This window comes from Marinobacterium sedimentorum (genome assembly GCF_024267675.1).
In the GTDB taxonomy this organism is placed as follows: Bacteria; Pseudomonadota; Gammaproteobacteria; order Pseudomonadales; family Balneatricaceae; genus Marinobacterium_A; species Marinobacterium_A sedimentorum.
Genome location: NZ_JALDYX010000021.1, coordinates 1 through 55,520, shown reverse-complemented (window position 1 = coordinate 55,520; position 55,520 = coordinate 1). Strand labels below are relative to the sequence as shown.

Annotated in this window: 55 protein-coding genes; 36 read left to right on the top strand and 19 right to left on the bottom strand. The window is 60.9% G+C overall.

All coding sequences use genetic code 11. The features are described 5' to 3' along the window. Positions 1–72: 72 nt before the first annotated feature. Positions 73–429: a dihydroneopterin aldolase gene (gene folB / locus MRS74_RS16355; protein WP_254581347.1), complete on the top strand. Its 357-nt coding sequence runs from the start codon at positions 73–75 to the stop codon at positions 427–429. Continuing rightward, the gene (gene folK / locus MRS74_RS16350; protein ID WP_254581346.1) at positions 429–947 is read left to right on the top strand and encodes a 2-amino-4-hydroxy-6-hydroxymethyldihydropteridine diphosphokinase; all 519 of its coding nucleotides are present in this window, start codon (positions 429–431) and stop codon (positions 945–947) included. The genes folB and folK overlap by 1 nt, the downstream gene beginning before the upstream one ends. 52 nt (positions 948–999) lie before the next feature. Here folK and MRS74_RS16345 read toward each other — a convergent pair whose 3' ends face one another. Genes MRS74_RS16345 through MRS74_RS16310 form a run of 8 tightly spaced genes read right to left on the bottom strand, consistent with a single transcriptional unit; the run spans position 1,000 to position 9,506 of the window. Continuing rightward, positions 1,000–2,139, bottom strand: a complete 1,140-nt coding sequence (locus MRS74_RS16345) for a tRNA nucleotidyltransferase/poly(A) polymerase-related protein (protein WP_254581345.1) — start codon at positions 2,137–2,139, stop codon at positions 1,000–1,002. Further along, the gene (glpE, locus tag MRS74_RS16340; RefSeq protein WP_254581344.1) at positions 2,139–2,456 is read right to left on the bottom strand and encodes a thiosulfate sulfurtransferase GlpE; all 318 of its coding nucleotides are present in this window, start codon (positions 2,454–2,456) and stop codon (positions 2,139–2,141) included. The genes MRS74_RS16345 and glpE overlap by 1 nt, the downstream gene beginning before the upstream one ends. Continuing rightward, positions 2,449–3,306: a symmetrical bis(5'-nucleosyl)-tetraphosphatase gene (locus MRS74_RS16335; RefSeq protein WP_254581343.1), complete on the bottom strand. Its 858-nt coding sequence runs from the start codon at positions 3,304–3,306 to the stop codon at positions 2,449–2,451. The genes glpE and MRS74_RS16335 overlap by 8 nt, the downstream gene beginning before the upstream one ends. An 11-nt stretch (positions 3,307–3,317) precedes the next feature. Next, positions 3,318–3,704, bottom strand: coding sequence for a Co2+/Mg2+ efflux facilitator ApaG/CorD (apaG, locus tag MRS74_RS16330; RefSeq protein WP_254581342.1), 387 nt, complete (start codon positions 3,702–3,704; stop codon positions 3,318–3,320). Next, positions 3,691–4,515 carry a 16S rRNA (adenine(1518)-N(6)/adenine(1519)-N(6))-dimethyltransferase RsmA gene (gene rsmA / locus MRS74_RS16325; protein WP_254581341.1) on the bottom strand — a complete coding sequence of 275 codons (825 nt, stop codon included), beginning with the start codon at positions 4,513–4,515 and terminating at the stop codon, positions 3,691–3,693. Before rsmA ends, apaG begins: the two co-directional genes overlap by 14 nt. Further along, positions 4,512–5,525 (bottom strand): 4-hydroxythreonine-4-phosphate dehydrogenase PdxA, encoded by a 1,014-nt coding sequence (gene pdxA, locus MRS74_RS16320; RefSeq protein ID WP_254581340.1) that lies wholly within the window; start codon positions 5,523–5,525, stop codon positions 4,512–4,514. Before pdxA ends, rsmA begins: the two co-directional genes overlap by 4 nt. A gap of 11 nt (positions 5,526–5,536) precedes the next feature. Next, complete coding sequence (locus MRS74_RS16315; protein WP_254581339.1) at positions 5,537–6,838, bottom strand: peptidylprolyl isomerase; 1,302 nt, start codon at positions 6,836–6,838, stop codon at positions 5,537–5,539. Next, positions 6,828–9,506 carry an LPS-assembly protein LptD gene (locus tag MRS74_RS16310; RefSeq protein ID WP_254581338.1) on the bottom strand — a complete coding sequence of 893 codons (2,679 nt, stop codon included), beginning with the start codon at positions 9,504–9,506 and terminating at the stop codon, positions 6,828–6,830. Before MRS74_RS16310 ends, MRS74_RS16315 begins: the two co-directional genes overlap by 11 nt. A 160-nt stretch (positions 9,507–9,666) precedes the next feature. Here MRS74_RS16310 and MRS74_RS16305 point away from each other — a divergent pair, with 160 nt between their 5' ends. From MRS74_RS16305 to djlA, 3 genes are read left to right on the top strand one after another with little or no spacing between them, the layout of a single operon-like run. Next, positions 9,667–10,725 (top strand): aminoglycoside phosphotransferase family protein, encoded by a 1,059-nt coding sequence (locus tag MRS74_RS16305; protein ID WP_254581337.1) that lies wholly within the window; start codon positions 9,667–9,669, stop codon positions 10,723–10,725. Then, on the top strand, positions 10,722–11,405 hold the full coding sequence (gene murU, locus MRS74_RS16300; protein ID WP_254581336.1) for an N-acetylmuramate alpha-1-phosphate uridylyltransferase MurU: 684 nt from the start codon (positions 10,722–10,724) through the stop codon (positions 11,403–11,405). Before MRS74_RS16305 ends, murU begins: the two co-directional genes overlap by 4 nt. Further along, the gene (djlA, locus tag MRS74_RS16295) at positions 11,395–12,234 is read left to right on the top strand and encodes a co-chaperone DjlA (protein WP_254581335.1); all 840 of its coding nucleotides are present in this window, start codon (positions 11,395–11,397) and stop codon (positions 12,232–12,234) included. The genes murU and djlA overlap by 11 nt, the downstream gene beginning before the upstream one ends. Before the next feature lie 32 nt (positions 12,235–12,266). Here djlA and MRS74_RS16290 read toward each other — a convergent pair whose 3' ends face one another. Next, a complete protein-coding gene (locus MRS74_RS16290) occupies positions 12,267–13,292 on the bottom strand; it encodes a DUF3530 family protein (RefSeq protein ID WP_254581334.1) in 1,026 nt (341 codons plus the stop codon). Positions 13,293–13,384: 92 nt separating this feature from the next. On the opposite strand from MRS74_RS16290, the gene rpe reads away from it, so the two are divergent. The 16 genes from rpe to MRS74_RS16210 all read left to right on the top strand — a co-directional run bounded on the left by rpe (position 13,385) and on the right by MRS74_RS16210 (position 31,640). Continuing rightward, complete coding sequence (rpe, locus tag MRS74_RS16285) at positions 13,385–14,056, top strand: ribulose-phosphate 3-epimerase (protein ID WP_254581333.1); 672 nt, start codon at positions 13,385–13,387, stop codon at positions 14,054–14,056. Continuing rightward, the gene (locus MRS74_RS16280) at positions 14,056–14,736 is read left to right on the top strand and encodes a phosphoglycolate phosphatase (RefSeq protein ID WP_254581332.1); all 681 of its coding nucleotides are present in this window, start codon (positions 14,056–14,058) and stop codon (positions 14,734–14,736) included. Before rpe ends, MRS74_RS16280 begins: the two co-directional genes overlap by 1 nt. Before the next feature lie 213 nt (positions 14,737–14,949). Continuing rightward, complete coding sequence (gene trpE, locus MRS74_RS16275) at positions 14,950–16,431, top strand: anthranilate synthase component I (protein ID WP_254581331.1); 1,482 nt, start codon at positions 14,950–14,952, stop codon at positions 16,429–16,431. Between the two features lie 353 nt (positions 16,432–16,784). Then, positions 16,785–17,534: an electron transfer flavoprotein subunit beta/FixA family protein gene (locus tag MRS74_RS16270; protein WP_254581330.1), complete on the top strand. Its 750-nt coding sequence runs from the start codon at positions 16,785–16,787 to the stop codon at positions 17,532–17,534. After that, positions 17,534–18,469, top strand: coding sequence for an electron transfer flavoprotein subunit alpha/FixB family protein (locus tag MRS74_RS16265; RefSeq protein WP_254581329.1), 936 nt, complete (start codon positions 17,534–17,536; stop codon positions 18,467–18,469). Before MRS74_RS16270 ends, MRS74_RS16265 begins: the two co-directional genes overlap by 1 nt. A 171-nt stretch (positions 18,470–18,640) precedes the next feature. After that, the gene (locus tag MRS74_RS16260) at positions 18,641–20,323 is read left to right on the top strand and encodes an electron transfer flavoprotein-ubiquinone oxidoreductase (RefSeq protein ID WP_256557967.1); all 1,683 of its coding nucleotides are present in this window, start codon (positions 18,641–18,643) and stop codon (positions 20,321–20,323) included. A 334-nt stretch (positions 20,324–20,657) separates the two neighbouring features. Continuing rightward, the gene (locus MRS74_RS16255; protein ID WP_254581328.1) at positions 20,658–21,554 is read left to right on the top strand and encodes a LysR family transcriptional regulator; all 897 of its coding nucleotides are present in this window, start codon (positions 20,658–20,660) and stop codon (positions 21,552–21,554) included. A 113-nt stretch (positions 21,555–21,667) separates the two neighbouring features. Continuing rightward, positions 21,668–22,489 carry a putative hydro-lyase gene (locus MRS74_RS16250; RefSeq protein WP_254581327.1) on the top strand — a complete coding sequence of 274 codons (822 nt, stop codon included), beginning with the start codon at positions 21,668–21,670 and terminating at the stop codon, positions 22,487–22,489. Positions 22,490–22,655: 166 nt separating this feature from the next. Further along, a complete protein-coding gene (locus tag MRS74_RS16245) occupies positions 22,656–23,621 on the top strand; it encodes a TRAP transporter substrate-binding protein (RefSeq protein ID WP_254581326.1) in 966 nt (321 codons plus the stop codon). 51 nt (positions 23,622–23,672) lie between these two features. Continuing rightward, complete coding sequence (locus tag MRS74_RS16240; protein ID WP_254581325.1) at positions 23,673–24,191, top strand: TRAP transporter small permease; 519 nt, start codon at positions 23,673–23,675, stop codon at positions 24,189–24,191. Then, the gene (locus MRS74_RS16235) at positions 24,191–25,498 is read left to right on the top strand and encodes a TRAP transporter large permease (protein WP_254581324.1); all 1,308 of its coding nucleotides are present in this window, start codon (positions 24,191–24,193) and stop codon (positions 25,496–25,498) included. Before MRS74_RS16240 ends, MRS74_RS16235 begins: the two co-directional genes overlap by 1 nt. 128 nt (positions 25,499–25,626) lie before the next feature. Then, positions 25,627–26,358, top strand: coding sequence for a 5-oxoprolinase subunit PxpA (locus tag MRS74_RS16230; protein WP_254581323.1), 732 nt, complete (start codon positions 25,627–25,629; stop codon positions 26,356–26,358). Further along, positions 26,358–27,050 carry a 5-oxoprolinase subunit PxpB gene (gene pxpB, locus MRS74_RS16225; protein ID WP_254581322.1) on the top strand — a complete coding sequence of 231 codons (693 nt, stop codon included), beginning with the start codon at positions 26,358–26,360 and terminating at the stop codon, positions 27,048–27,050. Before MRS74_RS16230 ends, pxpB begins: the two co-directional genes overlap by 1 nt. After that, positions 27,040–27,960, top strand: a complete 921-nt coding sequence (locus MRS74_RS16220) for a 5-oxoprolinase subunit C family protein (RefSeq protein ID WP_254581321.1) — start codon at positions 27,040–27,042, stop codon at positions 27,958–27,960. The genes pxpB and MRS74_RS16220 overlap by 11 nt, the downstream gene beginning before the upstream one ends. A 92-nt stretch (positions 27,961–28,052) precedes the next feature. After that, on the top strand, positions 28,053–31,190 hold the full coding sequence (locus MRS74_RS16215; protein WP_254581320.1) for an NAD-glutamate dehydrogenase domain-containing protein: 3,138 nt from the start codon (positions 28,053–28,055) through the stop codon (positions 31,188–31,190). 36 nt (positions 31,191–31,226) lie between these two features. Then, a complete protein-coding gene (locus MRS74_RS16210; protein WP_254581319.1) occupies positions 31,227–31,640 on the top strand; it encodes a DCC1-like thiol-disulfide oxidoreductase family protein in 414 nt (137 codons plus the stop codon). A gap of 121 nt (positions 31,641–31,761) precedes the next feature. Here MRS74_RS16210 and MRS74_RS16205 read toward each other — a convergent pair whose 3' ends face one another. Next, positions 31,762–32,862, bottom strand: a complete 1,101-nt coding sequence (locus MRS74_RS16205; RefSeq protein ID WP_254581318.1) for a zinc-binding metallopeptidase family protein — start codon at positions 32,860–32,862, stop codon at positions 31,762–31,764. Between the two features lie 214 nt (positions 32,863–33,076). Here MRS74_RS16205 and MRS74_RS16200 point away from each other — a divergent pair, with 214 nt between their 5' ends. From MRS74_RS16200 to dnaB, 9 genes are all read left to right on the top strand, one after another. Continuing rightward, entirely contained in the window at positions 33,077–33,673 is a 597-nt protein-coding gene (locus MRS74_RS16200; RefSeq protein WP_254581317.1) for an aminodeoxychorismate/anthranilate synthase component II, read from the top strand. 20 nt (positions 33,674–33,693) lie between these two features. Continuing rightward, positions 33,694–34,737, top strand: coding sequence for an anthranilate phosphoribosyltransferase (gene trpD / locus MRS74_RS16195; protein ID WP_254581316.1), 1,044 nt, complete (start codon positions 33,694–33,696; stop codon positions 34,735–34,737). Then, positions 34,734–35,549 carry an indole-3-glycerol phosphate synthase TrpC gene (trpC, locus tag MRS74_RS16190; RefSeq protein WP_254581315.1) on the top strand — a complete coding sequence of 272 codons (816 nt, stop codon included), beginning with the start codon at positions 34,734–34,736 and terminating at the stop codon, positions 35,547–35,549. The genes trpD and trpC overlap by 4 nt, the downstream gene beginning before the upstream one ends. 18 nt (positions 35,550–35,567) lie before the next feature. Next, positions 35,568–35,978, top strand: a complete 411-nt coding sequence (locus MRS74_RS16185; RefSeq protein ID WP_438362343.1) for an OsmC family protein — start codon at positions 35,568–35,570, stop codon at positions 35,976–35,978. Between the two features lie 223 nt (positions 35,979–36,201). Continuing rightward, on the top strand, positions 36,202–36,615 hold the full coding sequence (rpsF, locus tag MRS74_RS16180; RefSeq protein ID WP_067298873.1) for a 30S ribosomal protein S6: 414 nt from the start codon (positions 36,202–36,204) through the stop codon (positions 36,613–36,615). A gap of 32 nt (positions 36,616–36,647) precedes the next feature. Beyond that, on the top strand, positions 36,648–36,875 hold the full coding sequence (gene rpsR / locus MRS74_RS16175) for a 30S ribosomal protein S18 (protein WP_020681675.1): 228 nt from the start codon (positions 36,648–36,650) through the stop codon (positions 36,873–36,875). Positions 36,876–36,890: 15 nt separating this feature from the next. Further along, the gene (locus tag MRS74_RS16170) at positions 36,891–37,739 is read left to right on the top strand and encodes a YybS family protein (RefSeq protein WP_254581313.1); all 849 of its coding nucleotides are present in this window, start codon (positions 36,891–36,893) and stop codon (positions 37,737–37,739) included. Between the two features lie 38 nt (positions 37,740–37,777). Continuing rightward, complete coding sequence (gene rplI, locus MRS74_RS16165) at positions 37,778–38,224, top strand: 50S ribosomal protein L9 (RefSeq protein ID WP_254581312.1); 447 nt, start codon at positions 37,778–37,780, stop codon at positions 38,222–38,224. A 245-nt stretch (positions 38,225–38,469) separates the two neighbouring features. Next, positions 38,470–39,867: a replicative DNA helicase gene (gene dnaB / locus MRS74_RS16160; protein ID WP_254581311.1), complete on the top strand. Its 1,398-nt coding sequence runs from the start codon at positions 38,470–38,472 to the stop codon at positions 39,865–39,867. 54 nt (positions 39,868–39,921) lie between these two features. Here dnaB and MRS74_RS16155 read toward each other — a convergent pair whose 3' ends face one another. The 7 genes from MRS74_RS16155 to MRS74_RS16125 all read right to left on the bottom strand — a co-directional run bounded on the left by MRS74_RS16155 (position 39,922) and on the right by MRS74_RS16125 (position 47,103). Further along, complete coding sequence (locus MRS74_RS16155; RefSeq protein ID WP_254581310.1) at positions 39,922–40,353, bottom strand: acyl-CoA thioesterase; 432 nt, start codon at positions 40,351–40,353, stop codon at positions 39,922–39,924. 191 nt (positions 40,354–40,544) lie between these two features. Next, a complete protein-coding gene (locus MRS74_RS16150; RefSeq protein ID WP_254581309.1) occupies positions 40,545–41,078 on the bottom strand; it encodes a glycine zipper 2TM domain-containing protein in 534 nt (177 codons plus the stop codon). A 231-nt stretch (positions 41,079–41,309) separates the two neighbouring features. Then, the gene (gene bioA / locus MRS74_RS16145) at positions 41,310–42,608 is read right to left on the bottom strand and encodes an adenosylmethionine--8-amino-7-oxononanoate transaminase (RefSeq protein WP_254581308.1); all 1,299 of its coding nucleotides are present in this window, start codon (positions 42,606–42,608) and stop codon (positions 41,310–41,312) included. Between the two features lie 94 nt (positions 42,609–42,702). Beyond that, positions 42,703–43,416, bottom strand: a complete 714-nt coding sequence (gene tsaA / locus MRS74_RS16140; protein ID WP_254581307.1) for a tRNA (N6-threonylcarbamoyladenosine(37)-N6)-methyltransferase TrmO — start codon at positions 43,414–43,416, stop codon at positions 42,703–42,705. A 332-nt stretch (positions 43,417–43,748) separates the two neighbouring features. Further along, complete coding sequence (locus MRS74_RS16135; RefSeq protein ID WP_254581306.1) at positions 43,749–44,495, bottom strand: sulfite exporter TauE/SafE family protein; 747 nt, start codon at positions 44,493–44,495, stop codon at positions 43,749–43,751. 164 nt (positions 44,496–44,659) lie between these two features. Then, positions 44,660–46,297: a Na/Pi cotransporter family protein gene (locus MRS74_RS16130; protein ID WP_254581305.1), complete on the bottom strand. Its 1,638-nt coding sequence runs from the start codon at positions 46,295–46,297 to the stop codon at positions 44,660–44,662. A gap of 107 nt (positions 46,298–46,404) precedes the next feature. Next, positions 46,405–47,103, bottom strand: coding sequence for a ComFC family protein (locus MRS74_RS16125; protein ID WP_254581367.1), 699 nt, complete (start codon positions 47,101–47,103; stop codon positions 46,405–46,407). Between the two features lie 269 nt (positions 47,104–47,372). On the opposite strand from MRS74_RS16125, the gene bioB reads away from it, so the two are divergent. The 5 genes from bioB (at position 47,373) to bioD (ending at position 51,965) form a co-directional block, all read left to right on the top strand. Beyond that, positions 47,373–48,416 carry a biotin synthase BioB gene (gene bioB / locus MRS74_RS16120; RefSeq protein WP_254581304.1) on the top strand — a complete coding sequence of 348 codons (1,044 nt, stop codon included), beginning with the start codon at positions 47,373–47,375 and terminating at the stop codon, positions 48,414–48,416. Positions 48,417–48,487: 71 nt separating this feature from the next. Next, complete coding sequence (gene bioF, locus MRS74_RS16115; RefSeq protein ID WP_254581303.1) at positions 48,488–49,687, top strand: 8-amino-7-oxononanoate synthase; 1,200 nt, start codon at positions 48,488–48,490, stop codon at positions 49,685–49,687. Next, positions 49,684–50,448, top strand: coding sequence for a pimeloyl-ACP methyl ester esterase BioH (gene bioH / locus MRS74_RS16110; protein WP_254581302.1), 765 nt, complete (start codon positions 49,684–49,686; stop codon positions 50,446–50,448). The genes bioF and bioH overlap by 4 nt, the downstream gene beginning before the upstream one ends. After that, positions 50,445–51,236: a malonyl-ACP O-methyltransferase BioC gene (gene bioC, locus MRS74_RS16105; RefSeq protein ID WP_254581301.1), complete on the top strand. Its 792-nt coding sequence runs from the start codon at positions 50,445–50,447 to the stop codon at positions 51,234–51,236. Before bioH ends, bioC begins: the two co-directional genes overlap by 4 nt. Before the next feature lie 42 nt (positions 51,237–51,278). After that, a complete protein-coding gene (bioD, locus tag MRS74_RS16100) occupies positions 51,279–51,965 on the top strand; it encodes a dethiobiotin synthase (RefSeq protein ID WP_254581300.1) in 687 nt (228 codons plus the stop codon). Positions 51,966–52,368: 403 nt separating this feature from the next. Here the strand turns inward: bioD and MRS74_RS16095 are convergent, their stop codons facing one another. Both MRS74_RS16095 and MRS74_RS16090 read right to left on the bottom strand, forming a co-directional pair. Then, on the bottom strand, positions 52,369–53,559 hold the full coding sequence (locus MRS74_RS16095; RefSeq protein WP_254581299.1) for an adenylate/guanylate cyclase domain-containing protein: 1,191 nt from the start codon (positions 53,557–53,559) through the stop codon (positions 52,369–52,371). Positions 53,560–53,569: 10 nt separating this feature from the next. Further along, a complete protein-coding gene (locus tag MRS74_RS16090; RefSeq protein ID WP_254581298.1) occupies positions 53,570–54,574 on the bottom strand; it encodes an AraC family transcriptional regulator in 1,005 nt (334 codons plus the stop codon). 309 nt (positions 54,575–54,883) lie between these two features. On the opposite strand from MRS74_RS16090, the gene MRS74_RS16085 reads away from it, so the two are divergent. Continuing rightward, positions 54,884–55,520 (top strand): dienelactone hydrolase family protein (locus MRS74_RS16085; protein WP_254581297.1); only part of this gene is annotated, 637 nt, incomplete at its 3' end.

Sequence of the window (55,520 nt, the reverse complement as noted above, 5' to 3'; positions counted from 1 at the left end):
GGAAAACAAAGCTGACAGATATCGTCAGTGGCGCTGAAGCCATATTTAAATCAGTAATTTATTGGGTCATACGTGGATATAGTTTATATACGCGAGCTGCAGGTGCAGACCGTGATCGGCATTTACGACTGGGAACGCGAGGTTCGCCAGGCCGTGAGTCTGGATCTGGAAATGGGGACTGATATTCGCGAGGCTGCGGCCACCGAGGATATCGGGAACACTCTGAACTACAAGTCGGTCTCCAAGCGCCTGACTGCCTTTATCGAGGGCAGCGAGTTTCTGCTGGTGGAAACCATGGCTGAAGAAGTGGCACAGCTGGTCATGCAGGAGTTCGGTGTGCGCTGGTTGCGGTTGCGTCTGGGCAAGCCTGGCGCCATTCGCGGAGCGCGGGACGTCGGCGTACTGATCGAGCGGGGAGAGGCGTTCTGATGGCACAGGTCTATGTCAGTATCGGCAGCAATATCGAGCGCGAGCGTAATATTGCCGCCGGGCTGGACGGGCTGGCAGAGTCCTTTGGTGAGCTGACGCTGTCTTCGGTGTTCGAGAGCGAGGCGGTCGGCTTTACCGGTGACCATTTTTATAACCTGGTGGCGGGCTTCGAGACGAGCCTGGCGGTCGGCGAGCTGTCGCGGGAGCTCAAGGCCATTGAAGATCGCAACGGGCGCTGCCGCCAGGGTCCCAAATTCAGTGGCCGTACACTGGATATCGATATCCTGACCTACGATGATGCCTGCGGGCGGATCGACGGGGTCGAGCTGCCCCGGGCCGAGATCCTGTTCAATGCCTTTGTGCTGCAGCCGCTGGCCGAGATTGCGCCCCAGGGGCTGCATCCGCTGAACGGGCTCTCCTATGGGGCACTCTGGCAGCAGTACGACAAGCAGAAGCAGCGACTCTGGGCGGTGGACTTTGCCTGGCAGGGACGGCGTTTCTCCCGGGCGCAGGTCTAACCGCATTCATCCTTCGCAGTTTCGGGTTTAGTTTTGCTTGTGCCCCTGCTGGCTAGAGTTCGAGTCGGGCGCAGGCGTCGCGCTGGCGACGCTTCAGTTCTTCCCCCAGTGCCTTGCCCTTGAATCCCTGTTGCATCAGCTCCGCAGGGGCCGTTGCGGTCAGCGCGTCGTGCAGCGCCTGCAGGGATTGTTGCGCTGCTGGCGCATCAACATTGAGCCAGCTGGCCAGGGTGTCGAAACAGCGGGCGAGGCTGGCGATGCGCTCAGGGCGGCGCAACAGGTCGAGCCCGGTGGCGACGCCGAGGCGGGTGTCACCATCGGCCTGGGGCAGCCTTAGCAGGTTGGCGTGCTGAGCGCACACCAGCAGGGCCTGATCGCGGAAAATCCTCGGGGCCTTGAGGCGCAGGCAGAATGCTTCTAGGTGCTGGCGCAGGGCGCCCGCCTGGTTGCTGGATAGGCGCTGCGCGGCGCAGCAGAGTACTGCAAAGCGCTCGCAGCTCGAGGGCAGCTGTGGCAGCAGTGTTGCCAGCGCCGGCCAGGATGGATCGCGCTGCAGGGCGCTGAATTCGCCAAAGAGCTTGTCGAGTGCGCCGCAGCGCTGCAGTACGTCTATAAAGACACCCGGCGAGGGCTCGCCCAGCGCCCGTTCGAATTCCTGCCAGACCCTTTCCGCACTCAGATAGCCCAGCTCACCGGCTGTGGATAACTGTCGCATCAGCGCCAGGGTTTCATCGGCGACGCTAAAGCCCAACGAGGCATAGCGGGCGGCAAAGCGGGCCACGCGCAGCACCCGCAACGGGTCTTCGGCAAAGGCCGGGGATACGTGGCGCAGAATGCGGTTTTGCAGGTCCTCGCGCCCGCCATGGGGGTCGGTCAGGCTGCCGTCGGGCGCCTCGGCCATGGCGTTGATAGTGAGGTCTCGGCGCAGCAGATCCTGTTCCAGGGTGACATCGGGACTGGCGTAATAGACAAAGCCGCCATAACCGTGGCCGGACTTGCGCTCGGTACGGGCCAGGGCGTATTCCTCACCGCTGTCGGGGTGGATGAACACCGGGAAGTCGGCGCCGACCGGTTTGTAACCCTGGGCGATCATCTGTTCGGCGCTGGCGCCCACGACAACCCAGTCGCGGTCATAGATGGGGTAGCCGAGCAAGCGGTCGCGTACGGCGCCCCCCACCAGATAGATTTGCATCAGCGGCTGCACTTGTCCGGATGTTCTGCCTGCCAGGCTTCAAAGCCGCCGTTGAGGCTGTAGACGGCATCAAAGCCGACGTGGGCCAGCTGGGCAGCGGCGTTCTGGCTGCTGAAACCGTGGTAGCAGCAAACGATCAGCGGCTTGTCCATGTCGCTGTCGCGAATGAAATCCTGCAGGTTCTCGTTGTTCAGCTGTACCGCATTGGTGATGTGGTTCTGGGCAAAGCTGTCGGGGTCGCGAATATCGGCGATGGTGGCGCCCTGTTCCATCAGGGCCAGGGCTTCGTGGCCCGAGATGCATTTGAATTCATCCATTGGTAAGTACCTTTTTCTTGGCGGAGCCGGATGGGGGTCTACGATTAGCGCTGCAATCGCAGGAGTAGTAGCGCTGATCTTCAAGCCGCATGGCGGTGAGGCGGTTGCCCCAGACGCAGCCAGTATCCAGTGAAAACAGCTGCGGGTGCTGCAGGCCACCTTCCAGCGCGGCCCAGTGACCGAAAATAATGCGCTGCGCGTCTGCCTTGCGTGGATGACTGTACCAGGGCCGGAAGCCTTCGGGCTGGGTTTCCAGCCCGCCCTTGGCGGCGAAATCGAGCCGGCCTGTGCCGTCGCAAAAGCGCATGCGGGTGAGGTAATTGGTGATCACCCGCAGCCGGTCCCAGCCCTGCAGTCCCTTGCGCCAGCAATCCGGCGTGTTGCCGTACATGTGCTGGAAAAAGGTTTCGGCCTCGGGTCCTTGCAGCACCTCTTCCACTTCCCGGGCACGATTGCAGGCCTGCTTGAGCGACCAGTCGGGCGGGATGCCGGCGTGCACCATGACGTAGTCGAGGGCCTCGTCGTGCACCAGCAGTGGCTGCAGCTGTAGCCAGTGCATCAGCTCATCGCGATCGGGCGCATCGAGGATCGGGCCCAGGGTGTCACTGCGCCTGGGCTGGGTCACGCCATAATGGATGGCGAGCAGGTGCAGGTCGTGGTTGCCCAGCACGACCCGGGCCCGGTCCCCCAGACTGCGGACGAAGCGCAGTGTTTCGAGGGACTTGGGGCCGCGGTTGACCAGGTCACCGGCCAGCCAGAGCTGGTCGCTGTCGCCAAAGCCAATGCACTCCAGCAGGCGCTTGAGCTGGTCAAAGCAGCCCTGGATATCGCCGATTGCATAGGTGGCCATGGCAATGCGGCTCAGTGCAGCGCGTTGGGCTGGGCGAGGGTGAAGGGAACGATGGGGGCGTCGAACTCATGACCGTCGTTGCTGCGCATATGGTAGTACCCCTGCATGCTGCCGACGTGGGTCGCCAGCACAGTGCCGCTGGTGTAGCTGTAGCTGGCGCCGGGCTCGATCATGGGTTGCTCGCCAACCACACCCTCACCGGCCACTTCCTGTACGTGCTCGTTGCCATCAGTAATCAGCCAGCGGCGGCTGAGCAGCTGAACGCTTTGCGCGCCCTGGTTGGTGATGGTGATGTGATAGGAAAAGACAAAGCGCTTGCTGTCGGGATCCGACTGTTCGCTGAGGTAGTTTGTCTTGACGTCGATCTTAACGTTGTCACCCAATTTACTCGGCTCCATGGTGTTCCGCTTCGATACCGCTGAGGTAATCGCTGATTCTAACAAATTCTGCCAGTGTAAGCCGCTCGGGTCTCAGGCCCGGGTCTATTTCAAGCGCGCTCAGGGCATCGGCATCCATCAGTGTGCGCAGGTTGTTGCGCAATGTCTTGCGACGCATGCTGAAGGCGGTACGCAGAAGATCCTGCAACATGCGCTCGCTGATGGCCGGGTGCGGCAGTACCGCATGCGGCGTCAGGCGGACAATGGCGGAGTCTACCTTGGGCGCCGGATTGAAGGCGCCGGGGGGAACCAGAAACAGCGGCTCAACCTTGCAGAAGTACTGCGTCATGATGCCGAGGCGGCCGTAATCGCTGGTGCCGGGTTCCGATGCCAGACGATCGACGACTTCCTTTTGCAGCATGAAGTGCATGTCCTGGATCAGGCCTGCATGGCTGAGCAGGTGAAAGATCAGCGGCGTTGAGATGTTGTAGGGCAGGTTGCCCACGACCCGCAGTGGCCGGTCGTCAGTGCGCAGCTCGGCGAAGTCGAACTTGAGCGCATCGGTTTCGAAGATGCGAAAACGGTCTTCGTAGTTGAAAAACTTGGTACGCAGGATCGGGATCAGGTCGCGATCCAGCTCTATGGCATCCAGCGCATTGGCCTCGGCCAGCAGCTCTTCGGTCAGGGCACCGAGGCCCGGGCCTATCTCTACTATGTGCTGGCCTTCGCGCGGCGAAATTGAACGGATGATCTGGCGAATGATGCCCTGATCATGCAGGAAGTTCTGGCCAAATCGTTTACGGGCCTTGTGGCCAGCGGGTTTTTTACTCATGAATCCTCAGGGGTAAGGTGGCGGTGGCTGGCCATGAGTGCGGCGCAGTCGATGGCGGCCTTGAGGCTGCCACAGCCGGCGTTGCCGCTGCCAGCCAGGTCCAGGGCGGTGCCGTGATCAACCGAGGTGCGGATGATCGGCATCCCCAGGGTGATATTGACGGCGTTGCCAAAACCCTTGTACTTGAGTACGGGCAACCCCTGGTCGTGATACATCGCCAGTACGGCATCCGCCTGGCTCAGGTATTTTTCGTTAAACAGTGTGTCGGCCGGCAGCGGGCCGCTCAGGCGCATGCCCTGGGCGCGCAGGCGCTCCAGCGCAGGCTCGATGATGTCGATCTCTTCGCGCCCCAGGTGGCCGCCTTCGCCCGCGTGGGGGTTGAGGCCGGCCACAAGGATACGGGGGTCCGAGATGCCGAACGAATGGATCAGGTCCTGGTGCAGCACCTGCAGTACCTGCTCCAGCAGCGGTGCCGTTATGGCATCGGCGACATCGCGCAGAGGCAGGTGGGTGGTGGCCAGGGCGACGCGCAGGCCTTCGGTGGCCAGCATCATCACGACCTTGTCGCTGCCGGTGAGTTGCTCCAGCAGTTCGGTGTGTCCGCTGAAGGGCACGCCGGCATCGTTGATCACGCCCTTGTGTACCGGGGCTGTGACCAGGGCATCGAACAGGCCCTGCTGGCAACCGCGGGTGGCGAGCTCCAGCGTCTGCAGTACATAGGCGGCATTGCGGGGGTCGAGCTGGCCGGCCCTGGCGGTCGCGGCCAGCGGCACCGGCAATACCTTCAGGGTGCGGGCGAGGCTTGGCCCAGGCGCTGCGCTGGGGTCAAACAGTTCTATGCTGACTGGCAGCTGCAGCTGTTCGGCGCGCTGGCGCAGCAGATCAGGGTCGCACACGGCGACCAGCTCATGGGGGTGGCCCTGCTGTGCGATCTGGATACAGAGGTCCGGGCCAATACCGGCGGGCTCGCCCGGCGTGATCGCCAGGCGCCTAACAGTCTGGAAAGTCACGTGCAGCGGCCTCAGAGTTTCAGCTCAACGTAGGCCTGGGCGCGAATTTCCCGCAACCAGGTGGTCAGCTCTTCGTTGAACTTGCGCTGGCGAATGCTAAAACGGGCGCGGTTTTCGCGCAGTTCGTCGCCCATGTCCTGGGTGCGTCTATCGCGTACCCAGAGTATATGCCAGCCAAAGCGGGACTCGAAGGGCGTGCTGAACTGGCCATTGGGGGTGTTTTTCATGACCTGTTCGAATTCGGGCACCATCTGGCCGTCCTGGGTCCAGCCCAGGTCGCCGCCGAGTGAGCCGCTGACGCTGTCGTCGCTGTACTGCCGGGCCAGCTGCTCGAAGGGTTCGCCGTTGCGCAAACGTACCGACAGGTCTTCTATGCGACTGCGGGTTTGAGCTTCACTGCGAATTTCGGTGGGCTTGAGCAGTATATGGCTCACCTGCGTCTGCTCGACCAGGGCGGACTGGCCGCCCCGGGTGTCACGCAGCTGCACGATGATGTAGCCCGATGAGGTCTTGACCGGCTTGCTGAAATCGCCCGGCGCCAGGGTGCCGGCGATGGTGGCGATCACCTCCGGCAGTTCCGAGGCCTTGCGCCAGCCAAGATCGCCGCCGTTAAGGGCGTTCTGGGCGTTGGAGTTGGCGACGGCGGTTTCGGCGAAGTCGGCACCCTTGCGCAGCTGCTGGAAGATATCCAGCGCCTTGCGCTCGGCGTTGCTGAGCATAGTGGGTGTCGCCTGCTCGGGAATGGCGATCAGGATGTTGCTGAGCAGGTAGTCGGGGCTGATGGCGTCCTTGCCCTGCTCTGAGGCGAGGAAGTTCTGCACTTCCTGTTCGGAGACGCGGATGCGGCGGTTGACGCTGCTCTGCTGGACCTGGGTCAGCAGCAGCTCGTCGCGAATCTGCTCGCGTGCCGAGTTGTAGTCCTGGCCCTCGGCGATCAGGGCTTCACGGAACTGCGCCAGCGTCATGCCGTTGCGGCTGGCCACCTGCTCGAGGGTTTCGTTGAGCTGACGGTCGGAGATCTTCAGGCCCTGCTGCTGGGCGATCTGCAGCTGTATGCTGTCGATGATCAGGCGGTCAAGTACCTGGCGATTGAGAATTTCCTCGGACGGCAGGCGGGTCTGATTGGCACTCAGCTGGGCGCGGATAACCGCAGCACGGTTGTCCAGTTCACTCTGCATGATGACGTCGTCATTGACGATGGCAACGATGCGGTCGAGCAGTACTGGCTCGGCCTGGGCGCTGACGCTGGCGCTGAGCAGTGTCGCAGACAGCAGCGGCAGCACGCAGCGGCGCAGGGATTGCTTAAAACTCATTATCCTTATCCTCGTTAAATCCGGTAATTTCTCTGATAAACCGGGTGGTATTGTCGTCGCCGACAGATCCCAGACCACGAAGTACAAATTGCAGCATGACGGCCTCATTGGTGGTGCGGGCGCCGTCGTTGTCGTCAGCCCATTGCCGTACTCCCAGGCGCACCTTCCAGCAGCAGTCCTTGTATTCGACCCCCAGCAGGGCGTCAAGGGTGTCGCCTGCCATCAAGTCTTCGCGCCAGCGTGCCAGCAGGTTCCACTGCGGGTTGATGGGCCAGCGCAGGCCGAAGTCGGCTTGCTGGCGTTCAGTTTCATGGTCGCGGTAGCTGGCGTAAACCAGTCGGTCGTCGTTGGGCGAGAACGTCAGGCGGTAGTTCTGGGCCACGGCCTTGAGGCTGTCCTTGTCGAGCTCACTGTCGTGACTGACGCGCAGGTCCGTGGTCAGACTCCAGTCAATCTTGGTGACGAAGTTGGACGTGCTCTCGGTATCCGCAGGCGTGCTGCTGTCGAGCTGTACCGTGCGGTCATCGAAGTAGTACGCCTGGCCCAGCGCCACACCGAAGCGCTCGCGGCCGGTGTCGTCGTAGAACTTGCTGGCCAGACCCAGGCTGAGCTGGTTGGCGTCGCCTATGCGGTCGCGGCCGCTGAAACGGTTGTTGCGGAACAGGCTGTCGTAGCGAAAATCCAGCTCCGTGGTATCGAAGGCGGGAATATCAGACTGGTCTTCCTCAGGCACATAGAGGTAGAACAGCCGCGGCTCAAGGGTTTGGGTGTAGCTGCGGCTGTCGAAGTTTGCCTGGCGCTCGAAGGTCAGGCCCGTGTCCAGGCTGGTAATGAGCGTATTGACGCTGGGGTTATCATCCAGCCCTGCCAGCTGGTTGTCGAGCTGGTACTGGGTGCTCCAGAGCTTTACCGCCGGCTTGATATAGCCCCAGCTGCCTTCTAGCGGCAGGCTCACACCTGGGCTCAGGTGAACGCGATCGCCCTGTACCTGGTCGGCGAGGCTGAGCAGCGGGTCACTTTTGTCGCGGTCAAAACGCACGTACTCAGCGCTGTAATCGGCTTCAAGCCCGGCGGGGAGTTCCGGTACCTGGCCTTCAAGCAGGAACTGCGGCAGGCGGCGGTAGGGCGACTTTTCGCTGGTGGTGAGGGACTGATAGGCGTGAGTCCGGGCAATAAAGCTCCAGTTCTGGGTGTCGTAGCGCAGTTCGCCGAGCTTGTTGAGGTGACTGGCATAGCCGACATCCAGGTTGGTCGGATCCAGATCATCGAAATAGTCCACATCGCTGACCGCGGTGTAGTCGATATAACTCTGCCAGCCGTCCCAGGGCGTTCCTTCGTGATCGACACCCAGCAGCCAGCGGTCTTTGCCGGTTTTGTCGTCGTTGACCAGTACCGCGTTGCTTAGCACGGTCTGGGACCAGCGATTCATGTAGCGGAATTCGTTTTCCAGAATCAGGCCGCGTTCGCCCAGCAGGCGCGGCGTGAAGGTGTCATCGTAGTTGGGCGCCAGGTTGAAGTAGTAGGGTGCAGCAATGTCGATGCCTTCGCTGCTGGAATAGCCGATGGCCGGGTAGAGGAAGCCGGTGACGCGGCGATCATCGATCGGGAAATAGAAGTACGGCATGTACAGTACAGGTACGTCCAGGATCTCCAGCACAGCGCCGCGGGCTTCACCAAAGCCGGTGTTGGGGTTCAGCACGATGCTGTCGGCTGCCAGCTGCCAGCTGCTGTTGCCCGGTTCGCACTGGGTGTAGGAGCCATCTTCAATGCGGATGCGGCCGTCTTCGAGGCGCAGAATGCGCTCGGCATTGCCGCGGATATGCTGGGGGTGCAGCACATACTCCGACTCGGAAAAAATGGTTTCCAGATTGTTGAGGTTGGTCTGGGCGGCGTCGCTGACCAGGAGCAGGCCGTGCTCGCGGTAGCGTACGTCGCCCTCAAGACGCACCAACTGGGTAATCTGGTCGTATTCGGCATAGGCGCTGCTCAACTGTCGCCCGCCCTGAGTGACCTGGACGCCGCCTTCAAGCCGGGTCAGACCGCCCAGTTCACTCTGGGAACTGGATGCGGCGATCAGCACGCGCTGCAGGTTGAAAGGCGTGTCGCCATCGGCCACGTCCATCTCCGGCTCTATATAACGGCCCCGGCACAGCCCTGTGTGCTCGCCAGGGGCGTAGGGGTACCAGTCGAGATGGGCGTAGGGGTTGACGATTTGTTGCTGCTGCGCGCGCGCAAGCTCAGCGCCGGCGGCTGTCTGCCCCTTTTCCTCTATAGGGGGCAGGGGAGCGGCTGCTTGCGAGGCGGTTTCCTCTGCGGGAGCGTCCGGGGATGCGGCGTCCGGGCGCGCCACAGGCGCCGTTGCCGCTGCTGTAGCAGGGGCCGCCGCCGTGGGGGCCGCCAGTGTTTCGGGCGCGGCCATCACGCGGGCGGCAGGCCGCGCCGGCGCAGCGGCGGGTGCCGGGGTTGCCGTTGCCGTCGCTGCAGGGGCTTTAGCTGCTGCATCTGCGTCGGCGCTGGCCGCGCCTGCGCCGCATTCCCATTGACCCTGGGCCGTCTGGGCGCAATCCCAGCCCGCCGCCTCTGGTGTCTGGGCGGCAGAAATCGGTGCAAGCAAGGCGGATGAAATCGCCAGCGAGAGTTTATAAGCAGAGCGTCGTAAGAAAGGCATTCAGTCACATCCAGTTGCAAGCCTGCGAGCACGGGTTCCTGTTTCTTGCCAAACACCGGTACCATAGGAGGCTCTGAGGCACCCGCAAATGAGTGCCAGCCTAAATCCAAACGTGGAATGATAAATCATTCGCAAGAGACAGTGCTAGAGGATTCCAAGTATGGACCAGCGTCAGGTTGAATTGACAGCGTGGGTGACGCGGGCATTTGAGCAGTTAGGCGTGGATCTGGCCCCCGACTGGCGCCTGACTCCGGTAAGCGGAGACGCCAGTTTTAGGCGCTATTTCAGGGTTTACAGCCACAATCTGACCTGGATTGCTGTAGACGCGCCGCCCGAGACCGAGGATTCGCGTCAGTTTGTCGAGATCGCCAGGGCCTGGGCGCCGTTGAATATCCATGTGCCACGTATTCATGCCTGCGATCTGACCCATGGCTTCATGCTGCAGTCGGATCTGGGCGATACCCTCTATCTGGATGTGCTTGATGCGAGTAATGCTGATGCGCTCTATGCCAAGGCGCTGGTGTCGCTGACCCATATACAGCAGTGCGTCATGCTCGGGCGCGGTGCTGAGTTGCCGCGTTACGATGCAAAAATGCTGACGTTCGAGATGGGCCTGTTTCGCGAATGGTTCGTCGAGCAGTTGCTGGGGTTGGAGCTCGATGCGACCGAGGTGGCGCTGCTTGATCAGCTGTTTAGTGCGCTGGCGGATTCCGCCCTGGCGCAGCCCCAGGTGTGCGTGCACCGGGACTTTCATTCGCGCAATCTCATGGTGAGCCGGGAAACAACCCCCGGTGTGATCGATTTTCAGGGCGCGGTCATCGGGCCTGTAACCTATGACCTGGTATCCCTGCTGCGCGACTGCTATATCGACTGGCCCCCCGCCAAGGTGTACGAGTGGATGGCACGCTTCGGCCAGGTGCTGGCGCGGGCAGGGCTGATGGAAACCTACGACGATGAGCTGTTTCGCAGCTGGTTTGACTTGATGGGCATGCAGCGCCACCTCAAGGCCCTGGGCATTTTTGCCCGTCTGAAACTGCGGGACGGTAAACCGAACTATCTGGTCGATGTGCCCCGCACCCTGGGTTATATCCAGCAGGTGGCGGACGCCTACCCCGAATTTGATGCCCAGGCCCAGTGGCTGCGCCAGCGGGTCATACCGGCCATGGCGGCGTCGGGCCAGTTTGAGGCTGATGCGATCAGGCGGTGGCTGCAACGATGAGAGCCATGATACTGGCGGCGGGCCTCGGTACGCGGATGCGTCCGCTCACCTTGACCACGCCCAAGCCGCTGCTGCGCGTCGGCGGCAAGGCGCTGATCGAATACCATATCGAGCGGCTGGTGGCGGCGGGTTTTGACGAGATAATCATCAACCACGCCTGGCTCGGCGCCCAAATAGAGGCCTATCTGGGGGAGGGTGCCCGTTACGGCGCCCGCATCTGCTATTCCGCCGAAGGCGAGCCACTGGAAACCGGCGGCGGCATTTTTCGTGTGCTGGACTGGCTTTCCCCGCACGGCAGCCCCTTTGTGGTGGTAAACGGTGATGTTTTCACGGACTATCCGCTCAGCCACCTGCCCCGCGTGCTCAGTGGTGAGGCCCATCTGGTGCTGGTGGGCAATCCCGTGCACAACCCTGCGGGGGATTTTGCTCTGGCGCAGGGGCGTATCGAGGCTCAGGGGATGGAACGCTATACCTTTAGCGGGGTCAGTGTGCAGTCGGCGGCACTCTATGCCGGCTGCACGGCCGGCGCCTTTGCGCTGGCGCCACTGCTGCGCGATGCGATCGCGCGGGGGCGGGTGACAGGTGAATATCATGACGGCTGCTGGGTGGATGTGGGCACCGTCGAACGACTGCAACAGCTAGACAGGGATTTGAGGGAGAAGCACCCAGATGGCAATTAATCCGGAGCAATTCGGGGCAGGACTGGCCGACAACGTGCGTCAGCACCGTACCGGGCTGGTCATTGGTGGTCTGATTGGTCTGTTCAGCGGTGGGCTGTTCGGGCTGATTTTTGGCGCCGGTATCGGTTTCATGCTGGATCGCTGGCTCAAGGGTAGCCTGCGACGCTTTAATCCGCGCGAGGCTTTTTTCCGCGCCACCTTTGCCGTAATGGGCAAGATTGCCAAGGCCGATGGCCGGGTAACGGAAAACGAGATTCGCTATGCGCGGGATGTGATGGCGCGCATGAACCTGGATCAGACCCGACGTGAAGAGGCGATAAGCCTGTTCAACGAAGGCAAGCACGAGAACTTCGATATCGGCGAGGTATTGCGCCCGCTGTCGGCGCTGATCCGCTATAACGTGCCGTTAAAACTGATGTTTGTCGAGATTCAGCTGCAGGCGGCGATGTCCGATGGCAGCATCAGCCCGGCGGAGCTCGCGCTGGTGCGCCAGGTGTGTCAGCAGCTGATGATGACCGAGCGTGAAGTGGCGGCGCTGATCGCCCGCATGCAGGCGCAGCAGGCCTATGGCGAGCACAGTTTCGGCGGCCATCAGCAGGGCTTTGCCGAACCGCAGTTGCTGAAAGATGCCTATGGTGTGCTGGGTGTAAGCGAGTCGGCGTCGGATTCCGAGGTGAAAAAGGCCTACCGTCGCCTGATGAGCCAGCATCATCCCGACAAGCTGGTGGCCAAGGGCTTGCCAGCGGAAATGATGCAGCTGGCGAAGGAGAAAACCCAGGAAATTCAGGCCGCCTACGACCGTGTTAAAAACGCCCGCAAAGCGGCCTGATATTAGGTATAAAAAGCCCTTGATAGAGAGGGTCAGCGGCCCGGCTGCTGCTCGGCGGGCTCGGCCGCACCCTGGTTCATCATAGGCGCAGGCATCAGGTAACGCTTGATGCGCCCGCGCACTTCGCGCAACAGCAGGGCGCCGTCATCGGCGGGCAGTATTTCTGGCAGTTGCCCCTGGTGGTAGCTTGCCAGAAGCGCCCGTCGGGCGCTGTTGCCACGCAGGCGCGCAGCCACTATCGCCACCTGGTCCAGCTGATAAATATCCAGCACCGGCACGCTTAGCTCCGTCAGCAGCTGCTTTAACTGCGGTGCGCCCGCGGCAGAGGGCTGGCGCGCATTCAGCAGAGTCAGGCCAAGCTGGTGGCTTTGCTGAAACTCCCTGGCGCAGAGCGCCGCCCAGACCGCGCCTGTACCCGTTCCCAGAAAGATCAGATAGTCGTGCTGGCGGGACTCAAGGTGCCGGATGGCGGCTTCACATATCTTGATCACGCGCTCGGCGTACAGCTCCATAGGCGCAATTTCGGTGTCCTGCGCTGCGCCGTCAGTTCCATTGCTGCTGGCGTCTGCATTGCTTGGCTCTGCACCGCTGGCGGCTGCGCTGCTGTTGGATACAAAGCTGCGCGGCGGCACAGGCGTGGCGGCGCTGCGCGGCAGCGCGACCGACAGCGTATCCCAGCCGTGGCGCGCCAGACCTGTGCGCAGCGGATGCAGATCCCGCGGCCAGTCCGGATGGTTGTGCTCATCGGGCAGCAGAATCACGGCGCCGGTGGGTTCGGCCTGGCTGGCGGGCTGATAGAGTGTCAGGCTGCGGTCGCTGTTGGTTTCAAGCCAGTTGGCCTCGGTTTCCGGTGCCTGCTCCAGGGCGCGGGCCAGATCGAGCATGCCCTGTTGCTGGGGTGTCGGCTCGACCCGTTCACGCAGGGCAGCAGGAGAGCTGGTTTCGGGGCTGCTTTGTGGGTCGCTTTCGATATTTGTCTGGGCAGCGGATGCAGCGGCCTGAGCCATGACGACGGGCAGCAGGAGACTCAGGGTGAGGGCGCAGAGTATTGGCTTCATGTCCGGATTATTCAGAACTGCCCGGTCGCAGGCAAGGCCTTGCTTGGTTACAATAGCGCCGATTCAAAATTTCCTTCACAAAGAGTCTGACCATGGCCGATTACAAACTAGCCCCGTCCATTCTGTCCGCCGACTTTGCCCGCCTGGGTGAGGAGGTTGAAAATGTACTCGCGGCGGGTGCCGACATTGTGCACTTTGATGTCATGGATAATCACTATGTGCCAAATCTGACCATCGGTCCCATGGTGTGCAAGGCGCTGCGCAAGCACGGCATCAAGGCCCCCATCGATGTGCATCTGATGGTAAAGCCGGTCGATCGCATGATCGGCGAGTTTATCGAGGCCGGTGCAAGCTTTATCACCTTTCACCCCGAAGCCTCGGATCACATCGACCGGTCCCTGCAGATGATTCGTGATGGCGGCTGTCAGGCGGGCCTGGTGTTCAATCCCGCCACCCCGCTGCATTACCTTGATCACGTCATGGATCGGCTGGACATGATTCTGCTGATGTCCGTTAACCCGGGTTTTGGCGGTCAGAAGTTCATTCCCTCGACCCTCGACAAGCTGCGTCTGGTGCGCGAGCGCATTGACGCCAGCGGGCTGGATATCCGTCTCGAAGTGGATGGTGGTGTGGGTATCGGCAATATCGCCGAGATCGCTGCGGCCGGTGCCGATACCTTCGTCGCCGGTTCCGCCATTTTTAATACCGATGATTACCGCGCCACCATCGACGCCATGCGCGCCGAGCTGGCGAAGGTTTCCTGATGCGCAGCCTGTTCGCAGGCCAGGATCCCGCCCTGGTGCTGTTCGATCTGGACGGCACTCTGGTGGACAGCGTGCCGGATCTGGCTGTGGCCGTCGATCGCATGCTGGCGGCGCTCGAGCTTGAGCCCGCCGGCGTTGCACGGGTGCGGGACTGGGTCGGCAATGGCGCACCGACGCTGGTGCGCCGTGCGCTGCACGGACAGCTGGAGATATCCGATGCCAGGCTGCCAGAGGGGCGCTTTGACAAGGCCTATGGGCTCTTTTTGCAGTTCTACGGCGAGTCTACCGCAGCGCTGAGTGCGCTCTATCCCGGCGTGCTCGAATGTCTTAACGGGCTTCAGGCGCGGGGTATTCGTCTTGGCGTTGCGACCAACAAGCCAATGCGCTTTACCGGTGAAATGCTGCAGGGGCTGGGGATCGATGGCTACTTTGACGTGGTGATCGGTGGCGACAGCCTGCCCACCTGCAAGCCGGATCCCGCCATGCTGATCAGCGCCATCGAACAGTGCGGCGCCACGCCTGCCACCACCCTGATGGTGGGGGACTCGAGCAACGATGTTCTGGCGGGGCGGGCGGCGGGCTGCAAGGTGGCGGCAGTGCCTTATGGTTACAACCACGGTGAGCCTATAGCGGCCAGCGCGCCTGACCTGATAGTAGCGCGTCTTGATGCGCTGCTGTGAGTCGCTATGGTGGCGGTTGCGCAGGCCCTCGGGCTTGCTATATCGTATAGCTCCAACATTCTGATTTAACTGATAACTTTCAGCCGTGAATCTATTTCTTGTGCTTCATCAAATGGGCTTTCGACTCGGTGTATTGCAGCTGGAGTCGCGCTGGCGATGGCGTCTGTAATGCCCGCCTGACACACCTTCAAACCCACTTTTTGAGGCAGCAAAATGACGCCTGAACAGTTTTCCGATCTGGCCGCGCAGAATTATAACCGTATTCCGGTGATGCGCACCGTACTGGCCGACCTGGACACCCCGCTTTCCACCTACATGAAACTGGCCGACGCGCCCTACAGCTACCTGTTCGAGTCGGTCGAAGGCGGCGAGAAGTGGGGGCGTTACTCCATTATCGGCCTGCCGTGCCGCACGCTGCTGAAGGTCTGCGGCCATGAGGTCAGCATCAGTACCGACGGTGCTATTGTCGAGCAGCTGGAGGTGGAAGATCCGCTGGACTTTGTCGAGCAGTTTCAGGCCCGCTACCGGGTGCCGAATCTGCCTCACCTGCCGCGCTTCAATGGTGGCCTGGTGGGCTACTTCGGCTACGACACTGTGCGTTATATCGAAAAGCGCCTGGCGGCCACGGCTCCGCCGGATGTGATAGGCACGCCTGACATTCTGCTGATGGTGTCTGATGAGCTGGTGGTATTCGATAACCTCAGTGGCAAGCTGATTCTGATCTGCCACACAGATCCTTCGCTGCCGGATGCGCTGTCGCGTGCCGAAGCCAGGCTCGATGAACTGGTGGCCAGGCTGCGCACTGCAACGCCGCGGCCACCCGAGGCTGCGCCTGCGCGTCATGTTGATGAGGCGGCATTCAAGTCCAGCTTTGGTGAAGACGCCTTCAAGGCGGCCGTGGCGCGCATTAAGGAATACATCCTGTCGGGTGACATGATGCAGACGGTGATCTCCCAGCGCATGTCGATTCCCTTCGAGAGCCGGCCGCTGGATCTGTACCGTGCACTGCGCTGCCTGAACCCGTCGCCCTACATGTATATGCTCAACCTGGATGATTTCCATGTGGTGGGGTCGTCGCCGGAAATTCTCGCCCGGGTGGAAGATGGTATCGCGACCGTCAGGCCCATTGCCGGTACGCGCCCCCGTGGTGCGACCGAGGCCGAGGATCAGGCGCTGGAGCAGGATCTGCTGTCGGATCCCAAGGAGCTGGCCGAGCACCTGATGCTGATCGACCTGGGGCGCAACGATATCGGTCGCGTGGCTCGGGTGGGTGAGGTGCAGCTGACCGAGAAGATGCTGGTGGAACGCTACTCCCATGTCATGCACATCGTTTCCAATGTGAATGGCCGCCTGCGCGATGACGTCAGTGCCATGGATGTGCTGCGTGCGGCCCACCCGGCCGGCACCCTCAGCGGTGCGCCCAAGGTGCGGGCGATGGAAATCATCGACGAGCTTGAGCCCGTGAAGCGCGGCGTCTACGGGGGCGCCGTGGGCTATCTGTCCTGGAACGGCAATATGGATACGGCCATCGCGATCCGTACTGCGGTGATCAAGGACAAGACCCTGCATATTCAGGCCGGCGCCGGCATAGTGGCCGATTCGGTACCCCAGAACGAGTGGGACGAAACCATGAACAAGGGGCGGGCGATTTTCCGTGCCGTGGCCATGGTGGAGCAGGGGCTGGATAACCTGTAACAGGCTTGTTACTGCGCTAACAGCGTGAACTGAACCCATGACCGGAGCCCTGTGCTCCGGTTTTTTTTTGCGTGCGGGTTTGCCGTACTGGCCCCGGATTTTGTGCCATTGGCCCCATATGTCAATTAATAGGCTCCTTTTGTTATTGTCCGGTTCGTGCCAAAGAGGGACACTGCATGACATTGAGATGCCGGCTAGTGGCGCTTGGCGCACATTTTTTGATGGCCGGCGGCCCCTTGGGTCGGGTGGGTGTCCTTTTTGGTTGTATCTTATGGCCAGACTGACCCCGGTTCATGTTAACGATGCAGGCCGCCCCGGTGGGCCTGGACATTAATGCGAAAAGGCAGAACAGCATGAAAGTACTGGTAACGGTCAAGCGTGTCCTCGACTACAACGTCAAGGTGCGCGTCAAGGCGGATCGCAGCGATGTCGATCTGGCCAACGTCAAGATGGCACTGAACCCCTTCTGCGAGATTGCCGTGGAAGAAGCGGTGAGACTGAAGGAAGCGGGTGTTGCCACCGAGGTGGTCGTGGTGTCCATCGGCCCCAAGGCGGTGCAGGAACAGATCCGTACCGCCCTGGCGCTCGGAGCCGATCGCGGTATTCATATTGAGACTGAAAACAGCCCGGAATCCCTGTCAGTCGCCAAGCTGCTGGCCAAGGTGGTGGCCGACGAGCAGCCGGGCCTGGTCATTCTCGGCAAGCAGGCCATCGATTCCGACAACAACCAGACCGGCCAGATGCTGGCGGCACTCACCGGCCTGTCCCAGGGCACCTTCGCTTCTGAAGTGAAGATCGAGGGCGATGAAGCCCTGGTAACCCGCGAAGTCGACGGCGGCCTGCAGACCCTGGGTCTGAAACTGCCGGCCATCGTGACCACCGATCTGCGTCTGAACGAGCCGCGCTATGCATCCCTGCCCAACATCATGAAAGCTAAGAAAAAGCCGCTGGATGTGAAAACGCCGGCGGATCTGGGTGTCGAACTGCGCGCCCATACCGAGCTGCTGAGTGTTGAGCCGCCGGCCGAGCGCAAGGGCGGTATCAAGGTGGGCTCGGTAGCCGAGCTGGTGGAAAAACTGAAAAACGAAGCGAAGGTGATCTGATGGCGACCCTGATTATTGCGGAACACGATAACAGCATCCTCAAACCGGCTACGCTCAATACCGTTGCCGCCGCTGCGGCCATCGGTGGCGATGCCGTGTTGCTGGTGGCGGGTGAAGGTTGCCAGGCCGTGGCCGGTCAGGCTGCGCAGGTTGCCGGTGTCAACAAGGTCTTGCTGGCCGATAACGCCGCCTATGGGCATCAGCTGGCTGAGAACGTCGCGCCGCTGGTGGCAGAGCTGGCCAAATCCGCCGGCTTTGAGTATGTGCTGGCGCCGGCCACCACCACCGGCAAGAATTTGCTGCCTCGCGTGGCGGCCCTGCTGGATGTGGGTCAGCTGTCCGATATCGTTTCGGTTGAGTCGGCCGATACCTTCAAGCGCCCGATCTATGCCGGCAATGCCATTGCCACGGTGAAATCGCTGGATGCCATCAAGGTCATCACCGTACGTGGCACGGCCTTCGATCCGGTGGCCGCCGAAGGCGGTTCTGCCAGCATTGAAGCCGTGACAGCGGTGCATGACGCCGGGCTGTCGCGCTTTGTCGGCGAAGAAGTGGCCAAGTCGGATCGCCCCGAGCTGACAGCGGCCCGGGTGATCATCTCCGGTGGTCGCGGCATGGGTAACGGCGAGAACTTCGCCCTGCTGGAAAAGGTGGCTGACAAGCTGGGTGCCGCCGTGGGCGCGTCCCGTGCGGCCGTGGATGCGGGCTTTGTGCCCAACGACATGCAGGTGGGCCAGACCGGCAAGATAGTGGCGCCCGAGCTGTACATTGCGGTGGGTATTTCCGGTGCCATCCAGCATCTGGCGGGCATGAAGGATTCCAAGGTAATCGTGGCGATCAACAAGGATGAGGAAGCCCCGATCTTCCAGGTGGCGGACTATGGTCTGGTTGCCGACTTGTTTGACGCCGTGCCGGAACTCGAAGCGAGCCTGTAAGAGGCTTCCAGGTCGCGCTCTCAAGTTGCGGCCTGGTTGCGGATCTGTTGAAGCCCGCTCCTACGGGTGCTGTGTTTTTCGCCAGTGTGTTGTGCAACAGCTTATCCCAGGGGCTCAGTCTGTACAGACAGAGCCCGCTCCATCCCCGCAATAAGAAAGAGGTAAGTCCCCATGAGCGAAGCCGTGAACGCTGCTGAACGCGAATCGATGGAATTCGATGTGGTGATTGTAGGCGCGGGCCCTGCGGGCCTGTCCGCCGCCATTCGCCTGATGCAGCAGGCGCAGGATGCCGAGCGCGAGCTATCGGTCTGTGTGGTGGAAAAAGGCTCCGAAGTCGGCGCCCATATTCTGTCGGGCGCGGTGATCGAACCCCGCGCCCTGGCTGAACTCTTTCCCGACTGGGCGGAGCGTGGCGCACCGCTGAACACGGCGGTGACTGCCGACGAGATGTACCTGCTGCAAAATGCAACCTCGGCCCGGCGCATTCCCAACGCGCTGGTGCCCAAGACCATGCACAATGAGGGCAACTACGTCGCCAGCCTGGGCAACCTGTGCCGCTGGCTGGCTGAACAGGCCGAAGCGCTGGGGGTAGAGATCTTCCCGGGCTTTGCCGCCAGCGAAGTGCTCTATCACACCGACGGTGAACTCAAGGGCGCGGTCAAGGGCATCGCCACCGGCGACATGGGCATCGGTCACGACGGCCAGCCGAAAGACAGCTACATGCCGGGCATGGAGCTGCACGCCAAGGTGACACTCTTTACCGAAGGCTGCCGCGGCCATCTGGGCAAGCAGCTTATCGAGCGCTTTGCGCTGGACAAGGATGCCGATCCGCAACACTACGGCATCGGCATCAAGGAACTGTGGGATATAGACCCCGCCAAACATCAGCCAGGGCTGGTGGTGCATGGCTCCGGCTGGCCGCTGCAGGGTGATGCCTCCGGTGGTTTCTTCCTCTATCACGCGGAAAACAGCCAGGTCGTGGTGGGCCTGATCGTCGATCTGAACTACAGCAACCCCTGGCTCAGCCCGTTCGATGAATTCCAGCGCTTGAAGCATCATCCGCTGTTCGCCCAGACGCTGGATGGCGGCAAGCGGGTATCCTACGGCGCCCGGGCCATCACCAAGGGCGGTTTCAACTCGCTGCCCAAAATGACCATGCCGGGCGCGCTGCTGCTCGGCTGTGATGCCGGCACCCTGAACTTCTCCAAGATCAAGGGCACCCACACCGCAATGAAATCCGGCCTGATTGCGGCCGAGTCCGTATTCGAGGCGCTGGGCAAAAACGACAGTGCCGGGCAGGAAATAGCGGCCTTTACCGACGCCTTCAAGGCCTCCTGGCTCTATGACGAACTGTACCGCAGCCGCAACTTCGGCCCGGCGATGCACAAGTTCGGTGTGCTGCTGGGTGGCGCCTTCAACTTCGTCGATCAGAACCTGTGCGGCGGCAAGTTGCCGATCACGCTGCACGATACCAAGCCGGACTATGCCCAGCTCAAGCCCGCGGCGCAGAGTCCGAAGATCGACTACCCCAAACCCGATGGCAAGCTGAGTTTTGACAAGCTGTCGTCGGTGTTCCTCTCCAACACCAACCACGAAGAAGACCAGCCCAGCCACCTGCAGCTGACCGATGCCAGCATTCCCATTGCGGTAAACCTGCCTACCTGGGCGGAGCCTGCACAGCGCTTCTGCCCGGCGGGGGTCTATGAAATTGTGGAAGAGGCGAGCGGACCGCGTTTCCAGATCAACGCCCAGAACTGTGTGCACTGCAAAACCTGTGACATCAAGGACCCGTCGCAGAATATCACCTGGGTGACCCCTGAAGGTGGCGGCGGTCCGACCTATCCGAACATGTGATGCCGAGGCTAAAAAGCCGACATCAAGGAGTCATCCCCAGGTGCAGCAAAACATCACCTGGGTCACTCCTGAAGGTGGTGGCGGTCCGACCTACCCGAACATGTAAGTTTTCACTCTGCTAATGCCCTTTGCCCCGCACCTGCGGGGCTTTTCTTTATCTGCCAGACCCCTTCAAGTGCCGGCAGTCAGGTGCTGCACTGTCCATCGGGCTTGAAATAGTGCCGCCAAGGATGCAACGTCGAACCTGACGGGTACTGTCGGACATGCCATTGGCCTGTAATTGCCAAGTCCTGCAGGCTTCCGATTGAAAGCCGGCTAACTCCCAAGGGGCACAATGAACTTCAAACGTCTGGAAACCTTTGTCTGGGTCGCGACCCTTGGCAGCTTCAGGAAGGCGGCGGAACGCCAGTGCACCACGCAGCCGGCGATCTCGTCGCGCATTGCCGCGCTGGAGGAGGAGTTGGGGGCCAAGCTGTTCGTGCGCGAGGTGGGGCCGGGCCCCGTGGCGCTGACGGCCAAAGGCAAAGAGTTGCTGCCCTACGCGGAGAAAATCATCTTCATGTCGGAGCAGCTGCGCAAGCGCGCCAACCTGTCGCTGTCCCTGGGTGGCCTTTTGCGCCTGGGGGTGTCGGAAACCATCGTCCATACCTGGCTGCCCGACTTTCTGCGGTGCCTGCATACCGACATGCCCAATCTGGAGGTCGAACTGACTGTGGATGTGACCAGCAACCTGCGCACGGGCCTGCTGGAGCGCTCGCTGGATCTGGCCTTTCTGATGGGGCCCGTATCGGACCCCAGCATCGCTGACCTTGAACTCTGCACCTTCCCGCTGGTGTGGGTCGCCAGCCCCGGGCTGGATCTGCCGCAGCGGCCGGTGGTGCTCAGTGAGCTGACGCGCTGGCCGATTATCACCTACGCCAGAAGCACCAAACCCTTTGCCGAGATCAGCCAGCAATTCCGGGCGCTGGACGGTCCGCCGGTGCGGTTTTTCTCATCCAGCTCCCTGGCGGCCTGCCATCGTCTGACCCTCGATGGCGTTGGCGTCTCGACCTTGCCACAGGTGATGATTACCGCGGAACTGGCGGCCGCCACCCTGAAAAGGGTCGAGGTGGACTGGACGCCCAGCGCCCTGGTCTTTACCGCCTCCTATCCTACGGTACCCTGCAATCCCCTGGCGGAGCTCGCAGCACAGATGGCCGTTAGGGTGGCCACAGCCGCCGTAACGGCTTAGTTGATCAATTTTTTTTATCAACATAACAATAAAATGATAATTAGAAATTTTTGTGGGCTGGAGTAGAGTCTTTACCAGAAGACACAATAACAAGATCAGCAGAGGTTCCCGCCATGCCCCGGTTGCAACGCAGTCTGTCCGATTACAAAGAGCGCCTGCTGGGCGAATCCAGCGCCTTGCGCCAGGCCATTCGCAGCGGCGAGCACAGTGCCATGACCAGCGGCCTGGCGCCGGGCCTGGTGCAGGGTAACCTGGTTATTCTGCCCGCCGACTGGGCCGGCGACTTCCTTGCCTATTGTCAGAACAATCCGGTGTCCTGCCCGCTGATCGCCGTGTCCGAGCCCGGTAACCCGGCCCTGCCGGGCCTGGGGCTGGATATCGATATCCGCTACGATGTGCCTGAATACAATGTTTTTCGCGACGGCGAGCTGGTTGAAACGGCATCGGATATCGCCGCCCTCTGGCAGGGCGACATGGTCGCCTTCGTGCTGGGCTGTTCATTTTCCTTTGAAGATGCGCTGCAGCAAGCGGGTCTGTCGGTACGCAATATCGACACTGGCCTGAACGTCTCCATGTACCGCAGCAATATTCCGACCGTGCCCGGTGGGCGTTTCCACGGTGACATGGTGGTGTCCATGCGACCTTTCATCGCCGCCGATGCCATTCGCGCGATACAGGTCACCACCCGGTTGCCCAAGGCCCACGGTGCACCTGTGCATCTGGGTGACCCGTCACTGATTGGTATTAAAGACCTCGCCGCGCCTGACTTTGGCGATGCGGTTGAGCTGCGTGGCGCTGAACTGCCGGTCTTCTGGGCCTGCGGTGTAACGCCCCAGGTGGCGGTGCGTAATGCCAAGCCGCCCATCTGCATCACCCATGTGCCCGGCAAAATGCTGATCACCGACCTTCTTAATGCAGAACTTGCGATTCTCTGAGGCCTGCAGGCTGCAGCGCCTCCTTTACCGGTAACCCAGTGGGCTTTAGTGCTGGCAGCTATTCTTGATAACAGGAATATTGCCGCCCTGGGCTCAGAGGTTATCGCCAACCGGCTCAGGATGAGATCCGGTACTTTTTAATAACAATGAAAACTGGAGCATCAAGATGAAAAAATTAGCGGGCGCCATGCTGCTGTTGGGTACCCTTGCGACTTCTGCGGTTCAGGCCGAGAAGTGGCATATGCCCACGCCTTACGCCGATGCCAATCTGCCGACCCAGATCGCGCGTGAATTCGCCGAGGAAATCAGGGTCAATACCGCCGGCGAGCTGGATATTACCGTGCATTCGGGCGCATCCCTGGTGAAGCATCCGGAAATACCGCGCGCGGTGAAAACCGGCCAGGTTCAGCTGGGGGAAGTCTTTATCGGCATCATGGGTAACACCCATCCGGTGTTCAAGCACGACAATATTCCGTTTCTGGCCACCACCTTTGATGATGCCGAGAAACTCTGGGCGGCGGCCCGGCCCGAAGTTGAAAAGCAGCTGGATAAAGACGGCATGACTCTGCTGTACACCGTTGCCTGGCCGGCCCAGAGCCTTTACACCAAGGCGCCGGTCAACCGGCTGGAAGATCTGAGCGGCCTGAAGATGCGCGCCTATAGCCCGTCCACTTCCCGTCTGGCGGACCTGATGAATACCACCCCGACCACCGTACAGGTACCGGACATTCCCCAGGCCTTCAGCACCGGTATTATTGACGCCATGATCACGTCACCCTCGACCGGTGTGAACGGCCAGGCCTGGGATTACCTGGAGCACTTCACCGATGTGCGCGCCTGGATTCCCAAGAACGTGGTGGTAGTGAACAAGCGGGCCTTCAAGCGCCTGGATGACAAAACCCGCCAGGTTGTTCTGGATGCCGCCGCCAAAGCCGAGAGCGAAGGCTGGAAGCGTGTGCGCGTCACGGCGGCCGAGGATACCAAAACCCTGGCCGAGCACGGCATTCAGGTGGCAGAGCCCTCCGCCGAGCTGATGGCGCAGCTGCAGAAGATCGGCGACACCATGATCGAGGAATGGAAGGCCGAGTCACCGGATGAGGTTGGAGCTATCCTCTCCAGCTACCGCCAGTAATCCCAGTGTCACAGGCTCCGATTGCGGAGCCTGTCCAGCGAGGCGCCTGTTATGCACTCACTTCGAGAAAAACTGTATCTGGCATCGGGCTACCTGGCGGGCTTTTGTCTGGTCGCCATCATGCTCATCATCCTGGCCCAGATTGTCGGTCGGCTGTTCGGTTTTATCATTCCCTCCGCGGAAGATTTTTCCGGCTACGCCCTGGCTGGCGCCACCTTCCTCGGCCTGGCCTATACCTTTCACGAAGGCGGGCATATCAGGGTTACGCTGCTGATTCAGCGCTGCTCGTCCCGGGCGCGCTACCTGCAGGAATTACTGGTACTGCTGTTTTCTTTGGTGCTGGTGAGCTACATGACCGGGTACTGCATCTACATGGTGTGGGAGTCCTACGTCTTCGAAGAGGTCTCCTATGGCTACATTCCGGTGCCTATATGGATTCCGCAGGTGCCCCTGGCGCTGGGAATGCTGGCGCTGAATCTGGCCATTCTCGATAGCCTTGTCTGTGTCGTGAAAGGGCGGGTGCCGGCCTATCAGACCCATGAGAATGAACTCAATCTGGAGGAAGTCTGATGGATATGACGCTGCTATCGATTGTACTGGCCGTCAGCATGCTGCTGATGCTCGCCATGGGGATCTGGGTGGCGCTGGCGCTGACCGGCGTGGCGGTGCTGGGGCTGATGCTGTCCGGCAACGACCAGATCGGCCTGCTGTTTGCCACCTCCAGCTGGGGGGCCAGTACCTCCTGGTCGCTGACCGCCTTGCCGCTGTTTATCTGGATGGGGGAGGTGCTGTTTCGTACCCGCCTGTCGGAGGATCTGTTCAAGGGGCTGTCGCCCTGGCTGGGTGGACTGCCGGGCAAGCTGCTGCATGTCAACGTGCTCAGCTGTGGCATCTTTGCCGCCGTCTCTGGCTCATCCGCTGCCACGGCTGCCACCATTGGTCGTATGACCCTGCCTGAACTCAAGGCGCAGGGCTACAGTGAACGCATGGCCGTGGGTACCCTGGCGGGCTCCGGTACCCTGGGGCTGCTGATACCGCCCTCGATTATCCTGATCGTATACGGCGTGGCCGCCGAGGTGTCTATTGGCCGGCTGTTTATTGCCGGTGCTCTGCCGGGCCTGCTGCTGATGGTGCTCTTTATGGGCTACACCATGGTGTGGGCACTGCTGAACAAGGACGAGTTGCCCAGCGACAAAAGCGACCGCGTATCGCTTACCGTCAAGCTGAAGGCGCTGAAGCAGCTGCTGCCGATTGTGGCCCTTATCGGCTTCGTGCTGGGCTCCATCTATGGCGGCCTGACCACGCCGACGGAAGCGGCGGCGCTGGGAGTTTTCGGCTCACTGTTTCTGGCCCTGGTGACCGGCAGCCTGGATCGCGAGAGTTTTCTCGGCAGTCTGCTGGGGGCGGTAAAGAGCTCCTGCATGATCGGGCTGATTCTGGTTGGTGCGCACTTTCTGACCCTGGCCATGGGCTTTCTCGGCATTCCCAGCGCCCTGGCGCAGTGGATTGGCGATATGGCGCTCTCGCCGGTGGTGCTGCTGATGTCGCTGACGGTGCTGTTCGTGGTGCTGGGCTGTTTCCTCGATGGCATCTCGGTGGTGGTTCTGACCGTGGCCGTGGTTCTGCCCATGGTGCAGCAGGCCAACATCGACCTGCTCTGGTTCGGTATCTATATAGTGCTGGTGGTGGAAATGTCCCAGATCACGCCGCCGGTGGGCTTCAATCTGTTCGTGATTCAGGCGCTCACCGGCAAGGACATCTTGTATGTGGCCCGGGCGGCACTGCCGTTCTTCCTGCTGATCCTGTTTGCCATAGTGCTGATCAGCTGGTTCCCCGAGATTGTGACCTACCTGCCGACGACCATGTCGCAGCGCTAGCCGGATTCATCACAGGGGCTGTGTCGCCTGGCGCCGCCGCCCGAATCTGCCCTGGATTAATTTTCTGATCTTGCCCTGTCCTGCGCACCCTTGCAGGGCAACGGCAATGCTTTGCCTGGAGAAGGTCGATGAAACTCAATTGTGACATGGGTGAAAGTTTTGGCAGCTGGGTCATGGGCATGGACGAACAGGTGATGCCCTTTGTCGATATGGCCAATATCGCCTGCGGTTTCCACGCCTCGGACCCGCTCACCATGGACAGAACCGTCAAGCTGGCCCTGGCCAGTGGCGTCAGTATCGGTGCCCATCCGGGTTATCCCGATTTGCAGGGCTTTGGCCGCCGCGACCTGCAGTGCTCGGCGGACGAACTGCGTGCGCTGCTGGTCTATCAGATTGCCGCGCTCGATGGCATCTGCCGCGTGAACGCAACCCGTATTGACTATGTAAAACCCCACGGCGCCCTCTATAACCGCATGATTGCCGATGACGCCACCATGGCGGTGGTGATGCAGGCGGTGCTGGACTACGCGCCCCAGTGCCCGCTGGTGATCATGGCCACGCCCGATGCCGAGCGCTTTCGTGCCCGGGCCGCAACACTGGGGCTGACACTCTGGTTCGAAGCCTTTTCCGATCGTGCCTACGACGATCAGGGACGGCTGCTGTCCCGCGCGGTGCCGGGCGCCGTGCATCACAGCTGCGAGGCGATCGAGCAGCAGGTGATGCAGATGATCAATGACGCCAGCGTCACCTCCATCAATGGCGTGCGGGTGCCGATCCAGGCCGACACCCTGTGCATTCACGGTGACAATCCGCTGGCGCTGCAGCTGGTGCAGCGTTTGCGGGGCTGGGTACAAAGCTGATGCAGTTGCAGAGCGTTAACGAGAACACCCTGCTGATCAGCCTTGGCGACGAGATCGGTGACGCAGTGGCGCAACGGGTGCGGCAGTTGCTGGATGCCATTCGCTGCGAACTGGCGGAATGCGTGATCGACCTGGTGCCGTCCTATAGCTCGATTCTGCTGAGCTTTGATCTGCGCCAGATAGACCGGCTGGGCATGTTATCCAGGCTGCAGGCGCTGATGCAGCGGCTGGAGCACGCCGAGGACAGGCCCCTGGAGGCACGTGAATTGGTACTGCCGGTGTATTACGGCGAGGAAGTGGCGCTGGATATGGCAGCGATCTGCCAGCACCTGGGGTTGTCCACCGATGAGGTCATAGCCCTGCACAGCGGCGTCAGTTACCGCGTCTATGCCATTGGCTTTAGCCCGGGCTTTGCCTTTCTGGGCAATACAGACCCGCGCCTGTGCATGCCCCGCAAGGCCACGCCACGGCTGAAAGTCCCCAGGGGCAGCCTCGGTATTGCCGACAACCAGACCGCCATCTATCCCAGCGTCACGCCGGGTGGCTGGCAGCTTATCGGCCGCACGCCGCGGCAGATGATCGACTGGAACAGCCGCTCGCTGGCGCTGATGGAAGTGGGTGATCGGGTGCGCTTCGAGCCGGTATCGAGGCAGGAATACCTGAGTCTGGGAGGGCAGTTCGATGAGCTTTGAGGTTATCAACCCGGGTATTCTGAGCCTGTTGCAGGATGACGGGCGCTTTGGCTATCAGCATCTGGGCGTCACCACCGGCGGCCCGATGGATGAGCATGCCTTTGTCTGGGCCAATCATATTCTGGGCAATGCACCGGGGTCAGCGCAGCTGGAAATTACCTATGGCCTGCTGCAACTGCGCTGCCAGGCCGATACCTGCATCGCCCTGACGGGGGCGGATCTTGGGGCGCGTATCAACGGTGAGCCGCTGGCGCCCTGGTGCACGAGGCAGGTACGCAAAGGCGACAAGATCGTGTTCGCGACTCCGGTCACCGGGCTGCGGGCCTATCTGGCGGTGCTGGGGGGATTTAAGGCTCAGGCGCGCCTGGGCAGCTGTGCCACCGTCTGCCGCGAGGGGCTGGGGGGTGTCGATGGTGCAGGCGTCAAGCTCAAGGCCGGGGATATTCTGCCCTTTGAGCCAACTCGTACGGCGATTGACGCCCGGGTGCCCGCCTGGGCCATCCCCGACTACGACAGCCCGCTGGAACTGGGCGTGATGGCGGGTTATCAGCACGATGAGTTCGATATAGTGCAGCGCACGAAATTCTTTTCCGCCAGCTATAAGGTGAGCCAGAACATGGATCGCATGGGCTATCGCCTCAGCGGCGATGCGATTCAGCCCAGGCGCAACGGCATCATTTCGGAAGGCATCGCCTTTGGCGCCATCCAGATCCCCAGTGATGGCCAGCCCATAGTGCTGTTGCGGGACCGCCAGACCATCGGTGGTTACCCGAAAATCGGCTGTATCAGCGCCCTGGGCGCCGCCCAGCTGGCCCAGCGCGGGCCTGGTGACCGGGTGCGCTTTCGCCCGATGGATGTGTCCGAGGCCGAAGCCCAGCGCATGATTTTCAATCACAGCTTTGGGCTTTAACCCCTGAGCTTCTTTTAATGCCAGACATTGTCTTACCACCTGACGCCGTCCTTAACGCCTGAATACTATCGGGGCAGAGCATGAAAATACCTATGGATGCCAGCAGATCCCAGATGCCCGCGCGCATCGTTCGCAGTCAGTTCGCCACCTTGGCGCCGGGGGATAACTACCTGAGGCTAGCGGTCGCGGGCGAGGGGGCTCCGATGACCCTGTCGGCGCTGCTGCCCATCGTTGAAAACCTGGGGGTTGATGTCATCAGCTCCGCCAGTACCGGGCAGCATGGCGACTGGATAATCGAGCTGAGCCTGCAGCCCCGGAGTGCGCAACTGCTGGAGAGCCGGGCGATGCAACAGCAGTTCTGCCAGACGCTGCTGGCGGTGTCCCGCGAGGAAGTGGACAACGATGGCTTCAACAACCTGATTACCCTCTGCGCGCTGGATTTGCGTGGCTGCATTCTGTTGCGCGGTCTGGCCCGCTATCTGCTGCAGATCAAGCTGCCCTTCAGTCAGGCCTACATGCAGGGCGCGCTCTGCCGCTATCCGCAGCTGGCCCGCGCCCTGGTGGAGTATTTTTACCTCAAGTTCGATCCCGCGGCCCAGGGCAGTGAGGGCGATCTTGAGAGCAGGCACCGGGCGCTGCTGGCACAGATTGACGGCGTGGCCTCGGTGGATGACGACCGCATCTTCACTGCCTTTGTGGATGTGATCTGCGCCACGGTGCGCAGCAACTTTTTCAACCCCGCGGTCTGGACCGACCCGCAGCGCTGTCTGGCGTTCAAGCTGCTGCCGGGACGCATCCGTAATATGCCCAGGCCCGTGCCGGCCTTCGAGATATTCGTCTTCGGCCCCGCGGTTGAAGGGGTGCACCTGCGTGGTGGCAAGGTGGCCCGTGGCGGCCTGCGCTGGTCCGAGCGCATGGAGGATTACCGCACAGAAGTGCTGGGGCTGGCCAAGGCACAGATGGTGAAGAACGCCGTGATCGTGCCCACCGGCGCCAAGGGCGGCTTTGTCTGCAAGGCGCTGGGTACTGATTTGGAACCGGCTCAGCGTGCAGTCAGGGTGCGCCAGGCCTATTCGGCCTTTATCCGTGGCCTGCTGGATCTCACCGACAACCGTGTCGATGGCCAGGTGGTGCCACCTGCACAGCTGGTGCGCTACGACGCAGATGACAGCTATCTGGTCGTTGCCGCCGACAAGGGCACGGCCACCTTCTCCGATCTGGCCAATGGCATCGCCGCCGAGTACGACTTCTGGCTCGGCGATGCCTTCGCCTCCGGCGGCTCCAAGGGCTACGACCACAAGAAAATGGGCATTACCGCCCGCGGTGCCTGGGAATCCACAAAACGGCTGTTTCGCGAGCTGGGGCTGGATACCCAGCGTCAGGCGTTCAGCGTTGTGGGCATCGGCGACATGTCCGGTGATGTGTTCGGCAACGGCATGCTGCTGTCGAATCAGCTCCGTCTGTTGGGGGCCTTTAACCACCGGCATATCTTTGTCGATCCTGCGCCGGACCCGGCCGCCTCCTTTGGCGAGCGGCAGCGGTTGTTCGGCCTTGAAGGCTCGGCCTGGAGCGACTATGATCCGGCGCTGATATCCGCAGGCGGCGGCGTCTTCTCCCGTCAGAGCAAGAAAATCCCCCTGAGCCTGCCCATGAAGCAGGCCCTGGGTATCAGCGATGAAATTGACTACCTGGCGCCCGACGCGCTGATCGCGGCGCTCTTGCGCGCACCGGTGGACCTGTTGTGGAACGGCGGCGTTGGCACCTATGTACGCGCCAGCGACGAGACCGATCTCGATGTGGGTGATCGCATCAACGATGGCCTGCGCGTTGCCGCCACCGAGCTGCGTGCCCGGGTGCTGGTGGAGGGCGGCAATCTGGGGCTGACCCAGCGCGCCCGTATCGAGTTTGCCCGCCGCGGCGGCCTGATCAATACCGATGCCATCGACAACTCGGCCGGGGTCGACTGCTCCGACCATGAGGTCAATATCAAGATTCTGCTGGATCAGCGCGTGCGCGCAGGCGTCATGGCGGCGCCGGCGCGGGACGAACTGCTGGGGGCCATGACCGATGAGGTGGCGGCGCTGGTGTTGCGCAACAACTACGCCCAGAGCAAGATGTTGAGCCAGTCCAGCCAGACGGCGGCGGCCTTCATCGCCCAGCACGGCCGGTTGATTCAGCTGCTGGAGCGCGAAGGGCGGCTGGATCGCCAGCTTGAATGCCTGCCGGATGAAACCGAAATTGCCGGGCGCATTGCCCGTCAGGAAGGCCTGAGCCGGCCGGAAATTGCGGTGTTGCTGGCCTATAGCAAAAGTCGGTTGTTCGAAAAACTGATCGACACCGACCTGATCGACGACCCCATTGTTGCCGAATCCCTGCTGCAGTATTTCCCGGCCCTGCTGCGGGACAACTATCGCGACGATATTGAAAATCACCCGCTGCGCAAGGAAATACTCGCCGCCCAGCTAACCAACCAGGTCATCAACCGCATGGGGTCGAGCTTCTGTCTGCTGTTGCTGGAAGAGGTTAAAACCGACTGCGCCCACTGGATTCGTTCCTATACGGTGGCGCGCGAAGCCCTGGGCATCGCCGATCTGGCGCGGGATATCGATGCGCTGGATGCCGGCATCAGCAATCAGCAGCAGATGGATCTGCAGCTGCGCATGCATCATCCGGTGGAGCGGGCGACCCACTGGCTGCTCAAACATGCGGACTGGTCGCAGCCGACAACGGTGATCGCGGCGCGTTTCCGCCAGGCTATCGACGACACCCGCGGACGGCTGCCTGGCATGGATGGCGCGATGCAGGGTAGTCATGGGCTGCTGGAATCCAGGGTCGCCGAGCTTGAACGGCTGTATTTTGGCTTTGATATCGCCGCCATCGCCCAGCAGGCCGGATGCGACGTGTCGCTGGCCGCCAGCGTCTGGTTCTGCCTTAACAACTATCTGGACCTGTTCTGGCTGCGCCTTGCCCTGGAGGGCTTGCCGGCGTTCGACAAATGGCAGCGCAAAAGCAAACAGCAGCTCAGCGAGACGCTGGATGCCGCGGTGCGACGCCGGGTGCTGGCGCTGCTGCAATCCAGCGACGCCTGTGCCAGTGAGGATGCATTTCCTGCCCTGATCGAAAGCTGCGCCACGCTTGGCGAGCTGCGGGACAGCGTTGCCGAAGCGAAATCCCAGACAGGTCAGCACCTGGCGATGATGAGCTGTCTGGTCAATCAGTTGCAGGCTTGAGACGATAGGGTGCTGGAACCTTCAGCAGGGATCAAAGTGTCTGAAATAGTCCTTATTTACGACAAGCAATGCCCCTTCTGTGATCACTACTGTCGCCTGGTGCGTATTCGGGCGACGGTGGGGACGCTGCGGCTGGTCAATGCCCGCGACTCTGCTGAACGGACGGCTGAACTGATGGCTGAGGTGACGGCCGCCGGGCTGGATATCGACCAGGGCATGGTGCTGAAAATGGGTGAGCGGCTCTATTACGGTGCCGATGCCATCCAGCGGCTGGCACTGCTTGGCAGCTGTTCGGGTGCCTTCAATCGGCTGAATTACTGGATCTTTCGCTCGAAGCGTCGTTCGGCGCTGCTCTACCCATTGCTGCGCAGCTGTCGCAATGGAGTGCTGAAACTGATGGGCAAGTCCCGTATCAACAATCTGCAGCGGGCGGGCAGCGACCGCTTCTAACTGCCAATCACGAATCACGAATCACGAATCACGAATCACGAATCACGATTCCACGAATCCCAGACCGGCGATGTGCCGGATTCCGATAAAAGCGCGCATTCGCTGCCGGGTGCAGCACGGCCTACTCAGGCTGCGCTTTGTGCTCGCGGTGATCGAGAATGATCCGGTGCACGAAGGACAGCTTTTCGATGGCCAGTGGCGCCAGGATAAAAGGGTAGAGGTCGGGGTGGCCCATGCTCTGGTTCAGGTTGTTGAGGGCATAGGTGACCGGCAGCCACTGTTCTATCAATGGCTCGAAGTTCCTGCTGCGATAGGGGTCGAAGGGCACGCCTGTGCTCAGTTCTTCGGCTTCTTCGACCCGGGGTTTGACCCTCAGGCCGAAGGCGCGGGCGGTTTCCAGGGTGTCGGCGATATGCAGGTAGTGGGCCCAGGTTTCGGCCCAGTCTTCCCAGGGATGGCTGCTGGCATAGGTGCTGACGAAACTGTTTTGCCAGTCGGCGGGGGCGCCCGTTTTGTAGTGACTCTGCAGGGATTGCTGATAATTCCGCGTCTCGTCGCCAAACAGGGTTCGAAAAGGCACCAGCCATTCGCTGTTCTGTACCAGCCTGTCCCAGTAGTAGTGCCCCGACTCATGACGAAAATGGCCCAGCAGGGTGCGATAGGGTTCGGCCATCTGCTGGCGCATGTCTTCGCGGATGGCGTTGTCGGCTTCTGCGATATTCAGCGTTATCAGGCCGGCCGCGTGACCGGTCAGTACGCGCTCGTCGTCTTCGTGAAACGCCTTGCTCGGGTCATCCGACAGAAAGGCAAACGCCAGTCCGTCGGCATCAGGTTCGGGCTTGGGGTCCAGTGGCAGGTCGAGGCGCATGAGGCTGAAAACCAGCCGGCGCTTTTCCGCCTCCAGCCGGTGCCAGAGGGTCTTGTTGCCCTCGATACTCAAATCCGGAATGGTCTGAGTCAGGCGACAGGCCACGCAGTACTTGCAGGGATCGCTGTCCGCGATCATCCAGTTGCACAGGTTGTGTTCGCTGTAGTTGGCGCACTTGCGATAACCGGGCTCGCCGGGCTTGGCATCGACGGCAACCCAGTGTTCGCCTTGGGCCTGCAGTGCCGCAAGCACCATTTTGTCGGGCAGGAAGCCGAGTTCGTGCTGGCAGCGTATACAGCTGAAGTTGTCGAAGTAGAGGGTCTGGCCGCAATGCTCGCAGGTGAAGAGTTTCATGTCAGGCTCCTGATTTGCTGGCAGTGTAGCCGCGGCGCGGTCACCGCAATAGCTTTCCCTGTGTCGGCACGAGGAAATGCCGGCGAAGTCGTGTATTATTTCCCGTCGGGTTCGGCGCCGGCTGGCGCTTTTGGTCCGACAGGCTGCCAGGCAGCAGCCCGGTCGCGGATCGCGACGAACAAGGGTTTATAAGTATCAACAGATTGGGTGCTATATGCTGCTGATGATCGACAATTACGACAGCTTTACCTACAACGTCGTGCAGTATCTGGGTGAGCTGGGCGCCGATGTTCGGGTGTTTCGCAATGACGAAATCACCCTGGAGCAGATCGAAGCCCTGAACCCTGAGCAACTGGTGGTATCGCCTGGCCCCTGTACGCCCAAAGAGGCGGGGGTTTCAGTGCCGGCGATCGAGCACTTCGCAGGCAAGCTGCCCATCTTCGGTATCTGTCTGGGCCATCAGAGTATTGGCCAGGCGTTTGGCGGCAAGATTGTACGTGCCAAGCAGGTAATGCACGGCAAAACCTCCATGGTGCATCACAACAACAGCGGTGTCTTTGCTGGCCTCGCCAATCCCGTGGAAGTGACCCGCTACCATTCGCTGGTGATTGAGCAGGCGTCTCTGCCCGAGTGTCTGGAAGTGACGGCCTGGACCCAGAATGACGATGGCACTATCGATGAAATCATGGGCGTGCGTCACCGCAGCCTGGATATCGAAGGTGTCCAGTTCCATCCCGAATCGATTTTGACGCAGCAGGGGCATGAACTGCTGGCCAACTTTCTCAAGCGCCGCCGTCCGCAGGCGGCCTAGCAGCCTGCTAAGGAGAGACAATGAACATTCAGCAAGCGATCGCCAAGGTGGTCGACCATCTGGACCTGAGTCGCATCGAAATGACCGAGGTCATGCAGCAGGTGATGACGGGCCAGTGTACCGAAGCCCAGATCGCGGGTTTCCTGGTGGCACTGCGCATGAAGAGCGAATCCATCGACGAAATTACCGGTGCCGCCCAGGTCATGCGTGACCTGGCAACACCGGTGCACATCAATGCAGCACCCCTGGTGGATATAGTCGGAACCGGTGGCGATGGCGCCAACCTGTTCAATGTTTCCAGTGCCAGCGCTTTTGTCACCGCCGCCGCCGGCGCCAGTGTGGCCAAGCACGGCAATCGGGCGGTGTCGTCCTCCAGCGGCAGCGCTGATCTGCTGGAGGCCTGCGGAGTCGATCTGACCCTGAGCGCCGACCAGGTGGCGCGCTGCGTGGAAGATGTCGGGGTGGGCTTCATGTTCGCACCCAGTCACCACAGTGCCATGAAGTACGCCATAGGGCCGCGGCGTCAGCTTGGCATCCGTACCCTGTTCAATATTCTCGGGCCCATGACCAACCCGGCCGGTGTCAAGCGTCTGCTGATCGGCGTGTTCAGCGACTCCCTCTGTCGCCCCATGGCCGAGGTCATGCGTGAACTGGGGGGCGAGCATGTGATGGTGGTGCATGCCCACGATGGGCTGGATGAAATCAGTCTGGCCACCCATACCCACGTAGCGGAGCTGAAAGACGGCGTGGTGACCGAATACAGCCTGACGCCGGAAGATGTCGGCATCGAGAGCCAGAGCCTGATCGGGCTTGAGGTCAGCAGCTCGGCGGATTCGCTGCGCCTGATCATGGATGCCTTCAGGGCCGGCACCAGCACCGCGGCACGCAAGGCCAGCAGCATTATCGCCCTGAACGCCGGAGCGGCCATCTACCTGTCCGGTGTGGCGGCAACCCTGGCGGACGGTGTCGCCCTGGCACGCAAACAGCTGGAAAGCGGTGCGGCGCTGGAAAAAATGGAGCAGCTGGCCGCCTTCAGTCAACAACTGGCGCAGGAGCAGGCATGAGCAACGATACGCCCACGGTTTTGAAGAAAATACTGGCGCGCAAGGCGGAGGAAGTCAGCGAGCGTTCGGCGAAGGTGTCTATTGCCGATCTCAAGGCGCGAATCGCCGCTCAGGCGGGTTCCGCCACCGACCCCCGTGGTTTTGTCGACAGCATTGCGCGCAGCATTGCCGCCGGCCGTTCGGCGGTGATCGCCGAGGTAAAGAAAGCCAGCCCGTCCAAGGGGCTGCTGCGTGATCCCTTTGTGCCGGCCGAGATTGCCCGTTCCTATGAGCGCGGTGGCGCCAGCTGCCTGTCGGTCCTGACGGATCTCGATTATTTTCAGGGCTCTGAGGCCTACCTGCAGGAGGCCCGGGCCGCCTGCAGTCTGCCGGTGATCCGCAAGGACTTTATCGTCGATCCCTATCAGGTATATGAAGCCCGCGCCATAGGGGCAGACTGCATCCTGCTGATAGTGGCGGCACTGCAGGATCAGCAGATGGCGGATCTCAATGCGCTGGCGCTGGAGCTGGGCATGGATGTGCTGGTTGAGGTGCATGACAGCGCAGAGCTTGCGCGCTCCCTGGGCCTCGGCAATCGCCTGGTGGGCATCAACAACCGCAATCTGCATACCTTTGAGGTGTCGCTGAACAACACCATCCAATTGCTGGATCAGGTGCCCCCCGATCGTATCGTTGTGACCGAGAGTGCCATTACCGGGCCTGCCGATGTGGCCCTGATGCGAGGGCACGGCGTGCACAGCTTTCTGGTGGGCGAAACCTTTATCCGTGCCGAAGACCCGGGTTTAAAGCTGGCTGAACTGTTTAACTGTTAGGGAATTGCGAAGATGACAATGAGTGCCAAGGTTCAGTGGGCGGGTGATGATCGTTTCAAGGCGACCACCGGCTCCGGATTTGATGTGATGGTGGACCGTGACCTGAAAGAAGGTCCGCGCCCGATGGAGCTGCTGCTGGCCAGCCTTGGTAGCTGCAGCAGCGTCGATGTGATGGCGATCCTGCGCAAGAGCCGCCAGGATGTCACCGCCTGCGTGGTGGAAATTGACGCCGAGCGCGCCGATGCCGTGCCCGCGGTGTTCACCGCCATCCACCTCAAGTTCGTGGTGACGGGGCGCAAGCTCAAGGAAGCCCACGTCAAGCGCGCGGTGCAGTTGTCGGCGGAGCAGTACTGCTCGGTATCGCTGATGCTGGAGAAGGGCGGGGTCAAGATGAGCCACAGCTACGAAATCATCGAGCTCGACGCTTAAGCCTGAGAGAGCCAAGGGGCGCGAGCAGGGGCTGTATAACGCCCCTGGACAGAAGCCGAAGGTGCCGCCTTCGGTTTTTTTGTGGACGGATTGCGCACGATTTTCAATAGGCGTATAATTTCGCGTCCATTTGTACTTCATTAACCTCCTTGCTTTCGCGTGCATACACAGGTTTTCCCTGTTTAAGAGCTCGTCGAAGGCTGTAAAACCGAAAGGAGTTCCAATGCGTCATTATGAAATCGTATTTCTGGTTCACCCGAACCAGAGCGAGCAGGTTCCTGCGATGGTTGAGCGTTACACCGGCGTTATCGAAGGTGCTGACGGCAAGATCCACCGTATGGAAGACTGGGGCCGCCGTCAGCTGGCTTACCCGATCAACAATGCTCACAAAGCACACTACATTCTGATGAACGTAGAATGCAGCCAGGAAGTTCTGGACGAGCTGGAAAACATGTTCCGCTACAACGACGCTGTTCTGCGTAACATGTTCATCCGTCGTAAAGAAGCGATCACTGAAGTTTCTCCGATCAAAGCCGCTGAATCCCGCGAAGAGCGCAAGCCGCGTCGTGAAGATTCCCGGCCGGAAAGGCAGGAAGAGAAACCGGCTGAAGCGACTGAAGAAGCTGCTGCCGAGTAACCCCACCTTTTATCTGATTGAGGAGAAATCCCATGGCTCGTTTTTTCCGTCGCCGCAAGTTCTGCCGTTTCACGGCAGAAGGTGTTAAAGAGATCGATTACAAAGATCTGGAAGTCCTGAAAGGTTACATCACCGAAACAGGCAAGATCGTACCCAGCCGCATCACCGGCACCAAGGCGCGCTACCAGCGTCAGCTGGCGACTGCGATCAAGCGTGCGCGCTTTGTCGCTCTGCTGCCGTACACCGATAGCCACCTGTAAGCCGGGTTAATCGTCATGCGCAAGCTGGCTGAGCTGATAATGCGCGGTCGCTCGCAGGCGATACTGGTGGTGTTTATCGCCACCATGCTGCCGATGATGTACTGGATCAGCGCAGCAGCTGTCGGCCTGGTCACCCTCAGAAGAGGGCCCAGCGACGGTGCCGGACTCCTGGCCTGGAGCTTGCTTCCGGCCGGAGCCTGGGGGCTGGTTGGAGATCCGACCCCCGCTATGGTTATCCTGGGTACTTACGTACTTGCAGTGATACTCAGGCGGACGGTGTCCTGGGGCTACACCCTTGCGGTTCTGATACCCGTGGGTGTACTCGCCGGCATCGCTCTTGAGCAGATGCTGCACGAGGTTCTGGGGCAGTTGGTCGAGGTTGTACAGGAACTGCTGGCACAGTCGCAGGCGACTATGCCGGGTGCCGAACTCGGTGCCGATGGCTGGTATCAGTTGTTTGCCGGCGGCCTCAGTGCCGCCCACGCAGCAATGATGCTGGCCAGCCTGGTGCTGGCACGTTGGTGGCAGTCGGTACTGTACAACCCCGGTGGCTTCCGCGAGGAATTTCACCGGTTGAGGCTGAGCCCGTCACTGGCGCTGTCTGTTATGGCGGTGCTGGTCCTGGGGCCGCAGTTCGGTCTCGTAATGGTGCACTGGTTGCCATTACTGATTTTGCCGCTGGTATTTGCCGGTCTGGCTCTGGTTCACGGCAGCGTGGCCAAACGGAAAGTAGGGGGTACCTGGCTGGTCATGTTTTACATGACGGTCGTGGTGCTGGGCCCTTACCTGATTACGATGCTGGTGTTGCTGGCTGTGATAGACAGCCTGGTCGATATCCGTCGACGCATACCGGCCAAGACTTAGTACTGCAATAACATTTGCAGAACAAAGAGGTTTACGAGATGGAAGTTATTCTGCTCGAAAAAGTTAGCAAGCTGGGTAACCTGGGTGACAAGGTTAACGTTAAAGCCGGTTTCGGCCGTAACTACCTGGTTCCTCAGGGCAAGGCTGTATCTGCCACTGAAAACAACGTAGCGAAGTTCGAAGAACGTCGTGCGGAACTGGAAGCTTCTGCTGCCGCCAAACTGAGCGACGCTCAGGCTCGCGCAGCGCAGCTGAACGAACTGGAACTGTCTGTTGTTGCCAAAGCCGGCGACGAAGGCAAGCTGTTCGGTTCCATCGGTACTCGCGATATCGCTGATGCGATCTCCGGCTCCGGTGTTGTTGTAGCGAAAAGTGAAGTTCGTCTGCCGGAAGGTGCGATCCGCACCACTGGCGAGTTCGAAATCAACTTGCAGCTGCACGCTGAAGTGAACGCGACAATCAAGCTGAACGTTGTCGGCGAATAATTCCGCCTGACAATTTGTCTGCTGAAAAGGCACTGCGTAGAATACTGCGCAGTGCCTTTTTTTATGTACAGGATGTACGGTATGCCGCGGGCGCAAGGATGCGCAAGAGCGGCGATGTACAGGATGATATGCCGCGGGCGCAAGGGCCGTTTTTTGCTCCTGCAAAACGCCGTCCCTGGCGCTCATGCGCGAGAGCGGCGCGTTACCGGTAGACAAACATTCGCTTTCTGCTTGTTGGGTATTCGATGGACTTTTCAGAACTGCACGATGATGATCTGGCCAGTATCAAGCTGCCACCGCACTCCATAGAGGCGGAGCAGTCGGTACTCGGTGGGCTGATGCTGGACAACAGCACCTGGGATACGGTGTCCGAGGTACTGACGGAGGATCTGTTCTACCGTCGGGATCACCGCCTGATCTTCCGCACCATGGAAAAGCTGATCAACGCCAGCCAGCCGGTCGATGTGATAACGGTGCAGGAAGAGCTTGACCGGGTCGGTGAGCTTGAAGCCGGCGGCGGGCTGGACTATCTGGTGACCCTGGCACGCAACACGCCCAGTGCCTCGAACATCCGCGCCTACTCCGAAATCGTGCGCGATCGTGCGCTGCTGCGCCAGATGATCGCGGTGTCCCAGGAAATTTCCGACAGTGCCTTCAATCCCGAGGGAATGCTGCCGGAGGATCTGCTCAACGACGCCGAGCGCAAGATCTTTCAGATTGCCGAGAGCCGGCCGAATCAGGGTGGCCCGGAGCCGGTTAATCCGCTGCTGAAAAAGGCCGTTGAGCGCATCGACATGCTGTTCAATAACGCCGAGGCCATGACCGGGGTCTCCACCGGTTTTGATGATCTGGACGAGAGCACCACAGGTCTGCAGCCATCGGATCTGATCATCGTTGCGGCGCGTCCGTCCATGGGTAAAACCACTTTCGCCATGAACCTGGTGGAAAATGCCCTGATGCTCAGTGGCCGTCCGGTGCTGGTGTTCAGTCTGGAAATGCCCGCCGACCAGCTGGTGACACGTATGCTGTCATCCCTTGGCCGCATCAATCAGACCAAGGTGCGTACCGGCCAGCTGGAAGAGGAAGACTGGCCGCGGCTGACCACGGCGGTCAACATGCTGCGGGACAAGCCGCTCTATATCGACGATACGGCCGGTATCAGTCCCAACGAAATGCGCTCCCGGGCGCGGCGTATCAAGCGCGAGCACGGCGACCTGGCCCTGATCATGATCGACTATCTGCAGTTGATGCAGATCAAGGGCACCAAGATGGAGAGCCGCACCGCGGAGATCTCCGAGATTTCCCGTTCCCTCAAGGCGCTGGCCAAGGAAATGGAATGTCCGGTGGTGGCGCTGTCGCAGCTTAACCGAGCGCTGGAGCAGCGTCCCAACAAGCGCCCGGTGAACTCCGACCTGCGTGAGTCCGGCGCCATCGAGCAGGATGCCGACGTCATCATGTTTATCTACCGTGATGAGGTCTACAACGAGGACAGCGAGCAGAAGGGGATCGCCGAAATCATCATCGGCAAGCAGCGAAACGGCCCCATCGGCACCGCACGGCTGGCCTTTATCGGCAAGTACACCCGTTTCGAGAATCTGGCGCCGCAGCACTACGAAGAGTACGGCGGCTTCGACGGCGGCTGATGCCGGCCGTTGCTCCTGGCCTGGTTGAAAACAGCCCTGTTTCTGCTTGTGAGGTCAGGCGTTTTTTTGCATGCGGTCGCGGAATTTCTGCGGCACGGCCGTGACCTTGCGCTCTTCGTAGTCAAAAAACACCATGCCGGTCTTGGCGTGGGCCACTTCCACTGCGGTTTTCTTGTTGCTCAGCAGATAATAGAAATCACAGCCGTACTTGTTGAAGTCGCTGATGCAGACATCGATCTGCAGCACGTCACCGTGAAAGCCCTCCGCCTTATAGATCACCGCCGAGTCGGTCATGATCATGCCCACTCCTTCGACGTTCAGCTCGCCATAGTTGTACTGTGCCAGAAAGCGTACCCGGGCTTCGTGAATCAGGGAAACGATGGAATCGTTGCTCAGGTGTCCGCCGTAATTGATATCGCTGATGCGTACCGGCATTTCGGTGGTAAAGGTAAAGTGTTGCGGCATCTCAATCTTGATACGTGGCATTGCTGCTCCTGCTCTAAATCCGTTCTGCCAAAGCATAAAGAAAGCGCTGGGTCTGGTCGAGCCTTGCGAGGTGGAGAAGCCCCATGGCGGCGACGGTTTGGTTGCCTGCCCGGTGCCGGCAGACAGAAAAAAGGGGCTTTCGAATTCAGCTTCGAAGGCCCCTTTTTTACAGTGAATGCGAGTAAAAGGTGCTACTGGGCGCTCAGTACCAGCTTGCCATCCTTGAGCGGAATGCTGTCGCCGGGGTTGTGATCCATGCGCACCGAGGCCACCTGTTCGCCGATGCGGTATTCGACATCGTAGCCAACCAGGTCCTTGCGGCTGTCGGTCACGGTGTTGCAGACCCGTTCGGTGGTGGTGTAGGTGTCTTTTTCCTGCAGGTTCTTCTGCACCTGGTTGCCGGCATAGCCACCGGCGGCGACGCCTGCGACGGTCGCCAGTTTCTTGCCGCTACCACCGCCTACCTGCTTGCCCAGCAGACCGCCGACGACGGCACCGACCACTGAGCCGGCAATGCGGTTTTCATCCTTCACCGGGGCCTGGCGCGTCACCACGCGGTCTTCGCAGACTTCGCGCGGTACCTTGGTGGTCTTGTAGGCTTCAGTGACCTTGAGCACCTCGGCTGCGGCGGGAGCCGAGTTCATCATCTGATATCCGGCGAAGCCGCCACCTGCAGTGACGAGGACGGCGCCCAGTACAGTACCTACGAGCATTGATTTGTTCATCTTTATATCTCCTGGGCAAGCGTTTGACTGACTGCCTTTGCGGTCTGAATATCTTTGACTGCGAAGCATAGTCCAAAGCGCCTGTACCTGAGTTGAACGGCCGGGTCAGGCGCGGGCCAGAACCCGCACCATGGCACCGGTCAGGGTGGCCAGGTTCTTACCCGACATGACCATGTGCTGGCATGACCGGGACTTGCGTGCTGTAGTGAATTGGCGCGGGATGCCGTTCGATCAACTCCGATATTCCGACAGTACTTTCACCATGGCACGGGTCAGGGTGGCCAGATCCTCATCCGACATGACATACGGTGGCATCACATAGACCAGCTTGCCGAAGGGTCTGATCCAGATGCCCTGGGCGACGAACTCCCTCTGGATGGCAACAGTGTTGACCGGCGTCTTCATTTCCACCACGCCTATGGCACCCAGGCAGCGTACTTCGGCGACGCTCTCCAGGTGTGCCGCGGGTGCGAGGCCGGCTTTCAGACCCCGTTCGATGCGGGCAACATTGCCCGCCCAGTCGCCCTCCTGCAGTAGCCTCAGGCTGGTGGCTGCCACGGCGCAGGCCAGCGGATTGGCCATGAAGGTCGGGCCGTGCATAAAGCAGCCGGCGCCACCGGCCGAAATGGTTTCGCCGATATCGCTACGGGTCAGGGTGGCGGCCAGGGTCATGTAACCGCCGGTCAGGGCCTTGCCGACACAGAGAATATCGGGGGTAATGCCGGCGTGCTCGCAGGCGAATAGCTTGCCGGTACGGCCAAAGCCGGTGGCCACTTCATCGGCAATCAGCAGCACACCGTACTCATCGCACAGGCTGCGGGCGCGTTTGAGGTATTCCGGGTGATAGAAGCGCATGCCGCCGGCGCCCTGCACTATCGGTTCCAGGATCAGGGCGGCAATATGCGCGTGCTCTTCGGCCAGCAGATTTTCCAGCGCGCTGATGTCGGCGGCGTCCCAGTGGCCGCCGAAGGGGATTTCGGGGCGCGGCGCGAAGAACTGCTGCGACAGCACACCGGTAAATATTTCATGCATGCCGCCCACCGGGTCACACACCGACATGGCGCCAAAGGTATCACCGTGATAGCCGCTGCGAATGGTCAAGAGGCGGTGCTTGGCCGGCAAGCCCCTGGCGTGCCAGTACTGGATGGCCATCTTGATCGCCACTTCCACCGCCACTGAGCCTGAGTCGGCGATAAATACCTTGTCGAGCCCCGCGGGGGTCATCTCCACCAGGCGCCGGGCCAGTTCGATGGCGGGCTCATGGGTGATGCCGCCGAACATCACATGGCTCATGCGATCAATCTGGGCATGGGCCGCGGCATTCAGCTCCGGGTGGCCATAACCGTGAATGACCGACCACCAGGACGCCATGCCGTCGATGAGCTCGCGGCCATCGGCCAGTTCCAGTCGTACACCTTTGGCGGCGACCACGGGGTAGGCCGGTGGCGGGTTGATCATCGACGAGTAGGGATGCCAGATATGCTGCTGATCGAATGCTATCTGTTCAGATGTAATCTGTGGTCTGGGCATGAAAACTCCCTGTGGATAAATAATGAGCGCCATTAGAGCGGGCTTCCACTCTGGGTGCAAGGGCCGGCCTGGCTCTGTCGGTGCTGGCTGAGCGTCAGTCGACGTGGGGCAGGATATCCAGTACCCGGATCTGATCCGCATCGATGCTCCAGCGGATATTCAGGTCATGCAGACGAATACCGTAGATGCGATCGGCCTGCTTTTTCTGATAGGCCGGCCGCGGATCGCAGCGCAGCAGCTCCTCGATCTGGTGACGCAGCGGCTCCTGGCGGCGGCGTTCGTACCGGTTACAGATTTGCTCTGCCTGTTCGCTGAAGCGGACCGGCAGATCCAGCAGCTCGATGCGTTCGGCCAGTTCGAAGGTGGCGCTGTCGATACGGTCCGAGTAGGGCAGGTAGGGCTTGATATCGAACACCGGGGTCTGATCCAGCAGATCGGCGCCGCTGATATCCAGCAATACCCGATCACCTTCAAAGCGGATACCGTCCAGCCGTACCGGCGACAGGCCGATGGGATTGGGTCTAAAGGGCGAGCGGGTGGCGAAAACGCCAATGCGCTGATTACCACCCAAACGTGGCGGGCGCACCGTCGGGCTCCAGCCCTTGTCGACACATTCGCTGAACAGGAACAGCAGCCAGATATGGCTGGCCATTTCGAGCCCGCGCACCGATTCCCGGTTGCCGTAGGGTGGCAGCAGCTCCAGGGTGGCGCCGACCGAGTGCACCAGGCCTGGCTGGCGCGGAATGCCGAACTTTTCCTTGTAGCCGCTGTGGATAAGTCCGATGGGCTGAAATTCTATAGGCTGCATCAGTCGTCATTTGAAGAGTTAAAGCCGGGCAGTATAACAGCCCGTGGGCTAGCAGCCTGTCGGGCTTGGCCGGTCGTAGCGAGGGAAAGTCCGTTTTGAGGCAGTTTTTGTGCTCTTTTGAGGTGAATAGTGGTTCTATTTAACACTTGGAACGCAGTGAAAAGAACCGCTTTAGCGGGGTCGCAGACCGAGGAGCCAGCGACGAGTAAAAAAGAGCAAGCAAAATGACCAAAATCGGCTTTTCCGCACGACTGCATGGATGCAGGAGGTAGGGCGAAGCAGGATGCCCGAGCCGAGTAGATCAGTGTTAAGCCCGACAGGCTGCCGCTCCATCAGTGGCTGAAGGCATCGTAGAGCAGCTTGATGCCGGCCAGCATCAGAAAGCCGTAACACAGATGATAAAACAGGCGCTCGTTGATACGGTGCTGCAGCCAGGCGCCGGTCAGTACGCCCACCGGTGCCAGCACCGCCAGCACGGCAGAGGTGGTCAGCAGGTCGGTATTGAACTGGCCGAGCAGGCTATAGGGAATCAGCTTGATATAGTTGATGGTGGCGAAGAATACGATGGTAGTGCCGATGTAGGCCTGCTTTTCCAGCCGCAGCGGCAGCAGGTAGATGTTCAGCGGCGCGCCGCCGGCATGTACGCTAAAGCTGGTGAACCCGGACAGCGCACCCCAGAAACTGCCACGGGCCAGGCTTTGTTGCTGCGGTTGCTGGCTGCTTTTGCGCAGGTAATAGTTCAACGTAAAACTGATGGCAATGCCGCCGACGATCAGGCGGATGTGATCATCGGTGAGGTAGCGAAAGCTCAGTGCGCCCAGCAGTATGCCAATCAGTGCCGCCGGCAGCAGAATCTTCAGGCTGCGGCGATCGCCCTTGCCGCGGAATTTCCACAGCCCCACCAGATCCATCAGGCAGAGGATCGGCAGCATGATGGCGGCGGCGGTGGTGGGGGGGACGGCGAGCGCCATCAGAGGCACGGCGATCAGGCCAAGGCCACCGCCCAGGCCGCCTTTGGATATACCGACAATCAGCACCGCCGGGATGGCGACCAGATAGAAAAAGGGGTCCTGGATCATGGGCAGGCGAGTCCGTTCGAGGCTGGGCGGGCGCTTATCCTAAGGCGCGGCGCCGGGCCCTGTAAAGAAGCTCGAGTTACGCTGGTCGATCCTTGTGATTATCCTGGGCCTCAGTTGTTTCCTGCGCGATTCATCCTGCGGGGCTATTCTGCTCAGTGCTGTGGCTAAGCCGTTGCGATGTGCGCCGCATCACGATGTTGCAGCGGGGTGATACCGCTCCAGTAGCGGGAAACCTTCTCAGCCTGTTCGGCCAGACGATGGATGTGACTCAGGGCATCCAGCAGCTGTACGGTATCTTCCGGCGACAGGCGCCGTTCCGTGGTGGCCAGCAGAATGGATGACTTGAGGCTCTGATACTGGCGTTCCAGCTGGTGCAGCAGCAGGTGGGCGCTGTCGGCGCCGCGATCAACGCTATCGTCGATTTCGCAGGCATCGATCAGTTTGATGCTGGCTTTCTGGTAGTCGTGCACATCGCGCCTCGTGGCTTCATCGGCGATGACGTCAAAGCGGTCATAGTAGCCCGGCAGCAGGCAGGACAGGCGGCTGATTTCGTTCAGGTAGCGCACCACGCGCAGCGCCGTGGGCAGAATGCCGCTGACCTCGGCGCTGATATCGTTTTCGGCGATACGCTGGCAAAAAGCACCGATCTTGCCGACCAGCTGATCCACACCCTGCTGCTGGGCGCGCAAGCGGTTGTTGTTGTAGCCATCGCTGGAATTGATGGCCTCACGGGCCATGCGCGAACAGATCTGATCGAGGCGTGTCATTTCCTTGGCCATGGCTTCGATGGCCAGGGACGGCATCTGTACCAGGGTATCGTCCAGGTAGCGGGTGCGCCCCTCGTCTTCTTCCTGGGTGCAGAAGCGGCGTTCGAGAATGGCCACCAGTCGATCGGTCAGTGGCCATAGCAGCGCTACCCCGGTGAGGTTGAATATGGAATGAAACAGTGCCAGCAGCAGCACCAGGTCGAAACGTGCGGCATCGATGCTGTTGAGCCAAGGCGCCAGTAGCAGTAACAGTATCAGCCCCACGAGTCCGGTCAGCAGGTTGAACAGCACATGGGCGGCAGCAATACGCTTGGCATTGGAGGTCGCCCCTATCACCGCGAGTATGGCGGTGGAAGTGGTGCCGACGTTGGCGCCGATCACCATGGCGGCGGCGGCGGCCAGTGGAATGGAGCCGGAGGCGGTGAGGGACAGGGTGACGGCCAGTGCTGCGGCAGAGGACTGCATCAGCAGAGTCAGCACGAAGCCGGTCACGACAAACAGCATCAGGCTCAGGCCGCTGCTGCCCAGGGACGACAGGTCCATGTGCTGTTCAAAGCCGGCAAAGGCGCCCTTGAGAAAATCCAGCCCGATAAAAAACACCCCGAAGCCCGCCAGGGCAAGGCCGATGTGTGTCAGTCGGCCACCGCGCCCAGCCAGTCGCAGCAGCATGCCGCCACCGATCAGTGGCAGTGCCAGGGCGCTGATCTTGATCTTGAAGCCGATCAGGGCGATCAGCCAGCCGACCATGGTGGTGCCGATGTTGCAGCCGTAGATGACCGACACCGACTGCGCCAGGGTGAGCAGACCGGCATTGACGAAGCCGATGGTGGCGATGGTAACGACGCTGGAAGACTGCACCATGGCGGTGATCAGTGTGCCGGAAACGAGCCCGCGCAGCCGTGAGCGGGTGCCGGTGCGCAGAATCTGCTTGAGTGACGGGCCCGCGGCCTTGCGCAGCCCCTGGGTCATAAGGTGCATGCCCAGCAAGAATAATCCGATACCGCCGAAAAGGTCTCCAAATAGGGTGAATTGCATGCATAGCCTCCTTACTGACTGAGGCTCGGTGTCTTCCAATCAGGCGACCGAGGTACATTAAAGCGTAGGCGTGCTTTGGTCGTTGATTCAAACAGATTTTCGAATCTTCAGTGTTCGCCCGGGGAGGGTGTGCGCGCCAGCACCCAGATATCTACCCGCCGTATGCCGGATTTTTTCAGCAGGCGGCTGATTTCGCTCACCGTGGTGCCGGTAGTCATGACATCGTCGATCAGGGCAACATGGTCATAGGCCGGGTCATGCCAGTTGAAGGCGCCCCTGAGGTTGCGCCGCCGGGCCTCGCCCTTGAGTTCCATCTGGTGCGCCGTTTCCCGGGGCTTGGCCAGGTTGTGCAGATCGGTGGGTATTCCGAGCTGCCGGCCCAGGCGCCCGGCCAGCAACGCGGCCTGATTGTAGCCGCGTCGACGCAGCCTTGATGGCGCCAGGGGGATGGGTATCAGCACCTGTGGCAGGGCGCCGGTGTAGTCCTGCAGAGCGCAGGCAAGGCTGTCCGCCAGCCAGCCCAGGTGCCCGGTCTGGCCCTGGTACTTGATCAGTGGTATCAGCTGGCTGAGGGGAAAGCGATAGGCAAAGGCGGCGAAAGTGTGGTCAAAGGGCGGTGGCCGCTTCTGACAGCGGCCACAGATCAGGCCGTCGGTGCCCTCAAGTGGCAAAGCGCAGCGGTGACAGGCCGGCGCAATGCGGGGCATGTCCGCAAGACAGCGATGGCAAAGACCGGCGCGGGTCTGTGGATGTAGCAGGCACAGGTTGCAATTCTGGTTAAAAAATAACCTTCGGTTTACTGTCATTTCATGCATTGGTTGACAGATCCTTCTGTCCGTTTATTATGGCTGCCTAGGAGGCTGTCCGAGAATGCTGGCCGTAGCGAGAGCCGTCTGATTTAAACTTGTTTTTTGCGGTGTTTTAAGGCGAATAGTGGTCCTATTTAACGAGAAACAGCACAAAAAGCAGCCAAACTCAGGTGGTTCGCAGTAGGTTAAGCGTTGTCGGACAGCCTCCTGTACTTCGCGTGGCGCCCGTTTGCGCCTGACAGAATTTTTGATAGGGATTCGCCAAGATGCAAGCCAAGGCCGCTGTTCGTCACGACTGGACCCAGCAGGAAGTTCGCGCACTTTTCGAACTGCCGTTCAATGATCTGCTGTTTCAGGCCCAGACGGTGCACCGCCAGCATTTCAATCCCAATGAAGTGCAGGTCAGTACTCTGCTGTCGATCAAGACCGGCGCCTGCCCGGAAGACTGCAAGTATTGCCCGCAAAGCGGCCATTACAACACCGGACTGGAAAAAGAACGTCTGATGCAGGTCGACAAGGTGCTGGAGAAGGCCCGTGCCGCCAAGGCAGCCGGCTCCACCCGTTTCTGCATGGGTGCTGCCTGGAAGCATCCGGCCGAAAAGGACATGCCCTATGTGACCGAGATGGTGCGCGAGGTCAAGAAACTGGGACTTGAAACCTGCATGACCCTGGGCATGCTGGATGAAGACAAGGCCGGGCGCCTGGCCGAAGCGGGGCTGGATTACTACAACCACAACCTCGATACCTCGCCTGAATATTACGACAAGATCATTACCACCCGCACCTATCAGGATCGCCTGGATACGCTGCACCATGTACGCGAATCCGGCATGAAGGTGTGCAGCGGCGGTATCCTGGGCATGGGCGAAACGGCCACAGACCGTATCGGCCTGCTGAGCCAGCTGGCGAATCTGCCGCACCACCCCGAGTCCGTGCCTATCAACATGCTGGTCAAGGTCAAGGGAACGCCGCTGGAAAACGCCGAGGATCTGGATCACCTCGACTTTATCCGTACCATCGCGGTCGCCCGCATCATGATGCCCGAGTCCCATGTGCGCCTGTCCGCCGGGCGTGAGAGCATGAGCGACGAAATGCAGGCCATGACCTTCTTTGCCGGCGCCAACTCGATCTTTTACGGCGAATGCCTGCTGACCACGCCGAACCCGGATACCAATAGCGACCTGCAGCTGTTCAAGCGCCTGGGCATCAATCCGGAGCAGCGGATTTCCGAATCCGACGAAACGCAGCAGGAACAGCTGATGCAGCAGGTGCAGACCAATCAGGACAGCCCGCGCTTCTACCCCGCCTGATATCCCTCGCCCGCCCCGTGGCTCCGTGTCTGTTACAGGCCGGAACCGCGGGGGTTTAGCTGGAGTGACCCATGTCCTTCGATCAGTTGCAGGCCGAGCTGGATCAGCGTGAACGTGACGCCCTGTACCGCCGCCGCCGCGTGCTCGACAGCGCCCAGGGGCCCGAGGTGCAGGTCGATGGCAAGCGCTATCTGGCGTTCTGCTCCAACGACTATCTTGGCCTGGCCAATCATCCCGAGGTGGTTCGCGCCTTGCAGCAGGGCGCCAATCGCTACGGTGTTGGTGGTGGTGCTTCCCATCTTGTGAACGGCCATGGCCGTGCCCACCATGCGCTGGAAGAAGCCCTGGCCGAATTCACCGGTCGTGAGCGGGTGCTGCTGTTCTCCACCGGCTACATGGCCAACCTTGGCGCCATCAATGGCCTGCTGGGAAAAACCGATGCAATCTTTCAGGACCGCCTTAATCATGCATCCCTGCTGGATGCGGGCCTGCTGAGTGGCGCGCGCTTTCAGCGTTATCTGCACAATGATGTCGCCAGCCTGGAACAGCGCCTGGCCAAAACCACCGGCCGGCGCAAGCTGGTGGTGACTGATGGCGTCTTCAGCATGGACGGCGACCTGGCGCCGCTGCCGGCGCTGGCGTCTGCCGCCAAGGCAGAGGGAGCCTGGTTGATGGTGGACGACGCCCACGGTTTTGGCTGTATCGGCCGCGGCGGGCGGGGCATCGTTGATCACTTTGACCTGTGCCAGGACCAGGTGCAGGTACTGGTCGGAACCCTTGGCAAGGCGTTCGGCACTTCCGGGGCCTTCGTGGCCGGCTCCAGCGCTCTGATCGAAACCCTGATCCAGTTTGCCCGAACCTATATTTATACCACCAGCATGCCGCCTGCCGTGGCCTGTGCCTCTCTTGCGAGCCTGCGCCTGCTGGAGACCGAAGACTGGCGCCGTGAGCATCTGAACGCGCTGATTGCACGCTTTCGCAGTGGTTGCCAGCAGCTGGGCCTTAACCTGATGGCATCCCCTACACCGATCCAGCCCATCCTGATCGGCGAGGCCGATGCGGCCATGGCCATCAGCGCGGCGCTGGAAGCACGGGGCATCTTTGTCGGTGCCATACGCCCGCCTACAGTGCCGGCCGGCAGTGCCCGTTTGCGTGTCACCCTCAGTGCCGGTCACAGCGAGGCCCAGGTGGATGAGCTGCTCGAGGCGCTCGGACAGGTGATCGGTGAGCAGGGGAATGGCTCTGCGGCGGGCGGAGCGCCCGGGACATGAGTCTGCATATCGAATACAGCCCCCGAACCGGGCGGCCGCTGCTGCTGTTGCTGCATGGCTGGGGCCTGCACAGCGGTGTCTGGCAGCCCGTACTGCCGGCGCTGCAGCAATATTTTGATACGGTGCTGGTGGACTTGCCGGGCCTTGGGCGCTCCGCTGCGCTGGCAGGGCCCGTCAGCCTCGAAGCGGTGGCTGCTGACATTCTGCAACAGGTGCCCGCAGGCGCCATCTGGCTGGGCTGGTCCCTGGGCGGGCTGGTGGCGGCAGAGGCTGCACGCCAGGCACCTGAGCGTGTGAGCGGCCTGGTCACCGTGGCCTCCAACCCCTGTTTTGTCGCACGCGACGACTGGGCCTGTGGCATGGCCGCCGAGACTTTTGACGGCTTTGTCAGTGCGCTGGCGACCGACCCAGACCGCACCCTGGCCAGCTTTGCACTGCTGCAAAGCCGCGGCGAGGCGGCGCGTGAAACCCTGCGGGCGCTCAAGTCGCTGCTGGCTGAGCATGAGCCAGCCGCGGTGGCCGAGAATCTGATGCTGCTGGCCGCGGATAGTCGCGCCACCCTGAGCGGGCTTGCGCTACCTACGCTGCATATCTTTGGCGACGCGGACCAGCTGGTCCCGGCGGCCATAGTGGCGCATATGCCGGCGCTGCAACCCGGCGCCCGGTTGCGCCTTTACGAGGGTGCCGGGCATCTGCCGTTTTACGCTGCCCCGGCGCGCTTTGTTGCGGACCTGGTTGAGTTCGCAGGTGACGGCCTGTGAACGCGGCGGCCCTGCTCAACAAGCACCGTATCGCCGATTCCTTCAGTCGCGCGGCCCTGACCTATGACGCGGCGGCCGAACTGCAGCGCCAGATCGGTCACCAGCTGCTGGAGAGCCTGCCTGACACCCGGCCCGACAGGGTACTGGATCTGGGCTCGGGTACCGGCTATTTCACGCCCCTGCTGCGCCAGCGCTACGGCGCCAGCAACCTGCTGAGCCTGGACCTGGCCCAGGGCATGCTGGCCTATGCGCGTCAGCACCGGCCGGATGCCAATGCCGCCTGGATCTGTGGTGATGCCGAGGCGCTGCCGCTAGCTGGCGACAGTCTGGATCTGATCTTTTCCAGCCTGGCGATTCAGTGGTGCGAACAGCCCGCGCGGCTGTTTGCAGAGGTCGCGCGGGTATTGCGACCGGGCGGGCGCTTCATGGTGGCAACCCTGGGGCCCGATACCCTGCATGAGCTGCGTGACGCCTGGGCGGCGGTGGATAGCGACATGCACGTTAACCGCTTTCTGGCACGCGAGCCGTTGCTGGCCAGTGTGCCGGCGAATCTGCAGCTGCGGGCTTTCAGCACGGAAAACCGCGTGCTGCGCTATTCCCAGCTGCGCCAGCTGACGTCCGAACTCAAGGGCATAGGGGCGCACAACATGAACCAGGGCCAGCCAACGGGCCTTACCGGCAAAGCCCGGGTACAGGGGTTCCGGGCGGCCTACGAGCAGCACCGTGACGCCCAGGGGCTGCTGCCGGCGACCTACCAGGTTTATTATCTGCACCTGCAAAAAGACTGATAAGCAAACGGGCTGCGCCCGTGCTGAACGGATTTCACCGACATGGCCAAGCACAATTTCTTTATTGCCGGCACCGATACCGATGCCGGCAAGACCCTGGTGTCCACCGGGATTCTGGTGGCCGCCAACCGGCTGGGGCTGCAGACCATCGGCCTCAAGCCGATTGCGGCCGGCTGCGAACCGACGCCCGAGGGGCTGCGCAACGATGATGCGCTCAGGCTGCAACAGGCCGCCTCGATCAAGCTGGGGTATGACGCGGTCAATCCCATTGCCCTGCCGGCGGCCGTTGCGCCCCATATAGCCGCGACCCAGGCGGGGCGTAGCCTGTCGGCGGATCGTATCGCCGCGCTTTGCCGTGGCGCCATGCTGCAGCGCGCCGATCTGCTGCTGATCGAGGGGGCGGGTGGTTGGCGGGTACCGCTGAACGGGCGGGAAATGCTGTCCCGGGTGCCGCAGCTGCTGGAAACGCCGGTGATCCTGGTCATCGGCATGAAGCTGGGGTGCATCAATCATGCGCTGCTGAGCGCTGAAGCCATAGTGCGTGATGGCCTGCAGATTGCCGCCTGGGTGGCGAATCGAATCGACCCTGAAATGTCCTGTTATGACGAGAATATCGCGACCCTGAGGGGTCTGTTCCAGGCCCCGCTGCTTGGGGAAGTGCCGTACCTGTCGAACCCGACTGCCGAGGCGGTGGCCGACTGCCTGGACCTGTCGGCGCTGCTGGCCTAGGAGCCTGTCGGGCTTAGCCGATCGTAGCGAGGGGAAGACCGTTTTGAGTCAGTTTTTGAGCTCTTTTGCGGCGATAAATCGGCAGGATTGCCGATTTACACAGCGATAGCTGCCCACGGGGCAAGCTACAGGGATGTAGCTTGTGAAAAGTGGTTCTATTTAACAAGGAAGAGGTCAAAAAATGGCCAAAATCGGCTTTTCCGCACGACTGCATGGATGCAGGAGGTAGGGCGAAGCAGGATGCCCGAGCCGAGTAGATCAGTGTTAAGTCCGACAGGCTCCGAGGGTCCGGTCTGAGGGAATGGACGCCTGACTGGCCCGACGGCCCGGTGAGCACTTTACCGGACAGCCTCCTAGCCTGCGCCGGGTTGAATCTGCGCGAACATTACCTCGGCCCGCACATTTACGCCCAGCTCCGGCCGGACAGAAACCAGGTATGGATAGCCCCGATTCCCTTGGCGTCAATCATGCCGCGCTCCTGTAGCGAAAATTGATCGCCCAGCCCGCGCCTAGTTGCATCCGTGAGCTGGATTTTCCCCGCTACGCCATGGGACTCCATCCTGCTGGCGGTATTGACGGCGTCTCCCCACAGGTCGTAGATGAACTTGCGTTTGCCTATGACGCCCGCCACCACGGGGCCACTGTGGATACCAATACGCAGTTGCAATCGATATTGATGGCGATTGTTGAATTCCGCCAGAACATCCAGCATATCCAGTGCCGCGTGCGCCGTCCGTGCTGCATGGTCGGGGACGACGACGGGCAACCCTGCGGCGGCCATATAGGTATCGCCTATGGTCTTGATTTTCTCGAGGCCGCGGCAGTCGGTGACAGCATCGAATGCGGTAAAGAGTTCGTTCAGCATGGTCACCAGTCGCTCGGGACTCATGCCCGCCGAAAAACGGGTGAAATCCACGATATCGGCGAACAGCACTGACACTTCGTGAAAACTGTCGGCGATTAAATCAGGAGCGTTCAGGTCGGGCTGATCGGACCGGGTCTTGAGGCGGTCGACAATGGCAGAGGGCAGTATATTGAGCAGTAGCTGTTCCGACACCGCCCTGGCTTTTTCCGTGGCAGCTTGAAGTCTTTGCAATTCCTTGTTCTTCCTTGCAATCTCGGCCTCGGCGCGCTTCTTCTCGGTAATGTCCCGGCCCTCGGGGAGCAGGAAAACGACCTTGCCGTTGTGATCCTTTACCGGCAACAGCGAAAAGTCGACGGTGATCTTTTCCCGGCCTGCGTCACTGCCATAGACGTCGAAGTCCTGGCGCACGAACTCCCCAAGGCCCGCTCGATGGATCAGGTTGCGCAACTGAGTGCGAGATACTTCCGAGATCGCCCACCATCGGGCTTCCCAAAACGGCTTTCCCCGTACCTCTTCCAGCTGGATACCCGCGCCCTCCAGCGCTGCCCGGTTGATCTCCAGCATGATGCCGTTGGCATCGAGCAGACCCACGAACTGATACATGGAATCCAGCACGATACGAGCCAGCTTCTCGCGTTGCGTCTGAGGGGCGTCCGTGGCGACGAGCGATACCGCGCCCACGCGAACGACCGGGGAGGCTGCAAACAGCTGATCGGGAAATGGTGGCATACGCAGTCCCTCAATGATCCGCGAACTTTCGCCTGGTTTCGCTCGGCCGTTCGCCGAACGCCTTGCGGTACTCCTGGCTGAAACGACCTGTATGGCCGAAGCCCCAACTCAGGGCGATCTCGGTGACCGAGCGGCTCTCGCCCGGTTCCTCCAGGGCGGCTTTCACTTTCCGTAACCGGACAGTGCGCAAATATTCCATCGGGCCCTGGTGGCGGAAGTCATGAAAGCCGCTATGCAGCGTCCTGACGCTGACGCCGGCGTATTCAGCCAACTGTGCCGGCGTCAAGGGTTCATCGGCATGGGCCTCGATATATTCCTCGACCTTTTTCACATGGCGCGGTGCAAGGCAGCGGTCACTGTCATGGAGTTCGTCGAAATAGTTGTGGGGCTGGACCGACAGCAGGGTGCTGATGATCAGCTGTTCGAGCTGCCCGGCGATCAGCGGTTGACTGGGTGCATCGGGGGATTCCTTCAACAGCCGGGCCAGATAGACAATCAGGTTGCTCCAGTTCGGATCGTTCAGCCACTGCAGTGCACCCTTGAAGCAAAGTGGGCTACGTAACGGATGTCCCAGGTGCTGACTGCAGGCGAGCTCCAGCGCTTTGCGCTCGATGCGCAGCATCAGCTGGTCGCAGTCCGCGCTCCAGCGCATGCTGAGCTCGGCGGTGGGATTAAGGATCGACGCCACCGTCGAAAAAGAGCTTACAGACTCTTTTTCCATCTGAATCTCGGCGCGACCACTGAGCGGCATCTGGATCAGGTAGAACTGCTCCAGCCGCTCGGGATCAATTTGCACCTCGGCGCCGTATCTCAGGCGGTTGAATGACACCTGGCCCAAGGATACCGAGTGCATGCGGGCGTCCAGAGCACCGGTTGTCTTCAGCCGGTGGGGTTTGAACACTTCGGAGACGCGCTCTTGTGTTTCGTCGGGCTCGCGGGAGCTGAACACCAGTCGTTGGCTGTCATCCAGCAGGGCGCGTCGCAGCCAGGTTGGCAATTGGTTGTCTGCTGACATGTTTTTCTTTTTATCGTTATGGACCGTCGGACATGCCGGCGGCCTATGTACAGGGATGTACTTTACCGGGCCGTGCCACTGCAGAACCGGTTCTGCCGTCGTCCATAGCGGTAATCCTGCGAGTGCACGGACGCACAGGAGCAGGTTTTTTACGCTCATCCAGCATTTATAGCACGTTCCTTGATCTGGATACTTGCAATTATTTTTCCTGCGCTGATCGGATAGTGGCCGCGCTTTCCGGAGCGTCAGCCCGCATGTGCACCTCTAGGATGAATTCTCCGATACCAAGAACAACATCAGGAGGCGAGCATGGGCACATCCATCGAGATCATGGCAAAGGATGGCAGCGGATCTTTTAACGGTTATCTGGCGCTACCCGCATCGGGCAGCGGGCCTGGTATCGTGCTGCTGCAGGAGATCTTCGGCATCAACGATACCATCCGCGGGATCGCTGACTACTACGCCGAGGAGGGCTATGTGGTGCTGGCCCCGGATCTGTTCTGGCGTCAGGAACCCGGTGTTGAGCTGGGCTACGGTCCCAACGACTGGCAGAAAGCCTTCGGTTTCTACCAGGGCTTCGACCAGGATCTTGGTATCGAGGATATCGATGCAGCCGTCGACGTGCTGCGAGCGCGTCCGGAGTGCAGCGGCCAGGTTGGCGCTTTGGGCTTCTGTCTCGGCGCGCGGCTCGCCTATCTCAGCGCCTGTCGCTGTGATGTTGATGTGGCTGTCGGCTACTACGGCATGGGTATCCAGGATCACCTCGAGGAGGCGGCCAATATCAAGGGCCGGCTGGTGCTGCACTTCGCCGAAAACGACGAGTACTGCCCGACTGAGCACCGCGAGCAGATTCATGCCGCGCTGGAAGGGCAGGACAATGTCGAGCTCTATCTCTATCCCGGTGTCGATCACGCCTTCGCCCGCGCAGGTTCTGAGCATTATCACA

What these genes read in the sequence shown, in the direction of transcription:
- MRS74_RS16170 (WP_254581313.1), top strand. Translation starts at nt 36,891, where the DNA reads ATGCGCAAGCTGGCTGAGCTGATAATGCGCGGTCGCTCGCAGGCGATA.
- MRS74_RS16240 (WP_254581325.1), top strand. Translation starts at nt 23,673, where the DNA reads ATGCACTCACTTCGAGAAAAACTGTATCTGGCATCGGGCTACCTGGCG.
- tsaA (WP_254581307.1), bottom strand. Translation starts at nt 43,416, where the DNA reads ATGCAGCCTATAGAATTTCAGCCCATCGGACTTATCCACAGCGGCTAC.
- MRS74_RS16250 (WP_254581327.1), top strand. Translation starts at nt 21,668, where the DNA reads ATGCCCCGGTTGCAACGCAGTCTGTCCGATTACAAAGAGCGCCTGCTG.
- MRS74_RS16260 (WP_256557967.1), top strand. Translation starts at nt 18,641, where the DNA reads ATGAGCGAAGCCGTGAACGCTGCTGAACGCGAATCGATGGAATTCGAT.
- MRS74_RS16125 (WP_254581367.1), bottom strand. Translation starts at nt 47,103, where the DNA reads ATGACAGTAAACCGAAGGTTATTTTTTAACCAGAATTGCAACCTGTGC.
- MRS74_RS16245 (WP_254581326.1), top strand. Translation starts at nt 22,656, where the DNA reads ATGAAAAAATTAGCGGGCGCCATGCTGCTGTTGGGTACCCTTGCGACT.
- MRS74_RS16090 (WP_254581298.1), bottom strand. Translation starts at nt 54,574, where the DNA reads ATGTCAGCAGACAACCAATTGCCAACCTGGCTGCGACGCGCCCTGCTG.
- trpC (WP_254581315.1), top strand. Translation starts at nt 34,734, where the DNA reads ATGAGCAACGATACGCCCACGGTTTTGAAGAAAATACTGGCGCGCAAG.
- rplI (WP_254581312.1), top strand. Translation starts at nt 37,778, where the DNA reads ATGGAAGTTATTCTGCTCGAAAAAGTTAGCAAGCTGGGTAACCTGGGT.
- murU (WP_254581336.1), top strand. Translation starts at nt 10,722, where the DNA reads ATGAGAGCCATGATACTGGCGGCGGGCCTCGGTACGCGGATGCGTCCG.
- MRS74_RS16290 (WP_254581334.1), bottom strand. Translation starts at nt 13,292, where the DNA reads ATGAAGCCAATACTCTGCGCCCTCACCCTGAGTCTCCTGCTGCCCGTC.
- apaG (WP_254581342.1), bottom strand. Translation starts at nt 3,704, where the DNA reads ATGGAGCCGAGTAAATTGGGTGACAACGTTAAGATCGACGTCAAGACA.
- MRS74_RS16345 (WP_254581345.1), bottom strand. Translation starts at nt 2,139, where the DNA reads ATGCAAATCTATCTGGTGGGGGGCGCCGTACGCGACCGCTTGCTCGGC.
- bioA (WP_254581308.1), bottom strand. Translation starts at nt 42,608, where the DNA reads ATGCCCAGACCACAGATTACATCTGAACAGATAGCATTCGATCAGCAG.
- glpE (WP_254581344.1), bottom strand. Translation starts at nt 2,456, where the DNA reads ATGGATGAATTCAAATGCATCTCGGGCCACGAAGCCCTGGCCCTGATG.
- trpD (WP_254581316.1), top strand. Translation starts at nt 33,694, where the DNA reads ATGAACATTCAGCAAGCGATCGCCAAGGTGGTCGACCATCTGGACCTG.
- MRS74_RS16305 (WP_254581337.1), top strand. Translation starts at nt 9,667, where the DNA reads ATGGACCAGCGTCAGGTTGAATTGACAGCGTGGGTGACGCGGGCATTT.
- MRS74_RS16150 (WP_254581309.1), bottom strand. Translation starts at nt 41,078, where the DNA reads ATGAACAAATCAATGCTCGTAGGTACTGTACTGGGCGCCGTCCTCGTC.
- rpsR (WP_020681675.1), top strand. Translation starts at nt 36,648, where the DNA reads ATGGCTCGTTTTTTCCGTCGCCGCAAGTTCTGCCGTTTCACGGCAGAA.
- MRS74_RS16200 (WP_254581317.1), top strand. Translation starts at nt 33,077, where the DNA reads ATGCTGCTGATGATCGACAATTACGACAGCTTTACCTACAACGTCGTG.
- bioF (WP_254581303.1), top strand. Translation starts at nt 48,488, where the DNA reads ATGTCCTTCGATCAGTTGCAGGCCGAGCTGGATCAGCGTGAACGTGAC.
- dnaB (WP_254581311.1), top strand. Translation starts at nt 38,470, where the DNA reads ATGGACTTTTCAGAACTGCACGATGATGATCTGGCCAGTATCAAGCTG.
- MRS74_RS16215 (WP_254581320.1), top strand. Translation starts at nt 28,053, where the DNA reads ATGGATGCCAGCAGATCCCAGATGCCCGCGCGCATCGTTCGCAGTCAG.
- MRS74_RS16095 (WP_254581299.1), bottom strand. Translation starts at nt 53,559, where the DNA reads ATGCCACCATTTCCCGATCAGCTGTTTGCAGCCTCCCCGGTCGTTCGC.
- MRS74_RS16185 (WP_438362343.1), top strand. Translation starts at nt 35,568, where the DNA reads ATGAGTGCCAAGGTTCAGTGGGCGGGTGATGATCGTTTCAAGGCGACC.
- MRS74_RS16135 (WP_254581306.1), bottom strand. Translation starts at nt 44,495, where the DNA reads ATGATCCAGGACCCCTTTTTCTATCTGGTCGCCATCCCGGCGGTGCTG.
- MRS74_RS16230 (WP_254581323.1), top strand. Translation starts at nt 25,627, where the DNA reads ATGAAACTCAATTGTGACATGGGTGAAAGTTTTGGCAGCTGGGTCATG.
- trpE (WP_254581331.1), top strand. Translation starts at nt 14,950, where the DNA reads ATGACGCCTGAACAGTTTTCCGATCTGGCCGCGCAGAATTATAACCGT.
- MRS74_RS16155 (WP_254581310.1), bottom strand. Translation starts at nt 40,353, where the DNA reads ATGCCACGTATCAAGATTGAGATGCCGCAACACTTTACCTTTACCACC.
- MRS74_RS16335 (WP_254581343.1), bottom strand. Translation starts at nt 3,306, where the DNA reads ATGGCCACCTATGCAATCGGCGATATCCAGGGCTGCTTTGACCAGCTC.
- MRS74_RS16220 (WP_254581321.1), top strand. Translation starts at nt 27,040, where the DNA reads ATGAGCTTTGAGGTTATCAACCCGGGTATTCTGAGCCTGTTGCAGGAT.
- bioD (WP_254581300.1), top strand. Translation starts at nt 51,279, where the DNA reads ATGGCCAAGCACAATTTCTTTATTGCCGGCACCGATACCGATGCCGGC.
- MRS74_RS16265 (WP_254581329.1), top strand. Translation starts at nt 17,534, where the DNA reads ATGGCGACCCTGATTATTGCGGAACACGATAACAGCATCCTCAAACCG.
- rpe (WP_254581333.1), top strand. Translation starts at nt 13,385, where the DNA reads ATGGCCGATTACAAACTAGCCCCGTCCATTCTGTCCGCCGACTTTGCC.
- bioB (WP_254581304.1), top strand. Translation starts at nt 47,373, where the DNA reads ATGCAAGCCAAGGCCGCTGTTCGTCACGACTGGACCCAGCAGGAAGTT.
- MRS74_RS16255 (WP_254581328.1), top strand. Translation starts at nt 20,658, where the DNA reads ATGAACTTCAAACGTCTGGAAACCTTTGTCTGGGTCGCGACCCTTGGC.
- MRS74_RS16205 (WP_254581318.1), bottom strand. Translation starts at nt 32,862, where the DNA reads ATGAAACTCTTCACCTGCGAGCATTGCGGCCAGACCCTCTACTTCGAC.
- MRS74_RS16280 (WP_254581332.1), top strand. Translation starts at nt 14,056, where the DNA reads ATGCGCAGCCTGTTCGCAGGCCAGGATCCCGCCCTGGTGCTGTTCGAT.
- rsmA (WP_254581341.1), bottom strand. Translation starts at nt 4,515, where the DNA reads ATGAGTAAAAAACCCGCTGGCCACAAGGCCCGTAAACGATTTGGCCAG.
- MRS74_RS16315 (WP_254581339.1), bottom strand. Translation starts at nt 6,838, where the DNA reads ATGAGTTTTAAGCAATCCCTGCGCCGCTGCGTGCTGCCGCTGCTGTCT.
- MRS74_RS16310 (WP_254581338.1), bottom strand. Translation starts at nt 9,506, where the DNA reads ATGCCTTTCTTACGACGCTCTGCTTATAAACTCTCGCTGGCGATTTCA.
- folK (WP_254581346.1), top strand. Translation starts at nt 429, where the DNA reads ATGGCACAGGTCTATGTCAGTATCGGCAGCAATATCGAGCGCGAGCGT.
- bioH (WP_254581302.1), top strand. Translation starts at nt 49,684, where the DNA reads ATGAGTCTGCATATCGAATACAGCCCCCGAACCGGGCGGCCGCTGCTG.
- MRS74_RS16235 (WP_254581324.1), top strand. Translation starts at nt 24,191, where the DNA reads ATGGATATGACGCTGCTATCGATTGTACTGGCCGTCAGCATGCTGCTG.
- pxpB (WP_254581322.1), top strand. Translation starts at nt 26,358, where the DNA reads ATGCAGTTGCAGAGCGTTAACGAGAACACCCTGCTGATCAGCCTTGGC.
- rpsF (WP_067298873.1), top strand. Translation starts at nt 36,202, where the DNA reads ATGCGTCATTATGAAATCGTATTTCTGGTTCACCCGAACCAGAGCGAG.
- MRS74_RS16130 (WP_254581305.1), bottom strand. Translation starts at nt 46,297, where the DNA reads ATGCAATTCACCCTATTTGGAGACCTTTTCGGCGGTATCGGATTATTC.
- djlA (WP_254581335.1), top strand. Translation starts at nt 11,395, where the DNA reads ATGGCAATTAATCCGGAGCAATTCGGGGCAGGACTGGCCGACAACGTG.
- MRS74_RS16270 (WP_254581330.1), top strand. Translation starts at nt 16,785, where the DNA reads ATGAAAGTACTGGTAACGGTCAAGCGTGTCCTCGACTACAACGTCAAG.